This is a genomic window from Paenibacillus sp. FSL F4-0125 (assembly GCF_038008565.1).
Taxonomy (GTDB): Bacteria; Bacillota; Bacilli; order Paenibacillales; family Paenibacillaceae; genus Paenibacillus_AQ.
On record NZ_JBBOZJ010000001.1, the window covers coordinates 2,941,249 to 2,998,919 of the forward strand.

The window sequence follows — 57,671 nt, forward strand, 5'->3', positions numbered from 1 at the left end:
GATGCCAATTCCGTTATCCTTAATGATAATCAGCATGTCATCCCCCGAAATCATAGAAGACACCTCAAGAAACCCTGGCTCACTTCGACATTCCAGTCCGTGGACAATAGCATTCTCTACGATAGGTTGAAGGGAAAAGTGCATGACTTTAATTTTTTCGGTATTAGGTTCTAGCTGTTCAACATATTGAATTTTATCCCCGAAACGTAATTGTTGAATCTTTACATACAACCGGACATGCTCAAGTTCTTCTCGCAGGGTTACGGTTATCTTTCCGGTCTGGATATGAATCCGAAATAATCTTCCTACAATTCCCACCATTTCGCCAATCTCACGCTGCCCATTGATGATGGCTTTCATCTGAATAGATTCAAGTACATTCGCTAGGAAATGTGGATTGATTTGGCTTTTGAGAGCGCCGTACTGGGCTACTTTTTGTTGTGCTTTGGCCATAGAAGACCGCTCGATATAATTTTGCAGATCTTTCACCATTTTACGGATTCCATTATAGAGAACCCCAAACTCATCTTGACGCTCACTATACAAATCCACATCGAAGTTCCCCATCCCCACCAGCTTGACCTTTCGGCTTAAAAGAATAATGGGCTTAGTGACACGCTCCGATAGGATATACATGAATAAGATCGCAGTGACAAGCGACAAGAGCGCTAATGTTAAAATGATTTTCCCGAGAAAAGCAGCCTGCTTAGTCATCTCTTTCTCATCAATGTACTGAATGACCTTCCAGTTGGAATAGGGAGACGTTACAAAGTTAATGTACGAATCCTTTTCATCAAAAGTACCATAAAAGCTCCCCGTATCATTGTTCATGAAAGTATTAAGCGCCTGAGTTCCTATAGGGATAGGTTGTAAAGGTGAGGTTTCCATGTTATCAGAGCTATATACACTGCCACCCTTATCGTCTAAAATAATGAATTTTCGTTTACTATTCTCAGAAAGCTTTAAGATTTCACGTAATGAGTCCAATCGGATGTCGATTAACATAACACCTATGGGCTGCTTGCTGCCTTTTTTATTTATGACGCGGGCGATAGAAATGACGGATTGTTTGGAATTGGTGCGATAGAAGGGGGTATGGCTCCCAAATAGGATCACTCCACCTTTTTTCTGTTGGGTCTGCAAATACCAATCCTCATGGGTATAATCCTTCACATCATAATCCGCACGATTGAAATTAGCAGAGTAGAACACACGTGATCCCGCAAAAATCTGCACACTATCAACATTTTTAATCGTCATCTCAATTCCGCTGATGAAATGTTCAATTGTGTTCCCATACTGAATATTCTGGTCATTCCCTATGTCGTCTTTATGGATCGTCCAATGTTCAAGTGCGGCTTGGAGCTGGCTATCTACTTGAGCGTTGAGTGTGCCCTTATCAATGCTTTGAAGATATTGGTCAATATTGAATGAGAGGTTATTAAGGATCAGATTAGAGCTGCTCTGGTATTCATTTTTGACGGCTTGGTTTGAAAAGATATAGATGATTGCCGATATGATTAGAAGTGGAATGGTAATGGTCAGGATCATCAGCACGAAAATCTGACGATTGACATGTCTCATTCGGTACCGTTTTTTTGGTTGCTCTATCTGCATCATTTTGGGTCACCAGCCTGACTGTTTTCTGTAGTCCGATGGAGTCATGTTTGTGATGCTTCGGAATGTTTTAACGAAATGCTTATAGCTTTTGTAACCACACATCGTACAGACATCGGTCACTAGAAACTCTGGTTTTTTTAAGCATTCCTGCGCATATTCCATCCGAATTTCGGTTACAAATCGCATGTAGTTCTTATCAAGTTTTCGCTTAAATAATCGACTTAAATAAGACGGATTATAGAAGAATCGATCTGCTACCATCTGTAGAGTCACATCTTGATCAATATTCTCTTTTATGAAGGATTTAATATGCTCGAATATGATCACATCCTGTTGGTTGTTGTGGGTCAGCCCTTCGGAATAAACAGTTCCTAAATGAACCATCCATCTGCCAAGCCAGTCAAAAAGGTTCTCAATTGAATCAAATTCATCTACAAAGGTTAGATTCAGGAGCTTTTCGCTGTACACGCCTTCGATATGGATGTGGTTCTTATTAGCGAAGCGGAGAATGGTACTTATAATTTCCTGAAGAAATGCAAGCCAAAAATCTGGAGAAGAAACATCAGCTTTATTCAAAATATCTTGAGACAGCCGGTGCATCAGCTGGAGCGTCTCTATTTCGTTAGCACTTTCGATGCAGGAGATCATCCGTTTCTTATCATTTTCATCGAGTTGAATTAGGGATGGTTTAATAGAATTGGAGCCTTCTATCCATTGTGGCACGTAGATAAACCTACAATCTCTCTTGTAAAAGCGTTGATATAACATTCTATCGTTCTCATGCAGCAATGCATTTATTTGTGCAGGGTTCTCCGTAGTCTTACCTATAACTAAATAGAGGCCTAGGTGATGTTCTAGCGTAAGCAGCTTCAGATATTGATCGATTCGTGTCTGCACTTTAGTCTGAAGAGGGAAATTATCAATAGAAGCTGGAGATCCCAATACAATAAGTCCATAGAGCTTAGTTTTAGATGAATATGTAAAAACAGTGTGCGGTGTAGAGGCATGGAGATACTCCTCTACAGCATGATGAATGAACTTCTCCGCATATTCTCTCATCCAGAGCGTAGATTGAGCGCGCTTTCCTCTCATAGGAATTCCCGACAAAACAAAGGGCAGATAAAGATAGTAGTTACTGTTGAAATTACATAGTTCACGGACAATAGAATCATCTATTACAGGTTGTTCTTCCTCCAGTAACAGCTTTACAAGCTGTGCCCCCTCCAAATTAGAACGTTTCAATCGATCTTGCCGCTTAAGATGAAGCTTGTTCATACATTCTTGTATCACAAGGAGACTTTCCTCGTATTCCAAAGGCTTGAGCAAAAACGCATGTACATTCCCTAGTTTTATAGCCTTCTGAGCGTATTCGAAATCGTTGAATCCAGTCAAAATGATAAATAATGTATCGGGAAGCAGATTGCGAATCTGCTCAATCATTTGTAGACCATCCATTTGGGGCATCCGGATATCAGTGATCACCAAATCGGGCTTCTCACGCAGTGCAGTGGCCATTCCTTCTGTTCCATTCTCTGCTTCAATAATGTTGTGAACCCCAAGCTCTTCCCAAGCAAAGTAATGTTTTAAGCCCGTTCTTATTAATGGTTCATCCTCTACAATCAATAGTTTGTACATGAAATCCCTCCGGAAGACTAGAATTATAGTGGATCGCTCGTAAGGAAATGCCATTAGATGTAAGATTAAAAGGGTTACATTAAGGCGGAAAAGTGAAAAAATATAAATTTAATTGTTAATAGGTGGAATATGTAATGTATTATAACATTGAAGAGGGGTGGATTGAAGGGATATGTCAGAAAAGAGCCCTAAAAGTAAAAGGAGTGGGATTCTCCTAAATTTACAATTGATTTATGATTAGCGCAAGGAATGAGAGCAGTACTTATTCCACAAAAAAATAATTGGGGGTAGCACATGAAAGCAATGAAAAAAGGGCTAATGAGTATTGTTGGTGTCGCACTTTTAGGTACACAGTTAGTTGCATGTGGAAATACGAACACGGCGAATTCAGCAGTTACACCAAGTAATAACGCTGACAAGACTGAGCCCGCAGCAACTGAGGCTGCTGCTAAGCCAGTAGAGATTACATGGTGGAATTTTCCGAGCTTTCAAGCTTTAGATGGTGAAGTTGGCAAATATGAAAAGGAAATCATTGCTGCTTTCAATGAGAAAAATCCTGAAATTAAAGTCAACCTTGAGATGATCACCTTTGAAGGCGGCCCTGAAAAACTGAATGTCGCAATAGCTTCTAATACTGCGCCTGATGTGATCTATGATGCACCTGGACGGATTATCGATTGGGGTAAAAAGGATTTGCTTGCACCGCTTAACGACATGGTGACTGATGAAGTGAAGAATGATATTTCAGAAGCTTTTTGGAAGCAGTCAAGTGTAGGCGACAACATCTTTATGTACCCGATCAATACAGCACCATTTATGATGGCGGTTAATAAGACTATTTTTGAAAAGATAGGCGCTCTAGATTTACTTCCTCTGGATAAGGAAGATAGAACTTGGACGTTTGAAGAATATAAAAAGGCATTGGAAGCTGTGAAAGAAAAGGCTCCGGATGTTATTCCAACAGGGTTCTTCGCGAAGAGCCAAGCCGGAGACCAAGGCACTCGCGCTTATCTTGCTAACTTAGGCGTATCCAGATTCCTAAATGAAGACAATTCCGCAGTTGCTATCAACACAGATAATGCTGCAAAAGCGCTGGATTGGATTGTCCAAGCTACGAAAGATAAACTCAGTGTCTCCGGTGCAGCATCGCTAGCTGCTGCTGATGTGAACGATTTGTTCCTGCAAGGAAAATTGGCCTTTACACTTAACTATTCCGCTGTGCTAAAAGCACAGAACGTATCCAAGAAGATGGTTCAATTCGAAGATATTCTTCTTCCATTCCCTACTTTAGATGGTTCGGAACCGAAGCTTGAACCTTATCTGGGCGGGATGGCCGTATTTAATAATGGTGATGAAGCTAAGATTGCAGCTTCCAAGAAGCTGATTGATTTCATTGCTAATGATCCAGTATGGGGTAAGAAAAACTTGATTCAAACAGGCGGTCTTTCGGTTCGTAATTCGATTACTGGACTATATGACGATCCGGAGTACAAATACGCCGAATATGCTCGTAAATTTACGACAGATGCACCAACAATTGCAGATGGATATGCAGATATTCGTACCTTCTGGTTCCCTGAATTACAACGTGCTTTAACTGGAGGCGCTACCGGCAAGGAAGCTTTGGATAGTTTTGCTACAAAGGCTAACGAAGCGATTACTAAAGCCAAAGCGGCTATGAAATAAAAAGTGAATGGTATTCAAAAGAATAGAGTGCGGGAAGCACTCTATTCTTTTGAAAAAAATTCAAGCTACACACCTATAAATATCATAATTTTTCTCGCTTAAACGCTCACCGTCCTTATAAGGATGCCAAAGTCGTTTATGCTTGATCATCAGAGAAATGGGGAGAAGGTTGTGGGGACAACGGTACGCAAAATTAAAGGTTATGTGATACGTGACTGGATGATGAGTTATCTTTTCTTATTACCAGCGTTTGGATTCTTTCTTCTGTTTGTAGCCTACCCGATGGTAAAAGGAGTCTATATTAGTTTCTTTGATTACTCTTTGAGAGATTTTAGTTTTATTGGTCTCGATAATTATATTTCATTATTTAAAGACAATAATTTTATAAAGTCCATGGGAAATACTTTATTGCTTGTTGTGATCACCGTACCGATCGTGATTATCTTTTCACTGTTTGTTTCAATGAATATCTATAAGAAAAAAGAGTTTGCTAGATCATTTTTCCGCGGTGTGTTCTACTTGCCAGCCGTATCATCGGTTGTAAGTATCACGGTCGTGTGGGGCTGGATTTACCATCCCAACTACGGAATTCTGAATTATTTGACGGGTTTGTTTGGAATGGAGCCTGTTTCATGGCTAGGGGATACAAGAACAGCATTACTTGCAATTATTGTGGTTTTAATAACGACTTCTGTAGGTCAACCGATCATTTTATATGTGGCCTCCATTGGTAACATTCCTACCTCTTATATTGAAGCTGCAGAGATAGATCGAGCCACCCCTTGGCAAATTTTCCGGAAAATATTATGGCCGATGCTGATGCCAACGAACTTATATATTATCGTGATAACCACGATTAATACGTTTCAATGTTTCGCACTGATTCAACTCCTTACCTCAGGCGGACCAGTATATAGCACATCTACCGTTATGTATGGTGTTTATGAACAAGCCTTTATGTTAGGTCATTTCGGATATGCCTCAGCAATGGGCGTCATACTCGCAATAGTAATTGGGATTATTTCTATCATTCAATTCAAATACTTTGGCAGCGATGTTGAGTATTAAGGAGGGGACATCATGAATTCTACGAATCCATTACAACTGAAAGCACCTATAACCCAGTCTAAGAAAGTAAGCGCATGGAAAAAAGAATTAACGATTCCAAAAATAATAGCTACCATTCTATTGATCTTGGCTACATTATTTTTTATCTTTCCTTTTTATTGGGTAGTTTCGGGAGCCTTTAAGCTTCAAACTGTGGCAACGACCATCCCACCGGAGTGGTTTCCGCTAAAGCCGACGCTACAGAACTGGACAGAATTATTTAAGAATCCGGTAGAACGCTGGATGTTTAATAGCTTTATTATTGCTTTTGCAGAAATGGCAGCAATCTGTATTGTCTCCTCCTGTGCCGGTTATGTTCTTGCAAAGAAATCATTTCCCGGACGAGGAATTATCTTCACAATGTTTGTTGCCGCCATGGCATTGCCTAAGCAAGTTATTCTTGTACCGTTGTTTACGATGTTAGCTGACTTTGGTTGGGTCAATACGTATAAAGGGCTTATTTTACCGGCGATTGGCTGGCCCTTTGGAGTCTTTCTGATGAAACAGTTCGCGCAGACGATTCCGGGAGAGTTGATTGAAGCGGCGAAAATTGACGGTAGCTCAGAGATTCGATTGTTTGGAACGATCGTTTTACCGTTATTGAAACCAGCAGTGGGTGCACTGGCTATATTCACCTTCATAACTTCATGGAACGATTATTTCAGCCAGCTAATTATGACGCGATCCACTTCGATGATGACCTTGCCACTTGGGGTAGCGACACTACGCGGCGAATTCACAACGAACTATGGACTGCTTATGGCAGGTGCTGCGTTAGCTTCGATTCCTATGATTGCAATCTTCCTAATGTTTCAAAAGGCATTCACACAAGGGATCACTATGGGTGCTGTTAAGGGTTGAAAATTCATATAACAACGAAAATTAATATATTTGGCTTTAGCGATGGAGGCTATTATCTATGAAATCATATGATCTTGAAGCTTTTAAAGGCATTATTATCGCTTTGTACTCCAGTTATGATGCTGAGGGGAATATAGATAAAGAAGCGGCACAGAAATTAGCTCGTCATTATGCTTCTACTGGTGTGAAAGGTCTTTATGTTGGAGGAAGCTCAGGAGAAGGCATGCTGCAATCTGTAGAGGAACGCAAACAAATGCTCGAAGCCGTTATAGCGGAAGTAGGAGAGGAGCTAACGATCATTGCTCACGTTGGTGCTCCATCTACACGGGATAGTGTTGAGCTTGCGGTACATGCTGAATTCGTAGGCGCACACGCGGTATCGGCTGTTCCAGCAATTTATTACCGTTTGTCTCCGGACAGTGTTGAAAGCCATTGGCAGGCGATCATTGATAGTACATCGCTTCCATTTATTATCTACCATATCCCGCAAACGACTGGTTTTCAATTATCAAAAAGCTTGTTAATTAAGATGGCTGCGCAGGATAAAGTGATTGGCGTGAAGATTTCAGCAGAAAGTACATTTGAGCTTCAGCAGTTTAAGGCAGCAGGTGGAAATGATTTTCTTGTATTGAATGGACCGGATGAGCAGTACTTGGCTGGCCGCAGTATCGGGGCGGATGGTGGGATTGGTGGAACCTATGGGGTTATGCCCGAGCTATTTTTAAAAGTAGAACAATGTTATGGGCAAGGTGATATGGCTGAGGCGCAGAAATGGCAGTTCATTATCAACGATCTCATTGTAGAATTATTATCCTTTCCATCATTATATGGTGCATGTAAAGCAATCCTGAGTCTGCGGGGATTTGAAACGGGTACACCAAGAATGCCACTTCTACCTATCAAAGACTCCGATCAGGATCGGGTGGAAGCTCTCAACAATAGAATATTAGATTATATTCTTGAAGCGAAGGGATAGGGTTAATGATGACTCGAATGAGCGATATCTTTCCGATGAAAGGTCTGATCGTATCATGTCAGGCACTTGAGCATGAGCCGCTTCATGGTGGGGATACAATGGCAAAAATGGCAAGAGCAGCGGTTCAATCAGGGGCAATTGGTATCCGGACGAATGGAGTTCCAGATATTGTAGCGATCAAAGAAGAGGTAAATGTACCGGTTATTGGACTAATTAAACGGGATATTCCCGGATCAGCCATATTTATTACGCCAACCCTTGAAGAAGTGAAAGCAATTATCTCCGCAAAAGCGGATATTGTTGCTTTAGATGTTACGAATCGGGAAGGACGCTTTGAGTCGGTTAAGCCTTTAATCGCATATGCCCACCAAATGGGTGTGCTTGTAATGGCAGATATATCGACTTTGGAGGAAGGATTGGCATCGGAAGAACTAGGTGTAGATTTCATTGGCACAACACTTTCCGGCTATACACCTTACAGTACACAGCAAGAAGGACCAGATCTTGTTTTGCTTCAGCAATTATGCGAGTTCGTGAATATTCCCGTAGTTGCAGAAGGGCGGATATGGACACCGGAGGATGCGGCGAGAGCTAAGAAGGCTGGTGCAGCTTATGTTGTGGTAGGAAGTGCGATTACAAGGCCACAGTTAATCACTTCACGATATGTCAAAGCCGTTAGTGATTGCTGAGACTTAAGGAGGCGAGTCCGTGTCAGAAGGTTATGATCCTCATATGGAATATGTTGTTGGAGTAGATATCGGGGGAACGAAAATTAATGCTGGGCTCGTTACATCATATGGGTACGTAGTACATACTGTAAGTCTGAGCACAATGGCTGGGTTCACGAAGACCGTGGACCGAGCTATTCAGGCTATTCAAAAGTTAATGAATGAAGTTACAGCGATCCATTCAGGGGTAAAGATTAAGGGGATTGGCGTAGGAACGGCAGGACAAGTCGCTTGGGAGGAAGGGAGTATTCGCTCGGCCTCAGAGCTTATTCCTGGGTATGCTGGGACAGCTTTGAAAGCGGTGCTTCAGACTCAGTTCCAGGTTCCAGTGATCGTTGATAACGACGTGAATGTACTAGCATTAAGCGAGAAATATTTAGGCGCTTGTATAGGTGTAGAAGACTTTATTTGTCTTGCACTTGGAACGGGTGTTGGTGGGGCAATTGTTGTAGAGGGTCACCTTGTCCATGGTTCTTGGGGTGGGGGCGGAGAGTTAGGCCATATGTCTGTAGATTTCAAAGGACCGGCATGCGTTTGTGGCGGGAGAGGTTGTTTAGAAAATTATGCTTCGGGTACAAGCATTGCTCGTCGGATGCGGGAACAACTAACTTTAAACAATCTGCCACTGGATAACTTAGACTCGCGGGACGTGATCGCGAGATGGAGAGAAGGAGACCCTCTAGCTACAGAAGTAATGGAAGAAACAATCGCAGCACTTGGATCTGCTATCGCTTCTTTTATTCATATTTTTAACCCTAAGGTTATTGTTATTGGTGGTGGAGTGGCTGAAGCAGGGGAGATATTATTCGAAGGAATAAGAAGAGAAGTAGCAACGAGAACGATGCCCTCGATGTTGGAAGGCATTCGAATTGAAGCGGCTTATCGTGGCAATTTCTGTGGAATGATCGGTGCGGCATTACAGATCTGGGAGTACGGGGGACCTCCCCTTCCTTCTGGTAATGAAGGCTTTATCTAAATCTCTTGATTAAATAGAATAATTTACCGATAATGTTAAAGGGGATGAGAATGAAGGTCAAATCTTTCTGGAGTCCCTAATCCGTTTATAAGGAGTGATGATGTTTGAGTACGAACAACACCACAATGAAGTCCGAGAGAGGTCAGTATTCGTAAGGGAAGAACACCTCTCAATGACTACGGGAGGCACTATCGGAAATGATGACGTTAATGAACATGGTACGGGGAACAGAGAACGATCTACCTGCCAATGAAATGATCAAGTATTGGAATCATGAGCTTGGATCTATGAAGTTTGTAAGGGCTAGCAGCAATTTTATTTATACGTTTCAATCGAATAATAAGCAATATTATTTAAGGTTTACTCACGAAGAAGATAATACTGCTGAGAATATCCAGGCAGAACTAGATTTTATGATGTACTTATTGGACCAGGGCTATGATACTGTATCACCAGTACGCTCCAAGCAAGGGAATTGGATAGAGACTCTTTTAACTGAAAATGGTAGATATCACGGGGTTGTTTTTGAACAAGCCGCAGGGGATTATGTTCCGCTTGAAGAGATGTCGGAGCTGCAGTTCCAACATTGGGGTCAAACACTCGCGCGATTGCATCATCTATCCGAAACTTATGCTCCGAGCACGCCCTCGCGTAAAAGTTGGGTTGATTCACTTCAGTTTATTTTATCTGTTTTAAAAAGACACCCTGAGGAGTTTAAAGCGCTTAAGGAATATGAGCGAATTGAAGCGTGGCTAAGTAAGCTCTCTTTTGGCGTAGGACATACGGGACTCATCCATTTTGACTTTGAGACAGACAATATTTTTTATATGAAAGAAAAATCACGTTTTAATGCGATTGACTTCGATGACTCTATGTATCACTGGTTTGCGATGGATATCTCTTCAGCCTTAAGAGATCTATCCAAGCAGAATGATGAGGAGAGCAAGAGGAACATCGATTTTTTTGTTAGTGGTTATAGATCCGTAAAACATTTAGATGATGAATATGTCAAGCTATTACCAGAATTTCAAAGGTTCTCTGACTTATATGGATTCGCCAGGTTGCTTCGGAGTTTAGAGGCGTTTGACGTTTCTACTAGCCCTGAATGGGCACTACAGCTTAAATCTAAATTGGAAGGCGTCTGTGATCGTATTCGGGATGGCTTTCATCCTCATGTCGAGCTGAAGACAATCCATGAGAATAACTGGTATGCCTGTACTCAATTAGAGGTTTCCAATGAGCAAAAGACGGTTTTTCCTGTACCTGTTGTTTATTGGTTGGCAGAATCGGCTTATTGCGGAATGACTCCATTAGCTTTATATGCAGATGAAGAATTGATAGGTTTCTCTGTGTATAGTGTTGATCCTGAGGACGGAAGTTATTGGGTAATGGCTTTTATGATTGATCAGAAGTATCAGAATAGAGGATTCGGTAGAACGGGAATGGATGCCTTGATTCGATATATAAAAGCCGAACATCACTGCGACAAAATCGTTATTGGTCATCGAATTGAGAACGAGCGTGCTTCGAATTTGTATGAATCTCTGGGGTTCGTTGAAGTGAGCAGGGATGAGGTTGAAGTTATACGTGAGTTGGTAGTGTAAAGAGAAAAGAGGCCGTTCCAAAAGTAGTTTTTGTACTAATTGGGAGCGGCTCTCTTCTTGTTATCTTGTAAATCAAGCCCCAATTGATGATCTAAGAGAAGCTCCAATTGAATAATTAGGGAATTTCTCCCTGAAATTATGAGATTATTGGTCAGTAGATTGATAATTAGGGAAAACCTCCCCTAAATTCCTCTGATTTGTTGAAAATCGAAGGAATTAGCCTAATTTATAGGGAAAAATTCCCTAATTTCATTCATTATCAGCGGATATCGACTTTTTATAGGGAGTTTTTCCCTAATTAGTTTTTAACCATTAGATATTACCCCACTCCTGCTCCAAAGAGGAATAGATAATCTCGTTGCACCATTGTTGATTACAGAATCTAGTCTCCCTAAGAACCCCGTCCTTAATCATTCCCGCTCTAATCATTACTTTCTCTGATTGAAGATTCTCTGCATTGGCATAAGCAACAATTCTATGTGCGTTTAGGTATTTAAAGGCGTAATCTATCAAAGACTTCACTGCTTCAGTTGCATATCCCATCTTCCAATATTCCGGTAGTAGGACCCAGCCGATTTCCCATTCTCTGATATCTTCCCAGTTTAACTTTATACTGACATTACCGATGGGCTTCATATCCAGCTTTGTACATATTGCGAGATCATAATTTCCCCGTGGATCGCTGGTTACTTGAGACAATATCGAATGGAAGTCATCCTTAATTTGTTTTGCATCAGGTGCGGTGTTTTCATATTTGTAGGATAAAGGATTCTGTTCTAGTTCTTCGTAAAAGGAAGAATCATTACTTGTATAATCTCTTAAGATTAATCTGTCGGATATTATTTCCACGAATATAACACTCCTAGTCTAAGTCTTTGATTTGTGGCTTATATACAATGATTATTAATGGTTATCTTTGATGATCACTCCCAATTTAAGATTATAAATGGTAGACGCTGTAATGCTTGCTCTGTAACTTCTTGTAGATTCATCTGATTCCCTTTATTTTTCATAATATTTACACATTATAAAAATATAAGCTTAACAACCTTCCATTTTTATCTACTAAAATAGTGAAATTGTGATAAAGTAATATTGGTTTATTTACTAGAGGGGGATTTTGGAAAATGAAAGCTATTAAATGGAGTATTGCAGCAGTACTAGCAGTATCTATGTATGGTCCAATTCATACAGCGAAGGCAGCAGATGCGAATAGCACAAATGTAGTGAACGAACAGTCGAGTTCTAGCACGGACGATTTGATTTTTCAAATGGATTATACGGATATGACCGTTGGAGATAAGGTTCCAGTGCAGATTTTTGCAAAAGGGCCAGATGGCTCATCCGAACGTGTTCCTTTGTCTCAAGCAGATATGGTGATCGAGAAGCCTTACTTATTGCAAAAGCTGCCAGATGGCTCAATGAAAGCATTAGCCGTTGGTGAAACAAATGTAACCGTACGTTCAGGAACTAATTCCAAAACGTTAAAGGTATCTATCAGTGCTGATAAGGACATCGAAACAGGTGTATTAATCAGTGGCACGATGTATTTGCCTGTACAATCCACATTTAAGAGCTTGGGTGCAACTATTCAGACTAACACAGCCACTAAGACCTTTAGCATTCGTTTGGGAGATTTGCCTATCCAACTTCAGCTAGGCAGTGATATTGCTATGGTGAATGGGAATAAAGTGAAAATGAGTGGTAAAGTGCAAACCGTGGATGGAGGAGCTGTATTCCCTGCAACCCTCTTAAAAACTTCATTGGGAGCAGTGTTGGACTTTGGTGCTCATTATGAGTCTTTGAACATCAATTTCGGTAAAGCGGAGTTATTTGCGTATACGAAAAATACGTTAAAAATAGCTAAAAGAGAATCTCAAGGGGATCTCGCTAAGCTAATCGGAAAGACTTATTGGTTCAACCAGTTTGACTCCGACTATAAATTCCAAAAAGCAACGATTGTTGATATTCTAGTGAACGACGATAATGAGTTTGCGATTTCTTTTCAATTGGCATCAGGTAAAGTTGTAGAGACTTATGATATGGAATATGATCAGGTCACTCGCGTTCTAGCAAACAAAGAGTATTTCTTTACGTCTGATCCTACCAAAATCTATAAATGGTCTAATGCGATTTGGGCCAAAATCAAGGCGGGTACAATTTCGACAGGGATGACGAAGCAGCAAGTAGAATTAAGCTGGGGCACTCCAATTGATAAATCAAGTCTATCCGGCAGTGGAATTACAGTTGAGACTTGGCAATATAGAAATTATAATTACGTAACCTTTACAAATGGTGTTGTCTCTATGATTTACACAAATTAAGTTATCTTTAATTATCCGATTCTAAACAAAAGGACGTCTTCTTACTAGAAGACGTCTTTTTTATATTCTACAGGAACTTTTGAATGTCATTAATCATACAACCTGTCCTTGCAGCATATCTTTTGAAAGAAGCACTTTCAGAATGAAGTGTTGACTATTGTTGACCGAAATGAGGGGTTCATTCATGGCAAAGTCCAAACGCGGACATGCACTATGGAGTTTACCATCCAGAGGAAGAGGCACTTGTCCGGTCTGTCAGAGCACACGGATTAAGCTGCTTTATCCGAAAAGAAAAACGGATGGAACAGTTGTTAAGGTTTGTAAGCGTTGTGACAAGGCGCCACAGACGAAAGTGGATGCAGTGTTGGTGTAAAAGAGTAACGCAAGGATGCCTAGTTGCAGCTATATGCATATTGCATGTAGGTACAACTAGGCATCCTTATTTTAAAAATATATAAAAGTACCGGCCTTATAAGGACACCGAAGGCGTTTAGGCTTGTGATAAGATTATTTCAGCGTACGATGAATGACCTGATCACGTCTAGGACCTACAGAAACTGTAGAAATACGTATTCCAATAGACGTTTCAATAAAGTCTACGTAACTTTTTGCTTGCTCCGGCAGCCCATCGAAGTTAGTGATATGTGAAATATCGCAGTTCCAACCTGATAAATGCGTTACTATCGGTTTTGCTGTGTAAAGCTTATTTGTGGCTAGAAACTTGTCGGTGATTTCTCCATTTTCAAGCTCATAAGCAACGCAAACCGGAATCTCATCTAAATAACCAAGAACATCCAGATTGGTCAACACAACCTCTGTTGCACCTTGCATCAAGCATCCATAGCGCGTAGCTACGGCATCAAACCAGCCCATACGTCTAGGACGACCGGTCGTTGCTCCAAATTCCCCAGCATCGCCACCTCGTGTGCGAAGTTCATCCGCTACTGGACCTTCCAGTTCAGATACAAAAGGTCCGGCGCCTACACAGCTGGAATAGGCCTTCGTTACAGCAATGACATTCGTGATGGCAGCCGCAGGAAGACCTGCTCCGACAGGTGCGTAACCGGCAAGTGTCGATGAAGAGGTGAAATAAGGATATATACCGTGATCAGGATCACGCAGAGCGCCTAATTGCCCTTCAAGTAGAATTGTTTCTCCTTTCGTATAAGCTTCTTGCAGTATTTCTGTTGTATTGGCAACGTAGGGTGCCAATTGCGCAGCTTCCTTTTGCAACTGAGCCAGTAATTCCGAGACTTGGATAGGGGCTTTCTTATATAAATGCTCCAGTAATACATTTTTTGAAGCAAGTAATTGATTAAGACGTTTCTCCAGTTGAGCTGGATTAAATAGATCCGCAACCTGTATGCCGAGCTTCGCATATTTATCCGCGTAGAATGGCGCTATTCCTCGCTTGGTTGAACCAAACCCTTGTGATCCCAGACGTTCCTCTTCCAGCTCATCAAATAAACGATGAACCGAGAGCACGATTTGAGCACGTTCAGATACGTATAACTTCGGCTTTGGAACTCCTCTTTCTGCTAATGCTTGTAATTCCTTTATTAATACTTCAGTATCAAGAGCTGTTCCTGGTCCAATAATGTTTATTACTGAAGGGTTAAATACACCAGAGGGCAGCATATGGAGTGAGAATTTTCCGTACTGGTTAATGATAGTATGACCAGCATTACTTCCACCTTGAAAACGAACTACATAGGAGGATTGAGCGGCTAGGACATCCGTCATTTTTCCTTTGCCTTCATCTCCCCAGTTAGCTCCTACAATTGCGATTACGGTCACGCGATTACCTCCCAAGCTTGTGATTGCCTACAGGTCTAAGTATAATGCTAGATAGAACATTAGAAAAATTGATATATGTTATATCTATTATAAGGTGAGGTAATGACTTGGGGATGGACATCAACTTGGAATGGTATCGTTCTTTTTATTGGGTAGCACAAACAGGCAGCTTAACTGCGGCAGCAGAACGGCTGAATATCACACAACCAGCGGTGAGTCACACGATTAAGCAATTGGAAGAAAAGATGGGTGGTTCCTTATTTTTTCGCACCTCAAGAGGGGTGGATCTAACGACAGAAGGCAAAGTACTGCTTCGGTTTATTGAACAAGCCTTTCAGAATGTGGAGATGGGTGAGCGAGCGATTGCTGAAATGAACAATTTAAATAGCGGTGAGATTCATATTGGAGCAAGTGATACACTCTGCAAATATTACTTATTGTCTTATCTGGAGCAATATCACGAACAATACCCCAATGTCCGTATTCATATTACGAATCGAACAACACCGGAGACCCTTGCGCTTCTAAAAGAAGGGAAAATTGATTTCGGCATCGTTAGCTTACCGGCATCTGACAAACAGATCGAATTTCGTAAAAGTAAACGGCTTCAAGATTGTCTTGTAGGTGGCAAAGGCTTTCGTCATTTGGCAGACAAGACGATGCCGCTTTCAGATATCAAGCAGTACCCATTGTTGTTCCTAGAGCCAGGTGGCAGCACAAGAAAGTATATAGATGGGTTTCTAGCCTCCAATCATGTGACAATAACACCAGAGTTTGAATTAGGCAGTGTGGATCTTCTTGTTCAATTCGCTTTGCGTGGCTTTGGTCTTGCTTTTGTTATTCGTGATTATGTTACGGAAGAATTAAAGAGTGGAGAACTCGTAGAAATCCCTTTAGACCCACCGTTTCCAGAGCGTAATATTGGAATTGCGACCCTTCGAGGCGTTCCACTCTCTGCTGCGTCAAAGTCTTTTCTAACCTTATTGGACTAAATTAAATCTGGTGCAGAATCTTTCACATGAGGAGGAGGATAGGTTATGAGCGGTATGCTTGGTCGGTTACGTAAAGGGTATGGGAAAAAACTGCGGGCACTTCACACCTGGAACGGCTGGATCGTCGTAATTTTAGCTTTGACGGGGCTTGTGCTAGTAGGCGGTTTCTGGCGGGGGTTCCTTGGTGAAGGCAGGGTATGGATTAAAGGCTTGCACATCGTGGTAGGTATCGTCTCGATCCTTCCTGTTATATATTATCTTCTGCTGGCAAGTAAACATTGGAAGCAGTTAAAGGAGAAACCTTGGCAGCGATTCAATGTACTTGTCGTACTCTTTCTGTTGCTTGGCTGGTTCGTGTCCGGCGTGTTATTATGGCAGTTCCGTAGAGTTGGACCGCAAGTCTCTAATCTTGCTTTGGTCATTCATGATGTACTGACCTGGGTTGGACTGCCTTATATTATCTATCACTCGCTTACTCGTGTGAAATGGCTAAAGGAGCCGAATCGTCGGACCATCAAGAGTGAAAGTATCGGGAGTACCGATTCTACCTCTCAGGATACCCCGCAACCAGTCTATACGCGTAGGGCGTTCATTCGCGGGACGATCGGTGTAGGACTTGCTCTTACAATCGGCCCCTCATTTGTAAAATGGTTAGGCAGCTCGATTGGAAAAATCGGCGGCAGCGAAACGATCGATAACTTAATCGAGAATGATCGTAATCAGCTGTTACCAGTACCGCAGCCTCTGGCGGCATCCTCACCACCTCTTGGGGGTGGGTCACAGGGTCAATTCCGTGTTTATACCGTAACTCCAATTCCGGAGTTCACGAACGATAATTGGTCCTTTAAGGTAGATGGTCTTGTGGAGCAGAGCTTTACGTGGAACTGGGAGCAATTCGTTCAATTACAGCGGACGGTTCAAGTAAGTGATTTTCACTGCGTAACAGGTTGGTCCGTCTACAAGAATACCTGGGAAGGCATTAAACTAAAGGAGCTTCTACAACAGGCTGGGGTGAAGTCAACTGCAAAGACGGTGAAATTCTACTCCGGGGATGGGGTATATACAGATACGCTTACGCTGGATCAGGCGGATATGGACGATGTTATGGTTGCGGTTATGCATGATGGAAAACCGATTCCAAGCGATCTCGGTGGACCGGTTCGGCTAATTGTCCCCAAAATGTTCGCTTACAAATCAGTGAAATGGCTGAACCGGATTGAACTGATCGAAGGAGAGCATACAGGCTATTGGGAGCAACGTGGATATTCGAATGACGCTTGGGTATAAATTGAGTTTAATAACCTTAATGGGCTTTAGGCCTGTTAAGGTTTTTTTGTGATTATGGACGTAATCACAGAAATATTTCCATATATATAGAAGTGAATCAACGAGGGTCCAGAGATAACCCGTGGATAATTAGTATTTTTGTAATAAAAAGGAGTTTGATCCGTTATTTTCTGATAAAATGAAGAAAGCAATGGAAAAAGTTACCGGATCAGTTAGGGAGGTGTGTTTGTTGAACGTTGCGAGATCCGCAAAGCTATTAGGGCTTATCGTTGGCGTGGTGTTCTTGAATATTTTTGTATTGTCTCCAGGACTTTTAGGGGTAGAAATCGGCGGAGTAAGTGTCTTTGAGACAGCCTCCGGTGTGACATTAGTAGTAATCAGTCTACTTGTTGTTCTTTATGGAAGTTATAGTTTGCTTTTTAAACCTTCGCTGGTTCCACCTGTCAAAGAGATACAGACGCATGAGGACTACATATCAGCGCTCACACAATACAGAAATGTAAAGGTGCTGAAGAAGGATATTACTCTTGCTTTGGATCAACTAACCCGATTAGAGAAGAAGAAAAATACGTTAGTGGATGTTCTTAGTCAACGATTTGAGCAATCGGAGTTAAGCTTCAAGAAGTTTAATGCGGTTAGTTTTGAAGTAGAGAAGCTCTTCTATTTGAATATCCGAGGGATCCTTAATAAGTTGAGTGTATTTGACGCTTCGGAATTCTCTCTTTTTGCCAGTCAACAGAGACCTGCGCAGTTCTCAGATAAACTGGTGCAGAAAAAAACGGCTCTGTACAATGAGTATTTGGCTTATGTGACCGGGTATCTCGGAGCAAACGAGGAAATTTTGCTGAAATTAGATCAACTGCTACTCGAAATATCGCTACTAGACAGCACGAATTATAAAGATGTTGAAGATATGCCTTGTATGAAGGAGATCGATGAATTGATCAAGCAGACGAAATTCTATAAGCAATGAAAGGAAGATGCGAATGGCTAGGAAAGGGAGAACTTTTGTAGTACTCGGGGTTATAACAGTGGTCGTTTTTGCACTTGTATACTTTGGAATTACCTTAACAACTAATTTAGGTAAAACCACTAGTGAGGTCTCATCGGAAGATGCAGGTAAACAGCTGGATAAACTTTATAAAAAAATTAATGTGAATACCGCGGAGCAGGTCAAAGGACAAATCGATCTTGATCCTGTAGCTATTGGCGACTCCTTGCCGGATATTTCTAAATTTCCTATATCAGTGACCAATACAACGGATAGCTTCGTTGAAATTTTTTCATCGACAGAGAAATCAGGAACGGGTAATGATGGATGGCTTAATGAAGTGGCGACAGATTTTAATAATGCCAATGTAGAGCTGAATGGGATACCTGTTTCAGTTAAGATTCGCAATATAGCTTCAGGCACAGCGACGGATTACATAAGGTCTGGAAAGTATATACCTGATGCGTTTACACCATCCAATGAGTTATGGGGCGAGATGGTAAAAGCGAACGGGATAAATACACAGCTTATAACCAATCGTCTGATTGGCAATGTAGCCGGCATTGTTACGAATAAAACGAAATATGATGAGTTAGTCGAGAAGTACGGTTCTTTAAACGTCAAGACGATTACAGATGCGATAGCGAATAATGAATTGTCTATGGGTTACACAGATCCATTTGCCAGTTCAACAGGGTTGAACTTTCTTGTGACTGCACTTGGGACGTTTGACAGCTCTGATTTGCTTGGAGAGCAAGCGGTTCAGGGCTTTGAGAAATTCCAAGCGAATGTTCCTTTTATCGCATCAACTACTTTACAAATGCGTGATGCGGCTAAAACTGGGAAGCTGGATGCTTTTGTGTTAGAGTACCAAATTTATGCAAATGCTCCCGAACTAAAGGGCAGCTATGTATTTACTCCTTTTGGTGTAAGACATGATAGTCCGCTTTACGCATTAGGTGATCTACCACAAGAGAAGCTGGACATTATTAAGAAATTTGCAGAGTTTGTAGAACAGGATAAATATCAGCGTTTGGGTGAGGAAAAAGGTTTTAACGGACTGAATGACTATCATTCAGAGGTTAATCCAGTGGATGGCAGTCTTTTATCCTCGGCACAAAAGCTGTGGAAGGAGAAGAAAAACGGCAATAAACCCATTGCGGCAGTATTTGTAGCTGATGTCTCAGGTAGTATGAACGGGGAGCCTTTAAATCGCCTAAAACAATCATTATTAACGGGACAGAAGTACTTGGGCAAGGATAATAGTATTGGTTTTGTTTCCTACTCCGACAACGTTACGATAAATCTTCCAATTGGCAAATACGACACGAATCAGCAGTCGATGTTTGTTGGGGCGATAGATAGTCTTCAGGCGAATGGGGGTACAGCGACTTTTGACGGAATTGTAGTGGCACTCAAAATGCTTCAAGACGAAATGAAGATAAATCCGGAAATCAAACCTTTGATCTTTGTATTAAGTGATGGGGAGACCAATGAAGGTCATTCACTGAATGATATCAGGGGTTTAATTGAAACCTATAAAATTCCGATTTACACTATTGGCTACAACGCGAATATTAAAGCGCTGGAGAGCATTTCAAGTATTAATGAAGCGGCTAACATCAATGCGGATACAGACGATGTAGTCTATAAAATCGGTAATCTGCTCAATGTCCAAATGTAAGCTAAACTTGTTAGGAGGGGTTCTATGTCTTTTACGATGGAAGTGGTAAGTCCGGAGAAATTGAAATCAGCGATTGAAGAACAGGTTAAACCTGAGCCACAGGAAGTAACGCAATTGAAGGAAATGGCAATAACCAATGTCTCGACGATCTTGGAGCTGGATTTAGAATCCTTGGAGAAGCGAAAAGAAGTGCTGCAATCCATAGACAGCTTCGGGATGAGCACCATGAGATCGTCTTCAGACAAGAACTCTCTTTTGCAAGTATCTGTAGGGAATTTATCGAAAACAGGGGATGAAGGCGGGCAAGTGGCTAAAGGATTAACGGAGCTGAACCTCCAGTTAAAAGATTTAGACCCAAGCGCAGTGGACTTTGCTAAAAGCGGTCTGTTAGGGAAGTTTTTTAACCCATTGCGGAGTTATTTTGCGAAGTATCAAAAAGCAGATGCTGTAATCTCAGATATTATCATTTCTTTAGATAAAGGCAAAACCGTATTGAAAAACGATAACACTACGTTAGAGTTCGAGCAGCAATCGCTTAGGGAGCTTACTAAGAAGCTACAAAAAGAGATTCAACTAGGAATGCTGATGGATCAGGAGATCGAATCTCAACTGGAAGCAGCTAAGCTACGTAATGAGTCCGAAGAAAGAGTAAAGTTCATAACGGAGGAGGTACTATTTCCTCTACGGCAGCGTGTGATGGATTTACAACAGATGCTGGTTGTGAATCAGCAGGGAATTATGGCGATTGAAGTGGTCATACGAAATAATAAAGAGCTGATCAGGGGGGTGGACAGAGCTAGAAATGTTACGGTTTCAGCCCTGAAAATCTCTGTTACGGTGGCAAGTGCACTCTACAATCAACAAATCGTATTGAAAAAGATTGAACTCCTAAATCAAACGACCAATACACTAATAAGCGGTACCTCAAAAATGTTAAAAGATCAGGGGGCGGCGATCCATAAGCAATCCCTTGAATCAAGTATTTCTGTAGATACTTTAAAACAAGCCTTCACAGATGTGCTGTCTGCTTTAGATTCGATAAGTACGTATAAGCAGGAAGCTCTTCCTAAAATGCGTGAAACCATTAACCAGTTCAGAGAGCTGGCAGACAGCGGTGAACAGCAGATCGTGCGGCTGGAGAAGGGGAATAAGCTTGGTTTGTAGCTGTTGCAGTCTAAATCCATCCTAGCCTTTAGTCTGGTAAGACTCCGGTCCTAAGACTGTTTTTAGCCTTCTCTTTCTCACGTATAATGAGATTAATTGATAACGTGAGAGGAAGGACATAAGAAATGAACGATAAGTTGTACACAATGCCGATGGGAGCGTTAGATTCCATGCAGATTCCAGCAGAAGCGAAATCACAATCTAAACCCGGCAAACGTAGATCAAGTCCCAAGACCTATCGGAGTATTTTGTATTTTATAATCTCATTACCGATTACGATAGTATATTTCGTATTTATGGTGACAGGGTTAGCGTTATCCATCGGATTAACCCCCATTTTCATCGGTATTCCTTTATTTTTTGCAGTAGCCAAAGGATTGGATTACATCGTACGATTTGAGCAAGAGTTAGTAAGATCATTGCTGGATATTCCTAGACCGAATGAAGAGCTTAGAACGGATATGAAGCAAGAAGGAGCAGGCTTCTTGCAACGAATGAAGTTAGGTTTTGATGGTGCAAAATTCGCGCGTAACATCATGCTAATTATGGGACGGTTTGTATCCAGTATTATCTTCTTTTCATTAACGATAACGGTGGTAGCAGCTGCGCTTGGTCTAATTACACTACCTGTGCTTCATCAGATTTTCCTGCAAACGATGGATTTGAACATTTTGGAGAACAGTGTGTTTGCCTTATTTAATATCGACTGGACATTATCTCAGCAGTACATTTCTTATGTTGTAGCGGGACTCGTTGTTGCCGTGATCGCAACATGGGTGATTAAGTCGTTGATGGATGTACAGCGCAGAATGTTGTTTGTATCTTACGAGGAAGAACGTCAGTATTAAACGGAAAGAAGCGTAGCTCTTCAAGAGCTACGCTTTTTATATTTACTATCCCTATCTTAATGAATTAGTTCATCGCTCAACAAGTTATTAAGCTTCTAAACAGTAGGCTTGTAGCTGCTTGCGCTTGTCTGCAGTCATGCCAAATTCCTGTACGAGAAAAACCTCTACACTTTTATATCGCGCGTCGATGGCAGAGAAAATGGCTTCCATGAATTCTCTGCGTAATATAAGCGCAGCCATAACAGTATCTACTTCTTTCGGTGATAGATGTTGTGAGGCTTGCTTTTTTATTTGTTCATTCATAGGACCGAGTGTCTGATTGGAGAGCAAATAGTCTTCAATAATCGTCTCTCTCGGAACTCCGAGTGCTAGGAAGATGAATGCTGATCCAACGCCAGTACGATCTCTTCCACCGGCACAATGATGCAGGATACTAAATTCATCTGGAAGCATAATGGTTGCCATAAGTCGCTTAAAGGAAGGGTTATTAAAGGCCATATCCAAATACATATTAACCAAGAAGTCTGTCGTAAAATGTTCAAGGAATCCAGAACGAACCACATCTCTCATGTCTCCAGGAACCTCTTGCTTTAGCGCAGGTACACAAATGTTATTAACTCCTGGAATGACTGGATCTGGCTTTAAACGAACCTCTTCTATCCCTCGATAATCAAATATGGTCTTAATTCCAAGTGATTTAAAGAGCTTTATATCTTGATCGGTCATTCCTGTTAATTCGGCTGATCGAAAAAATAAGCCGTATTTGACTTTTCGGCCATCCGAGGTGGTGTATCCGCCCATATCTCGGAAATTGAGGACGCCTTTAAAGGGGAGTACACGATGCTTAGAATCTGTTTTTTCTAGTTTCTGGTTCATTTTCGTACCACCTTTGGTTGGTTATTGAATAGGCTATTCTAAAATGTAGAAAGGGTGTCGCTTAATAATAAAAGTGTGCCATTAATACTATATATAGTATCATGTTAAGTGCCAACAATCCGAAAGGATAGTGTGACATTTTACAAACTAATGTTATTACGCTGCATACGGAAAATTTCTAGTAGGAGTGTGTAAAATGAATTTAAAAGAAAAGTTGATATTAATAAAAGAAAATGACTACCAAGCACCTCCCGATACATTCCAGTTGATACAAGAAATGATACATAACATCGGTTCTGTGGATGCAGAGCTACGTGATGAGCTAATTTATACAACCTTATCATACTGGATTCCTGGAAATTCTCTTACTGAAAACGAACTAGAACAACTACTGCCCGTTATTTTGGATAACAACCATTTGCTTTTTAAGCTTGGCGAAATAAATACAGACTCGGTCTTCACTCGTTCTTTCTCTATGCTAGTCATACCCCTCCTTTTCATGAGGCATAAAGAATCGCCATTTCTCTCAAGAGAGCAAATTCATCAGATAAAAGATAAGGTATTTTACAATGTACAAAAAGAACGAGATTACCGTGGGTATGACGAAGAAAAAGGCTGGGCTCATGCCATAGCTCATGGAGCAGATGCTTTAGATGATTTGGCTCAATGTTCCGAACTGGATGAAAATGACCTCTTAACGATCCTCGATTTGGTTTACGATAAAGTGACCATAACAGATCGAATATACTCTGATGGGGAAGATGAGAGAATGGTAAGATCCATAATTAGTGTGCTAAATAGAAAAATACTTAGTCAAACTTATGTAGAGCAATGGATTCAAAGTTTTGGTGAAGTGGAGAAAAATTCAGAATTTCTTCCTGCCTTTAGGCAAAAAAATAATATAAAGAACTTTTTGAAAAGCTTATACTTTCGAGTTAAGTTTTATAAAGTAGATGCGAATCTCTGCCCAACGATCGAGCAAACTTTATATAAAGTTGAGAAAGTATACTACTCCTAAGTGAACAATCCACTTGTGAAAAAATGTTCATAATCCCATATAAATCCTGTATAATGAGAAGTGTGAAAACGTTTGAACAATAATCAGGAGGGGTTCTATGCATTCAAGTGGATTATTTAAATGGAGCTTTTGGGGACTTGCTGTATTATTTTTGTTAGCGCTTTCGGGATGTTCCGGTAACGAAAATGTAAATGAAAAAGTTGCTACTTCACCAAACCCCACTCCAACGATAAGCAATACTTCTAATGCATCGGATAGCCCAACCAGTGTGGAGGTGGCAAAAGGTACCGTGCACATCGAAAATATAGGTGAGCGGAGAATATTTGTTTATTTGCCTGCAGGATATGAAACTAACAGCGAGCGTTATCCCGTTGTGTATATGCACGATGGGCAGAATGTTTTTAATACAAATACCAGCTCTTTAGGCAAAGAATGGAGAGTTGAGGAGATCATTGATCAGCTCGTTGCTGATGGAACTATGGAGAAGGTTATCGTGATAGGAGTCGCTTCAAGTGATGGATCAGAACGGGGAATGGAGTATGTTCCATTTCCGGATGAGTCTATTCCTTCGGATGGAACGAGTGCAGAGAAATTTACCCAATATTTTATCAATACAGTTATTCCTTATGTCGACGATGCTTATCGGACCATTCCCGATCGGGATCACCGTATGATTATGGGATCGTCATTCGGTGCTATTCAGGCATTGTGGATGGGTTATCAACATCCGGAGACCTTCTCAGCGATAGGGGCTTTATCCCCTGCCACTTGGGTAAGCAATGGGCGTATATTGGATGAGCTGGCGAAAGAGACAGGGAAGCCTGCATTGAAGATTTGGCTCGACATGGGTGTAACCGAAGGAATGCCAATTGATCCGCTTGTGAATGTATTAAAGTCGAAGGGATTTGTATTAGGCAAGGACCTATTCTTTCAGATGGACCCTCTGGGTACACATGAAGAGAAGTCATGGAATAGACGTGTACATAGTCCATTGATTATGTTCGCCGGGAAAGAGGCTGTACAAAAGAGCAAGCTTGAAGTAAGCGACTATCTGACATTACTCTCACCGGAAGCACTCGATGTGCGCCTTAATTTAATAGCCACTATGGATAATGGGATGGATTATACAATCCTTGACGGAGTTGGATATGAAGTGTTGAATCCTGAAGCGGGGCAGATAGATATGGCAGGTAAGGTGAGCTTCCTGAAACCGGAATCCTTGAAAGTTAATGTTTCATTTCAAGGTGTTATTGAAGAACATTTGGTTAACTATGAGCATTATGTAAAGGTATTTAAAGTTTATGTGAAATCTCTTGATGTTGACGAGAACGGGAATGAGTTCTCCATTAACCTAAAGGCTTCAGCTCGAAAAATTAATTCAACTCCTGAATATATCACAGCGCTAGTGAGGGCCGCTGAAAAAATCGGTATATATAAAATTAAGGAGATTCAGGAGGATGTAATTCTTATAATCTTTAATACGAAGTAGTCATAGAAATTCATATTTGAATTTCCTATCATCCTAACTAAGGGAAGCGGATTCCCCGGCTGATAATCAAGGGATTTCTCTCTAATTCTTTAAACTAAAAGGAGCTGACTCAATAAGTAGCATTTCCTACTTATTGAGTCAGCTATTTTTATCGCAAAATATACCCACCATCCGGAAATAGGGTGCTTCCCGTAGTATAGTTATTTGTCATCAAATAAATGGTTGTATGTGCTGCTTCGTCGGCATGGCCAACCCTGCCAAGGATATTCATATTCGTATATTCATCGTAAGCTTTATCTCTAGTTTCCTGCTCTGCACCTTCCCAATTAAAGTTGGTATGAATGGTCCCTGGGGAAATGACATTTACCCGAATCGGAGCTAATTCTACTGCCAATGCTTTACCCAGACTCTCAATCGCGCCGTTACAAGCTGCATAAGATGCACCGTCTGCAAGTGGTCGTTGACTGAATGCGCCAGACATCAGAACAATGGAGCCTTTAGGATTAATATATGGGATCGCGTATTTCACAGCATTATATTGAGGCCAGAACTTTGCATTAAAGCAGCTATGAGCAATCTCTAAGCTTGAAGTAATGGGTCCTCTAACATAGGAGGCGCCCGGAGTAAACAAATGATCGAAGTTGCCGATTTTTTCGAAAAAAGACTTTAAGTCTTCTTCATTTTGATTATCAAGCGAATGAATTTCGGTAGATTCGAGCCCTAGAAATTGTTGAGCTTTAGCTAGTTTATCTTGAGAACGACCGGCGATAATGACCTTTGCACCTTGGTCAACAGCTTGTTTGGCGGTAGCTAGACCGATCCCCGAACTTCCACCGATGATGACTACGCGTTGATTTTTTAATGAAATAGTAGACATGTGTATCTTCTCCGTTCATAGTGAAATGGACTTATTATTTCTGTTTTTTATTATTAGATATAAAAGAGAATCTGCACAGTACGCACTTTTTTCGTACTAGGTACGATTGTTCGTACTAGCTGATTAGAAAACACAGCATATGGCTATCGAAAGAGGGGATCACATGGATTTGCTGGAACCGAGATTGACCGGAGTGCTAACAACGCTTGAAAAGATCGGTGGAAAGTGGAAGCCGCTTATTTTGTTTATTTTATTGATAGATGGCACGAAACGATTTGGTGAACTAAGGAGAATCATCCCAGCAGTCTCACAGGGAACATTAACTAAGCAACTCAGGGAGCTTGAAGAGGATCAACTTATCGATCGAGTTAGTTTTCATGAGCTTCCACTGAGAGTGGAGTACAGTATTTCAGAACATGGCAAATCGCTGATTACTGTTTTGGATAGCATGTGCGGCTGGGGAAGGATGCATCAGGAGTATCTAAATAATACAAATAAGTAGGAGGGCGGACCTTATAATAAATACTATTTTGCAGGAACCAACGGGTCAGACCTACAAGACATTGATACAGATTGCTATGGAAGTGTGTGATGAATTTATTTTGGTTAAACGTGATCAGATGGAGTTAGAGCCAGAAGGATATGAACTACTGGAACTGCTTCAACCTTTTCTCAAAAAGATCATTAAAGATGATTATTGGCCGGGGACTCGGCTTATGGGACATTATGCAGATATTTATTTTTTTCATTGTTCTCCTGAGGCGGTTGATTTTCTACTATCCTATTCCACCAGCTTATACTCATGGGTGCAGACCAGGCTGCCCGATGACCTTTGTTTTCTAAAACAGGGACAGCCTTGGTTAATCAATACAGCCCATGAGGGAGAAAGTCATGTTGTAACTGATGTAGAAGAGGAGCTTAACCGACTAGAAGAAAGCGGACTATTGTTCCGTGATTTATCTGTGTTTTACAATTTAAAAAAATCAAAGAGGCGATGTTTGCAAAGACATGGTCTTTTTGTTGTACTGAAAAATCTTTTATAGACAAAAAAATCTACAGGTTGTAAACTATTTCCAAACGGGAGGTCTAGAAGTTGTAGACCAGCAGGAGGAGTATGGATGAAGGATCTCAGGCTGACCGAAATGGAAGGAAAATTTGCGGAATTAATTTGGAAGCATGAACCGATCCCGTCAGGGAATTTGGTGAAGTTATGTGAATCCGAGCTGAACTGGAAGAAATCAACGACATACACAATGTTAAAACGACTTGAAGCAAAAGAGATTTTTATTAATGACAATGGTATTGTAGGTTCTCTTATCAAAAAGGATGACTTTTATGCGGAGCAGAGTAAGGAGTTCGTACAGGAAACCTTTGGCGGTTCGTTACCCAAATTTTTGGCTGCTTTTACAAAAAGTCGGAAATTAAGCGACACCGAAATAGAGGATGTTCTAAGACTAATCCACGAGCATAAGGAGGAATAACGGTGGATCAGCTGTTTGGACATATTTTAAACATGAGCATTACGGGAAGTTATGTGATTGTGTTTATCATCGTGGCACGGCTGTTCTTAAGAAAAGTTCCCAAGATTTTCTCCTATGCCTTATGGTCTGTAGTTTTGTTCCGACTTCTATGTCCGTTCTCTATTGAGAGTATATTTAGTTTTATCCCATCTGAAGTACAGAACACACCTCTGAATAAGCAATTTACACAAATGCCCCAAATCCAAAAAGTAATAAATACATCTGACCAAGCCGTAAATCATATATCAACCGCACCTGTATCCACTGAACCTGCTACCTCAGCTGTTATAACCCCTGCAAACTCAACTGACGCATGGATTAACATAGGCCAGTTTATTTGGTTGATCGGAATTGCACTGCTGTTCATCTATAGCATGGTTGCAACTGTTCGGCTCTCACGAAACTTAAGAACGGCAACACTTCTTTCTGAAAATATATACGAGTATAGCGGCATTACCACACCATTTGTATTCGGCTTACTTAAGCCCAGAATTTATCTTCCGAGCGGACTCTCCGCTAATGAAAAAGCTTATATCATCAAACATGAGCAAGTGCATATTCAAAGGTATGATCATATTATAAAACCTGTCACGTTCGCGGTTCTGTGTATACATTGGTTTAATCCATTGGTATGGCTTTCTTTTTATCTGATGAGTGATGATATGGAGAAGTCTTGTGATGAAAGTGTCATAAGACAGATGGGCAGTGGTATCAAAAAGGAATATTCGACCTCACTTTTGAACTTATCTACCGGAAAACGATTTATAGGCGGTTCACCGCTTACCTTTGGCGATAGCAACACAAAAGGGCGTATTAAGAATATTTTAAATTACAAAAAGCCTGCTTTTTGGGTTGTTCTAGTCGCAATCATTGTCGTGGCAGCATTGTGTGTGGGATTATTAAGCAATCCGAAAAATGATTCATTAACCGTAAAGGACTATGCCGAGCAGTTTATGGAGAAGAACATTACGAGTTATGAGAACAATTCAAATATTAAAGTGATTGACAGTAAAATTACTAAGCTTGAAAAAATAGCATCGTTCGACGATCTGCTTGCCACATCTTTGGAAATTTGGAGTTTAGAATATCGCTTGAAGCCGGATGATCCAAGTAAGCTGACGATGACAGAAAATATGGTCGATGGTTTTATTACCGAAGAAGGAAGCATGGGCAAGCCAATTCTTTTATTCTCCATTCTGAATTCGACACCACATTACTTGGGCGTAATCAAGAGCGGAGAGAATGATATGTCAACACCAGCCGGTCAGGAAATGGCAGTGCGTGTATTTCTTGAAGCAAACAATCAGCTTCCACATGAAACCTATATAGGGAATCACATGCTAGTGAAATTCCCTTTAACGACAGGTGAAACAAGCCAATTGTTGTTATCCCAGCCTGTTGTTCAAGGAGATTCAGGGATTTGGTGCGTGGAACGCTGGAAGGATACGAATGGGAATGAATATTACCATACCCCCCAAACCGATGATAAGATCGCTGAATATTATACCCGTCTGCAGGCGTTGGCTGATCAAGGGGAGGAGCCAGCTCTTCTTGATCCTTTACAGGTCGCTATGAATTATATAAGCAATGATATTGGAATGGGTCAGCATATAAAGCTGGATCAGCTAGTAGTGGATAATGAGGCTACAGCTGATGATTTTGCGATCACCCCCGAGAGTACGTTAAATGGATATGTTTTAAATCTTAGTTTGGAGAATAATTCCTTCGATTTTGATAACATTGAATGGCTGACGATGAAGGATTCTGCTCGTTTTAAAGGGCTGAATATTAATCCAGACGACGATATGCCTAATGGATTTTATATTCTCAACAAATATACGTTTACCGATCCATTAAAGGTTACAGATGAGACGAAATACTCCATAGTGGATGCTAATGTAGGTGCTCACAAAGAGGTTAGCAAGCAGGAGTTTATTGAATATTTCAAGCGATATACTGATTTTGTACCACCGTGTGTGATAACTACAAGAGACGGATATGTAACCAGTATCACTGAGAGATATGTACCGTGAAATAGCTATGTATGAATAAAGTTGAACTTATATTTATAGCGTAGAAGAACCCGCATTTGTTGCGGGTTCTTTTGCATGTTCTTCAGCATGTGTATCGGCGCTGGCTGATTTACGTTACCTACGGCACATTGTATTCGGTTTTTCACATACATTTGGCTGATTTACGTTACCTACGGCACATTGTATTCGGTTTTTCACATACATTTGGCTTATTACGTTACCTTCGGCACAATGTATTCTGTTTTTCGCATACATTTGGCTTATCTACGTTACCTTCGGTACATTGTATTCTGTTTTTCGCATACATTTGGCTTATTTACGTTATCTTCGGCACATTGTATTCGGTTTTTCACATACATTTGGCTCGCTTACGTTCCCTTCGGCACATTGTATTCGGTTTTTCACATACATTTGGCTCGCTTACGTTACCTTCGGCACATTGTATTCGGTTTTTCACATACATTTGGCTGATTTACGTTACCTTCGGCACAATGTATTCGGTTTTTCACATACATTTGTCCGTAAGCTCGACTAAAACATGTATACTAAGGATTTAAGGTTCGCTCGGTCCGTCATCCCAAAGAGGCGTGTGCTTAATTAAAACAGGGCCTCCCATGGCCAACAGATGTATTTCTCCGCAATCTAGAAATTATAAAAATTCTATTATTGCAAGCATACATGCCTTCGGTGTTCTTAATAGAACGGTAGAGTCTAGGCCATTGGCAGACCCAACTATTTACGAAACTTATTCCGAGTGCATCTAGCTCGACAAGCTCTACCAGAGCGTACGCCTCGTGAAGACCAACCTGCATTAGATGCAGTACATGTGACACGGATGCACCGCCAGCTCCATTTTCTTATTTAATAATTACGTCACCTCCGGAAAGTTCTCCCTTTATACTGATCTAACAATTTACAAAATTTCATAGATTTAAAGAAACCTATTGATAATTATTCTCACATGAAGTGGCAGGCGCTTCTACGACGTCTCCAGTGGTATCCAAGGTGGCATGGAAAGCTAATGATCCTATGGATGGTTATCTTCCGCAAATCTATGATATTATCGCTGAATATAAAGCACCGATCTTATTGCATATTGATCCGCCAAACGGTGTTGCTGTCGCCAAACTTGAGCAAGCGTTGGAGGAACATCCGAAGACTATCATTATTTTTAGACATATCAATGCCTATAATACTCCTGAAGAGATTGACCGGTTGTTGTCCAAGCATCCCAATCTTTACGCTGATTTTTTTGCTGGGTTTTCCGTTTACAACGTTGAGGGTGGAAATAATCCCGAGCAATTTATTCCAGTTATGAAGAAGTTTCCGGATCGATTCATGCTCAGCACAGATTCCGGTTATGGGATTGGCAGTGAGAAAATTGCAATTGATGCGATGTACCAAATGCTTGATTTGCTCGATGATCCTAGGCTTGCCCGAAAAATAGCTCATGACAATTTGGATGCGATCATCAAGGCTCAACCGGCTACGGATACTCAGCTTGAGTTAATCCGGAAGCTAGAACAAGAAACGGGAACGATCTATCATGTAGAGAATTTGTCAAAGGCTGAAGCTGGACAAATTTTAGCAGAAACCAATTAGATGTGAGTATACACAGGGATAAAATAGCAATAGGACGAAGCAGCAATAAGCACTCTGCATCGTCCTATTTTTTACCTATATATTAGATAACCAACTTATTTAAGCTGCTGATGCTCCGTTCATGTCTTCTTTAGTTGCTCTTTTGTAAATTCTCAAGATGTACATCAAGATTATCAAAGGTTTGTGAAATACCCGGTAGCATACCCATATCGATCACTTGTTGTAGCGCTTCTGGAGAGGCGTATTTCCCGGTGTTAACCAACTTCGTTTGACCATCCAGTTCGATAAAATCTAGTTGGACTAGTGTTTCAGGCAGATCTTCTGAAATATTACCTTCTGCATCTGAGAACCAGTCTGTGTAAATAATTTGCTCCGGGATCGTAATTTCCCGATAAAGCGCCTTGCCCCAAGACTCCATGCCGTAGAAATCACCTTGATTCTTATCCTCACATTTCATGCAATAATGCCAAGTGCCTCCTGGACGAAAATCGACATGACATACAGGAAGCGTCCAACCTTTTGGCCCCCACCAATGCTTCAAATGCTCAGCCTCAGAAAAAGCCTTAAAAACTAGCTCACGCGGAGCTTTAAAAATACGCTCTAATATTAAAGTGCTGCCTTCAACTTTGGATACTAGTTGGTTAGTTGGGTTAGAATTTGTCATTGGATAGATCCTCCTCATTTATATTTCCTTATCTAATTCCTTGCTTTGTAGCTTCTGCAAGTAATCATCCAGTCGATCATAGCGTTCCTCCCACATATGGCGGTAGGATTCTAACCAAGTGTCTAATTCCATAAAAGGGTCTGGGCGGAGCTTGCAAATGCGCCGATTAGCAACAGCTTGAACTTCAATAAGTCCCGCTTCGCTGAGAACTCGCAAATGCTTGGATGCTTGAGGCTGCCGTAGCTGAAGACTATCCGCGATTTCTCCAACGGTTAAGGGATTGTCGCGTAATAGATCAACGATCTGCATACGATTAGGCTCAGCTAAAGCACTCATTACGTTAGTATTCATAAACAAGTATCACTTCGATTCATTGAATTCATCCGCCAATTTAATATACCATATGGAGAATATTCTCGTAAAGGAATATTTAAAAAATCTATATTTCTATAAGGAATTACGAAGTTTATGTTGTTAGAAATTTGAAATAATACAGTGAATGAGAACTTCAATAGAAGGGCATAGTACAAGCATTACGAAGAAATAAGTTCCATGACAACCATCAAACTTTACAATAAACATAGGAATAGATATAATTAAGTATAACTTATCAGGTTTTGAATTACGTAAGGGGCCTAACGCCAGTAGGCTCCTTTTGTTTTTCTTAGCCTTGTAACAGGAGGGTGAAGGTCATACACAATGAAAAAATCATGGTTTGTGTTCATTATGGTCCGCATGGGGAACGTTTAATCCGGCGTGGTGTCCAATTGTCTGAAATAATAGGGGCGCCATTGTTTGTATTAAATGTCGATAGTTCGGACATTGATGAATATAATCAGAGCAAAGAAATGTATATGACGGTCTGGAAACGTCTTGCCGATGAAGCTGGCGCAGAATTTATCATTCGGAAACGTGAAGGCCGGAAAACAACAGATATTATTGTAGAAGTTGCTGAAATGAATGAGGTTACACAGATCGTCATCGGACAATCTGCTCAAACTCGATGGCAGGAGCTTACCAAACGCAATTTCGTCAATGAACTCATTGGTAAAATGAAAATGATGGATCTGCACGTCGTGGCCGTTCAGCGGATGCGCGCCGGTCTGGAAGAAACCCATGAGGAAGGCGTTATCGCCTACCTGGTCAAAAATGGGGATGAGTATCAGCTCAGTGATGAACCCAAGGGAGAGTATTCGCTTAAAGGGAAGTTCTTTCACGAACTACACACCGAATTTGAGAACGGTTTATTCAGAATTGAGCAAGAAGATGGAAAGGCTAGATATTTGCATATTTGTGATGGCACATTAACCGATACTTTATAATCGGGAGTGCTCTTATCACATGAGGGCCTTTACTTTAGGCCCTTCCAATCATATGATCTTTGGCTTTTGGTAAAAAAGTAAGTACTAAAGTTCACAACTTGATAAGCTCAAGTGGAAAAGGAGGACTGCCTTTGCTGCATGTAATCATACTTGTTCCGTTTCTAATGGCCTTAGTAATCGCACTTTTGACCAAGAGGGCATCCAACCTTCATAGAGGATGGTTTGTTTTCCCCGGTTCGCTCGCATTGTTTATTTATTTTTTAACCAGGATTCCCGTTATTAAGGGTGGGGAATTGGGTTATGAAACGATTTCTTGGATTCCTTCACTAGGAATTGATTTGGTTTTCCATCTGGATGGATTAAGTTTACTGTTTGCTTTGTTAATCACTGGAATGGGTAGCCTTGTAATTATCTATTCAATTTTTTATCTGGACCGACGAAAAGAAGCGTTGACACCTTTTTATATTTATCTCATGTTGTTTATGGGTGCGATGCTTGGCGTTGTACTTTCGGATAACTTGATGGTGTTATACGGTTTTTGGGAATTAACAAGTGTTTCGTCATTTCTGTTAATTGCTTTTTGGCATCGGAGGCAAAAATCGCGGTATGGTGCTCTGAAATCAATGTTGATTACCGTATTCGGTGGTTTAGCGATGTTTGCCGGTTTTTTGATGCTGTATGTAATGACAGGCACCTTTAGTATTCGGGAAATTTGGAGTGAGGTTGGCGATATCAGTGGGCATGCGTTGTTTATTCCAGCGATGCTACTAATTCTGTTAGGCGCATTCACTAAATCAGCTCAGTTCCCGTTCCATATCTGGCTGCCGGATGCCATGGAGGCACCGACACCCGTTAGCGCGTATCTTCACTCGGCAACGATGGTAAAAGCCGGATTGTATCTTGTCGCCCGTTTCAGCCCTATTTTTGCGGGGCAATATGAGTGGTTCTGGATTGTGTCAGGCGTCGGTTTGATCACCTTGATTTATGGTTCTATCCAGGCGATGAAGCAGACGGACCTGAAGGCTCTATTAGCCTATTCAACAATTAGTCAACTTGGACTGATTATGGGATTGCTGGGAATGGGATCGGCAGCGGCATTTTATATAGGAGAAGAAGCTGTCTTTTATACTGCTGCAACAACAGCGGCTATCTTTCATCTTATTAACCATGCCATCTTTAAAGGCTCGTTGTTTATGATGGTCGGTATAGTTGACCATGAGACAGGTACCCGGGACCTGCGAAAGCTAGGCGGACTGATTTCCATTATGCCGGTTACCTTTACGATAGCGATGATCGGCAGTTTCTCCATGGCTGGTTTGCCGCCATTTTCGGGTTTTTTAAGTAAAGAGATGTTTTTTACAGCTGTCCTGAATATCCGTAACTTGGATATATTCTCTATTCCCTCGTTGTTTACGCTCTTCCCGGTTTTGGCCTGGATTGCCAGCGTCTTTACTTTTGCATACAGTATGATTTTGGTATTTCACACCTTTTTCGGAAAATATCAGCCTGAGAAGCTGGACAAAAAACCGCATGAAGCCCCATTTGGACTTCTGCTTGCCCCGTGCCTGCTTGCAGTGCTGTCTATATTTATCGGTTTTTTCCCGAATATATTATCTAAAACTCTTATTATCCCTGCAATGAATGCTATTCACCCCATCTTGCAGACCGGAGAGCCCTTTGTAGTGAATATCCATTTCTGGCACGGCTTTACACCAGAAGTATGGATGACACTTGGCGTTGTGATTCTTGGTATTACTGTATACCGAATCTATGGCCGCTTAAGTCTGGTCGATAAAGAATGGGGCAGTGGCTACACTTTAAATCATGTCTATGACGGAGTAATCCGGCTGGTTGAGAAATTCTCTAGATGGGTGACTGGTTCTTACATGACTGGTTCCATGAGACATTATTTAATGTATATTTTTTCCTTCTTGATCGTAACGATTTGTGGAGTCGTATGGTATTCAGATGGAATCACACTAGGTACGACTGAGTATACTCCGTTTTCTTTGTTTGAAGTTATTGCTGTAATGGTTCTGCTTCTAGGTGCTTTGGCTATTCCATTTGTACGCTCCAGAATAACAGCCATTTTGTTAACAGGAATGGTTGGTTATATGGTTACTTTGCTCTTTGTTCTGTTCCGAGCTCCTGATCTGGCGCTTACGCAGATGATAGTTGAAGTGGTATCTGTTACCTTGTTCCTGCTATGTTTCCGGCATTTGCCTAGGTTGGAAAAAGAGAAGCTCAAACCTCGTGCGCACTTGCTTAAACTAATTATTTCCATCGGGATGGGCGTAACAATGACCTTGGTTGCACTTGCTGCTTTAGGTAGTAGTCCATTTGAATCCATTTCGAAATATTATGTGGAGAATAGCTATACTCTGGGTGGCGGTAAAAATATTGTTAATGTTCTGCTCGTTGATTTCCGCGGCTTTGATACCATGTTTGAAATAACGGTACTAGGCCTCGCCTCACTTGCTATTTATTCCATGATCAAGCTGCAGTTGGATGCAGATTCAGCTGCTGAACAACTGAAGAGAGCTGTTAAATATAATAAGCCACGTTATTCTCGAAGTGATGATGTGTTGCTGCAATCAGTAGCTAAAGTAGCATTCGTTATCATTCTAATATTTTCGCTATATCTGTTTTTTGCCGGTCATAATAATCCGGGAGGCGGATTTATTGGAGCTTTGATGGCTTCTGCTGGTTTGGTACTACTCGCAATTACTTTTGGAATGGATATGGTTGAGAAGGTGCTGCCTATTAATTACCGTAAGTTAATCGCGATCGGGATTTCCATTGCTTTTCTTACCGGTGTAGGCTCATTTATATTCGACGTACCCTTTCTGAGCCAAACCTTTGGATATTTCCAATTGCCGCTTATGGGCAAAACAGAACTAACCACTGCAATGTTCTTTGATCTCGGTGTTTTTCTAGCTGTAATTGGTGTCACAATGAATATCATATTTACGATCGGGAGGGATAGCTAATGGAGCTTATTGTTGCCTTGGCGATCGGCGTATTGTTTTCTGTAGGTGTTTATCTAGTCCTTTCCAAAAGCTTGCTGCGCATCCTACTGGGTACTAACTTAATTACCCATGGTGTTCATTTATTGCTGCTGACGATGTCGGGTCTCAAGACAGGTGCTCCACCATTGCTAGGTGAAAAAGCGGAGGCATATGTAGATCCGTTACCGCAGGCGCTTATTTTGACCTCCATTGTAATTAGTTTTGGAGTAACAGCATTCTTCATTGTTTTGGCATATCGGACTTACCGTTCGACGGGTACGGATGATGTGGAAGGCACCAAGGAGGAGAGACAATGAACAACTTGCTAGTGCTGCCTCTGCTGATTCCGGCCTTTACGGCAGTTATACTGATTTTTCTAAAAGAACGAGTGGATCTGCAACGTATTATCAGTGCGGTTAGTGTATTTATAAATATCTTGGTTGCTGGAATCATTGTGTACCAGGTAAGTACAAAAGGCATCCAGACCCTATATATGGGTGGATGGCTTCCGCCTTATGGCATTGTGTTTGTTGCTGATATGTTTGCAGCACTACTTGTGCTAATTGGTGCCATTGTTGGTGCGGCTTGTCTGTTTTTTTCCTTCGCGAGCATTGGGGAAGAAAGAGAACGGTTTTATTACTATCCGTTTTTCCATTTTCTATTAACTGGGGTGTTCGGTTCGTTTCTCACCGGAGATCTGTTTAACTTATTCGTTTGCTTTGAGGTGCTGTTAGTTGCCTCGTACGCACTAATTGTACTTGGTGGCTCCAAAGGTCAACTGAGAGAGACGTTAAAATATGTGTTAGTAAACGTAATTTCCTCTTCCTTGTTCGTAGCGACGCTTGCTTATTTATATGCCGCGACAGGAACACTGAATATGGCGCATCTATCTATGCGTGTAGCTGAGGCGGGACAAGGCGGAGTAATGAATGTCATTGCGGTCCTGCTGCTGATCGTATTTTCGATAAAGGCAGGGTTGCTGCTCTTTTTCTGGCTTCCGGACTCTTATAGCGCGCCACCTGTGGCTGTTAGGGCACTGTTTGGGGCATTGTTAACGAAAGTGGGATTGTATGCAATTACACGTACCTTTACATTGATTTTTGTTCAAGATCCGGGTCTCACCCATACACTGATTGCCTGGATGGCGGGTGCGACGATGATACTTGGTGCAATCGGTGCATTGGCTTACAATGATCTGAGCCGAATATTTAATTATAATATCATCATCAGTGTTGGATTTATCGCTTTTGGGATTTCTGTCGCGACTCAGGATTCGTTAAATGGTGTAGTGTTTTATTTAATGCATGACATGGTTGCTAAAGCATTATTATTCTTCCTGGGTGGGTTGATTATCTCAGCATCGGGCACCGACCGTTTAAAAGAAATGGGTGGTTTAATCCGACGTTATCCGTGGACCGGCTGGATGTTTTTTGTACTGACTTTGGCGTTGGTTGGTGTTCCACCACTCAGTGGTTTCGCTGGAAAAGTGATGATGGTACGTAGTGGATTTGGACAGAATCACGTAGTTCTGGCGCTTATTGCACTTGCATCCAGCTTTATCGTTTTATATTCCTTGATCAAGGTATTCCAGCAGGTATTTTGGGGTGGCGAGAAAAGGGAAGAACAAGTCAAACCGCTTCATTATAAAGCTATGATGGCACCGGCAGCTGTTCTGTTCGCGATTGTAATTCTGATGGGTGTAGGTGCTGAGACGGTAAACGGATATGTCAGTCAAGCCGGAGCTGTACTGGCTGATCCAGCATTATACATTAACGCTGTCATGAAGGAGTAGATACTATGGCTTTTCAACTATTATTGAATTTCATGATAGCATTCCTGTGGATGTTTCTGCACAATGACTGGACTGGACCGCGTTTCGTCATTGGTTTCCTGCTCGGTATACTCATTCTACTCGGAATGCGGCGCTTCTGGCCCAGGTTATATCTTGGTAAAGTGTGGGCGATTATTAAGCTAATCCTGTTGCTGCTGCGGGAGCTGGTCGTTTCTAGTTATGTAGTGATAAAAGCCGTTCTAAGACCGGAGCTTAATATACGTCCAGCTATCCTCAAATATACTACAGAGCTGAAATCGGATTGGGAAGTGGCAACGTTAATCACGATGCTCTGCCTGACTCCCGGATCGGTAGTGCTTGAAGTTTCGGATGATAATCGGACTTTGTATATTCATGCTATGGATGTTGATGACCCTGCAAAGTTTAGAGCCAATATCCGTGATACCTTTGAGCGTGCGATACAGGAGGTGACCCGCTAATGATCCATTTTATTCTTATGCTATCCATTACGATCATGGCTCTAGCTATCGGCGTATGTGCTTGGCGTTTGGTGAAAGGACCTTCTTTACCTGACCGGGTGGCTGCACTGGATACGATCGGAATTAATCTGCTAGCCATGGTAGCCGTTTTATCTGTTTTTCTCAAAACGCAGGCCTTTATAGAAATTATTTTGTTGATTGGAATTCTTTCCTTTATCGGAACGACAGCCTTTGCTAGATATATCGAAAGGGGAGTGGTGCTAGAACATGGAAATGATCAAGACTGCAGGTGAGCTGCTGTTTGCCTTGTTAATTCTAATGGGGGCATTGCTTAGCGCCGTAAGTGCTATTGGTTTGATTCGGCTCCCTGATGTTTATCTAAGATCACATGCTGCCGCCAAAAGTGCGACTCTCGGTGTTTTATGTGTCTTGGTTGGGGCGTTTCTATATTTTGCATTATTTCAGGATCATATTAGTGCAAAGCTATTACTAGGGATTGTCTTCGTATTTATAACTGCACCTTTATCCGCCCACCTAACAGGCAGAGCGGCGTATCGTTCCGGTGTTCCTCATTGGGATCGAAGAATTCAGGATGATTTAAAAGAGGTGCTGGAGAAAGAGGAAGTTATACCAGCAACTCCTGAACAGGAAATAGCTCAAGAACAAAGGTAGAAGACCTAGGAATGAATCTTGATTTTCAATAACAACAGCAATAACTGTAACAAACCCGCGTTTGCACGCGGGTTTGTTTTTTTATTCATGGAGTATTATTCTTTTGTTAACATCTCAACGTACTGATATTTTACCCTCTCCAGCAAGCCTGCGCAGCACCCTCGGAAGACACTCAATATCTGCTTCAGGAATGTCTAATTGAATACCGTAATGGAAACCGTCTTGCTGTTCTCTATTCCATTTCAAGATTCCCTCTAAGTAAATAGATTCATCTGTAAGATCCATTTCCATACCAATCCGAACCAGATTATTTTCTGGATTAATGTTGAGGGGTAACGATAGGTGGCAGCCTGTTCGACTGATGTTAAATAGTACAGCTCTTACAGGCTTAGAAGGAACCTGAATTCCGTTAATACTAAGAATATGAAGATCAAGGGTTACAGGTTCTTTAAGGGTATATCGAAAAGGTTCATTTCTGCGATTAGTGTTCATATGCTCCTCCATACTTTTCCATCTCATTTAAATTATCGACAGAAAAGCAGGATTTGTGAAGAGCTATTAAACATAATTACGTTTCGAAGCTACAGAATTGCCTACCTGATTTTTTGATTTTATCGTAATAATGTAAGTATTTCTTTTACAGAATTATCTACAAATGATCTTTCAGGACGAGATTTCATGATTACAGTAAGTCCAATTAAGGATATGACTAGGGTCTGCGCTAAACTCTTTGCATTAATAGTGGGATCAAGCTCACCTGAGCGCAAACCTCGATCAATCGTTTCTTGAAATATTACCGAGAGATACATCTGGTGTTCTCTTGTTAGGACCTCGAACTTCTCATCATGGGGTGAAAGTTCAACCATCGAATTAATGCAAAAGCATCCCCAGTTCGGAGTTTTCCCATATTCTTTTTCTACCATATTTTCAAAGAAGGCACGGAAAGCTTCTTTAACAGAAGAACTGTTTTGAAGTTTGTTCCGAATATAGGCTGCATGAGAACTTGTATATTTCCGCAACGCAGCTTCAAATAGTCCTTTTTTGTCTCCGAAGGTTGAGTAGATGCTAGGCCGCTGGATACCCATTCTTGATGTCAGGTCGCTCAAAGAGGTAGCTTCAAACCCTTTTTCCCAAAATACTTGCATAGCTGCATCCAATGCTTTTTCCTCATCAAATTCGCGTGGTCGAGCCATAGTAACTTCCTCTTTTCATATCGAACGGTATGATATGATTTTATGGTGTGAAAACCATTATGTCAATACGAAATGGAAGTATAAACAGTTAAGTTTTAATAAATTCTCTTGCCCTATAAAGTATCTATTGACAGTTATCTTTTTTTAGAGGTATATTTGGCAAACATATTACGTACCGTTTAGTATGTAATGTGAAAATTTGATAAACGTTAATCAGGAGGCGTTATTTTGGGGGAATCTGTTGAGGAATCGAAAGCTATTATAGCGGATCAAACAGTCAAAAAAGCTGAAAAAGTACAAGGAGGGTTTAGAGCGTCGGAACAAGTGCCTGTATCAATAATATCTCGTAATGTGGCACTTTTATTTTCCATCGCCTGCGGAATAGTTGTTGCTAACATATATTATGCGCAACCTTTACTGGACGCTATTTCGAACGAGTTTGGTATTTCTCATTCATTCGTTGGACTTGTTATTACAATCACTCAAATTTTTTATGCACTTGGACTGTTATTACTAGTGCCTCTGGGTGATCTATTAAATCGGCGTTGGCTGATCGCTGGACAGATGCTCCTATCCGTATTGGCTTTAATTGTCGTTGGTACTGCCACCAGCAGTATTGTGTTATTCATAGGTATAGCAGCGGTTGGGTTTCTTGCCGTAGTGACACAGACGCTCGTTGCATTCGCGGCAACTTTGGCTGCTCCAGCTGAACGTGGGCGTGTCGTTGGTGTTGTGACAAGTGGAATCGTAATTGGTATTCTACTGGCGCGAACTTTCGCTGGCATATTAATGGATTTAGCAGGTTGGCGTTCTGTCTACCTTGTTTCCGCTGTATTAACACTAATCATGGCATGTGTATTGTTTCGGGTGCTGCCACATTATGAGCACAAAAGAGAATCATTATCTTACCTACAGTTGATTCGTTCAATGTTCACGTTGTTTGCTCAGGAACGAACTTTTAGAATCCGTGCTGCACTAGGCATGATGATTTTTACCGCTTTCAGTATATTATGGACGTCTCTAGTATTACCTCTCAGCGCCCCACCGTTTTCCCTTTCACATACAGCGATTGGAGCATTTGGTCTCGCAGGTGTTGCAGGCGCTTTAGCAGCAGCGCGAGCAGGTCGTCTCGCCGATCAGGGTTTAGGGCAGAAGACTACCGGTGTAGCCTTGATTCTTTTGCTCATATCATGGTTGCCCATAAGTTATGTTCAACATTCGCTTCTTGCATTAATCGTTGGTATTATCCTTCTTGATCTTGCAGTACAAGCCGTACATGTCACCAATCAGAGCATGATTCTTACTTTGCGGCCTGAGGCACGCAGTAGGCTTACTGCCGGCTATATGATTTTCTATTCCATTGGCAGCGCCACTGGGTCGATTGCATCAACCAGTATCTATGTTTACTTTGGCTGGAACGGAGTGAGTTTGTTAGGTGCAATTGTGAGTGCTTTGGCTCTTCTATTTTGGTCATTAACAAAGGAGTAACCCGTAGGGATGAATAGTAACGCCGATCTCGCGAGGGTAGTTGGGAAGACTTGGTGTATTAATAGGTACAATTTCTAAGCTTAACGCTCCAGCCAAGGCTATAGTGGTTCATATCGCCTGGCTGTGGAGCATTCGAAAAGGGCAATTCAACATGAAGAGTAAACACAAGCTCAATTAGATCTATTGATGAATGAATTCGTGAATAATTTGACGGAAGTATTCGTGATTATCATAGCTGTTGTACATACGCCAGGCCATTGTTTCTGAATTTCCGAAAAATAACCGTTCAAACTGGGTTTGACGACCGCCGAAAGCACCCGCTCCTAGTTCCCATGCGAGCCGGAATAAGGCATTTCGATACCATGCATCCGAGACATTACCCTTCAAATACTGATGGAGATACGAACCGGCATTCGAAGTGAAGTCGGATTCTGAGGTGATCATGATGAGACCGCTTGAACTGAGATTTTGAACCATCTCAATCATCTTTGGATAAAGCTCTGAAAAGTGAATGGTTGAAGCCAGTAGTGGGCCTTTATCAGGTACGAGATATCCAAAACGATCATGGGATGCCCCTAATTCAGAAGCAAGTCTTAATGCTTTGAATGTTTCTAGAAATGTTATTATTCTGGAAATCGGCAGGAGAGTGTAGGGCTCGAGGACAGCATTTTGTTCTTCTGCCAAAGATTCTAGCAGACCGAGAAAGAACTCAGTTTTAGCAATATAGCGGGTGATGATTTGGTGGGCCATATGCGTATGAAAGTGACTCTCGCTAAACAATCGGGCGCAGTAAACCTCATCGCCGTAATAAAATATTCGATCATGAGGGATAAGCACGCGGTCAAATATAACAAGCGTATCCATTTCTTCATATCTTGAACTTACCGGATGGTCGTAGGTAGATGTGGCTGCGTAACTTTCACGGCAAACAAAAGTCATCCCAGGTAAATCATTAGGCACTGCAAAGGCAAACGCAAAGGGATTATCATCATCCACAAGAGATGGTGAAGGGGTGGGGAATACAAGCATTTCATCGCATGTAGCCCCTTGTGTTGCCATCATAAAAGCACCGGTTACAACCATCCCTTCATCATTGATTTCTACAACTTTAGCTGCAATAGAATCCTCAGTAGCATCAATTTGACCGGATATTTTACTCGCTTGAGGCTGGATGAAGGCATGGGATAATGTAATGTCATGATCTCGGCAGTAGGCATAGTATTTCCTGAGGTTCTCAGCGTATTTCGGATTAAGATCCTCAAGGATATCGGCAGCAGTGAACAGAGACATGATCGCCGTGTTCATATAATCTGGGGAACGTCCTAAAAAACCGTGATGTCTGCTCGACCAGAGTTCAATCATTTTTCTTCGACGTTCTAAATCTTCAACACTTTTGGGCGGGAGAAAAGATAGACCAACAAGCTCTCCAGTATCAGGCGAAGGGTAGGTCATCTGTGCTAAATAACGTTCGTCACACTGCATGTTGTACATTTCGGCTTGTGTTTGTATGAGGCCTTGAAATGCAGGATGTTTGGATAAGGGCCCTTCTATACGCGTTCCTTTGTACCAGATATTGATATTTTGCCGATCGATTCGTTCGATGTATTGATTACCATTTTTAATAGGCACACGTTCCACCTCTTTGGAGAGCTGTATTAATATTTTTAATGTACGTAATCATAATTCTTCTTGTACATTGTCCATACACCGAGTCAGTGAAGGGGCCAACCTTAATTTAAACTATAAAAAGAGGATATTCACAATTATTTCCCCTAATATTATGCTCTGCACTATGGATCAAGCGAATCACAGCTGTTCGAACGGGAAGTGTCCCTCTCGTGACTTTTTAAGGTTGACATAAACGAGACTTACTTGTATATTTTTGACATTGGATTACAAGTGTAGTCATACGGTAGAAAGAAAGGCGGATAGGATGATGTCTACGGAAATTCCAAAAATCTCGGATGCCGAGTGGGAAGTAATGAAGGTGCTGTGGACTGGAGCCCCGCGCACAGCAGGAGAGATTGTTGAAGCTTTGGAGGGCAGCCGGGACTGGAACCCAAAAACGGTGCGGACGTTGATAAAGCGTCTGACGGAGAAAGGGGCTATCGGTTACAACCAGACAGGAAGGGTGTATTCGTATTATCCTCTGGTGCGGGAAGAGGAATGTGTCCAATCGGCAACACAATCTTTTCTGAAGCGGATTTACGGTGGAACGCTGCGTCCGATGCTAGTCAACTTTTTACAGGATGAGAAGCTGTCCCGAGAAGATATTGAAGAATTGAAGAGAATTTTGGATGAGCGAAAGGACTGAGTCGCTTGCTGGAAGCTGCATACAATCTGTTCGTTAAGATATTGTCACTATCCGCTATGGCGAGCGTCCTGGTGTTGCTGATCCTGGTAACCCGTTTCTTGTTCAAGAATCGATTGAAACCGACCTGGACGTATCTTCTGTGGATACCGCTGATCGTGAGGTTAGCCGTCCCTTGGACACCGGAAAGTGCATTCAGCATTTTTAATTTGTTGCCGCTGGAGACAGAATCAGCTCAGACTTTCTATATTCCTTCTGTGCAGACGAATGTAGGTGATTTACCTGTGTCCGGGATGAATACTCAAGAGGTGGACTCAACCACGGTCGCTGAAAAAACAGGAACAGGAACTTCAAAGCAAGCTGAGAAATCGGAGAGTATGACACCTGTGACTACGGAAATCTACGCTCCTTCTGAGACATCAAATGCAGGCTGGACGTCGATACATTTACTGGTTCTGATATGGCTTAGCGGAGCCGTGGTAATGATAAGTCTGTCGGTTCGTGAACAGCTGCGATTCACGGCACGGGTTCGAGGGGAACCGGAGATCCGTTCCGCAGATATCCTGCGGTTATTCGAAATGTGCAAACGAGAGATGAAGGTAAGGCGCTCAGTGAAGCTGGTTGAGACAAAGCAGATTGCTGTGCCCACACTACTTGGTGTTATGCGCCCCAAGCTGCTGCTGCCGACAGCCATGTTGAACACGCTGGAGGCAAATGAGCTGCGTCATATATTTCTGCATGAGCTGGCGCATGTGAAACGTCGTGATATTTCGCTGAATCTGCTGACAGGACTGCTGCTGGCCCTACATTGGTTCAATCCGTTGCTTTGGTATGCCGTTAGCCAAATGAAACGAGATCAAGAGGTCGCCTGTGATGCGCTGGCTTTAAAGCATCTTGCATCGGAGCACCACAAAGACTACGCACGGACTCTTCTTAAACTATTGGAAACATTGACCGATCCCATCCGAGTGGCTGGTGCAGCCGGCATTTCAAGCAGCAAAAAGGAAATGAAAAGAAGGATAACCATGATCACCAGGCATAAAAAGATCACAGCACAAAACACGGTGTTAGGGTTAGCAGTAATTATGGTTTTAAGTGGCTGTACCTTGACTGGTGCAAAGCTGAGTTCTACATCAGCCCCGGAGAAGAGTGTTGTTATCCCGTCAGCTTCTCAGGCTAAAGATACAACTGTAATCGATCCCAAAGGAACGCTATTAGCGGAGAAGAACGGAATTACTGTAACTGCAAAGCCCACGGCTGAGCATGCACTTTTGCATGAAGTCACGGTAGATGTACGCGGTGAATTTAACCGAACGTTTTTGTGGAATGCTGGTGAAGATGAAACACGGCCTCCTTCCATTGAAGAAGCCGATCTTAACGGGGATGGTATTAAAGAAATCTTTATTCGTATTACTACCGGCACTGGAACTGGGCTCTCAATGAGTGAGATTCATGTGCTCCAGCCTGTCACTCTGGAAGAGCTTGTGGTAGAGGACCCGGTCGAGACGCTAAATCGGAGGCTGAAATCTTCCATTACACACCGGAATAACCATACCTACGTATCCGCTGAACTAGACGGAAAGCATTTGACTAAAGTGTATGATTACACTGAGGGGGCTTGGGGTGAGAAGATTGGATTTGGTGCCGTAGTTTCGTATGAGCTGGAAGGGGACCGTATTGTAGCTCGTTTGGCAGGTGCAGCATCGATCTCTGAGTTTCCGCTTGAAGTTATTGTCGTTTACGGCAAGGAACTGACCATTGAAAGTGTACAGATGTACTATGGCTCGTTTATTTCTCCTCCGCTCAGTGAACAGGATATTAAGTCCTTGTTGGAAAAAAAGCTTCCAGCTAGCGGCTGGACCTTTGGTAAAAAAGGCGATCAATACACGATTAATTTTATGGATCCACCGAATGGCGTAGGGGAAGGCCTTAGCTATAAAATTAATCCGCTTACCGGTACGGTTCATGATACAACTTCTGGCAGTCCAGTGAGAAGCCTTGTGAATCGAGAAGCGATAGATCTGTGGGACATATCTAACGGTACGGAATACAAAAAGGAGCTGTATAAGTTACTTCATCCAATCTTTGATACAGAAGGCTTCGAGCCAATAGATGACGATTGGATTTCCGGCTTTATTGGAGATGGTTATTTGTTCAGTAATGTTAGGCAAGGCGGCAGGGAGTTCACGATAAAAGTGGATGTCTTCACCGGTCAATGGGAAGAAATTGCTGACCCGTATAAATAGTTATGTCGATGTCGAAGAACCTTGTAACAATAAAGAAAGCCCGTGCACAGCGCGGGCTTTCTTTATTGTTACTGACTTAAAGCGAATGCTTTCCACTCACACCAAATCCAGTCTCTGCTACTGTCGTATTTATTTTCAGCAATCCGCTTTTCCTCCTATTTACAATTCAGCTACTCGGTGATACTATATAGTGGTACTAAGCAATACAGAGTAGCATTGGAGGATTTAAATGGATAACCTAACAGAAATGCTGAAAGGAGTTTTGGAAGGCTGCGTACTTGAAATCATCAGCCGGAAAGAAACCTATGGATACGAAATCGTAAAAACGCTAAATGCGCTCGGTTTCGAAGATGTTGTTGAAGGAACGGTATACACCATCTTGATACGGCTAGAAAAAAATAAACTCGTTGATACCGAGAAAAAACCGTCCGAAATAGGACCGCCAAGGAAATTTTATAGTCTGAATGAAGCTGGATTGCGTGAACTGTCCATGTTCTGGGAGAAATGGGGATATGTAACGACAAGACTTACACAACTTAAGGAGGATAGCCGTGTATAAGACCATATTAACTAAGTATAAAGATTTGCGTGATCAAAAAAGAGCGTATAAAGAGTGCGTAAAACGTTCAAAAGCGCTTCCTAACGACTACCGTGAAGTTTACAATATCGCATCGCAATACATGCTGAACTTTTCAACTTCCGATTCCAGCGTTATCAATCTGTTCCCCGAAATACTTGACATGTTTGAGTTGGGAGCTGCCGAAGGCAGAGATGTTCTAGAGATCGTAGGAAATGATGTTATGGCGTTTTGCGATGGTTTGCTCGAAGGCGTTGCTGCTCAGACTTGGACAGGGAAAATGCGAGCTAAAATGAATGAGTCCATTCATAAAAAACTAGGCAGATAGGAGGGAAATAGGATGACATCGAATAATTTGGCAATTGAAGTAATAGGCCTGAAGAAATCCTATAAGAAGGTGGAAGTGCTCCGAGGGGTGGACTTCACTGTGCAGAAAGGTTCAACCTTTGCACTTCTCGGGTCCAACGGTGCGGGTAAAACCACTATGATCAAAATTCTTTCCACTCTGCTCCAGCCAGACAACGGAATTGCGAAGATTAATGGAGACGACGTAACCAAGCAACCAGAGCAAGTACGTAAGGAAATTAGCCTGACAGGACAAAGCGTCACCGCAGATTATATCCTGACCGGCCGCGAGAACTTGCGAATGATGGCTAAACTCCGCCATTTGCCCAACCCTGATAAACAAGCCGAGGAGTTGTTGCGTCGCTTTGACTTGCTTGATGCTGCGGATCGCCGAATCTCCACTTATTCCGGAGGGATGTGTCGGCGCTTGGATTTGGCCATGAGCTTATTGGGTAACCCTTCGGTCATTTTTCTCGATGAACCAACCACCGGACTTGACCCGCAAGCCCGTCTTGCTATGTGGGATATGATCAAGGATCTAGCGAGATCGGGTGTTACTGTTTTTTTAACGACGCAGTATTTAGAGGAAGCCGACCATCTGGCCGATCAAATCGCGATCTTACACGAAGGTCATATCGTGGCAAGCGGCAGTCCGGCGGAACTTAAAAATAGATTGCCTAAGGGTCATATCGAGCTTCGATTCGACAATGAAACAACGCTTAATCAAGCACAAGATCTGTTAAAGGAATTTAACGCGACCTCAGATTCGAACAATCTCACGCTCTCCGTCATTACAGACGGAAGTACGAGACAGATGATGCGACTGCTAACGAAAGCGGCGGAAGCTGACATAGAAATTGCCGAGTTTGCCCAGAAGCTGCCCTCGCTTGAGGATGTTTTTCTCGCGATCGTCACTAGCAAAAAGGAGGACTCCCGATGAAATTTATTCATTTTTTAAGCGATACTGCCGTCATGAGTGGGCGTGTCATTCGCCATTCCACACGTAGCATCGACACGATTATTACCGTCATCGCCATGCCGATCATGATCATGCTGCTCTTTGTTTACATCTTTGGCGGAGCGATGAACACTGGTGATGTAAGCTATATCAATTATATTGTGCCCGGAATATTGCTCTTTTGCATTGCCAGTGGCGTGGCTTATTCTTCACTTCGTATCAATAACGATCTCACGAAAGGTATATTCGAGCGTTTCCACTCCATGCCGATCGCAAAAGCTTCTATTTTAGGCGGACATGTGGTTGCTTCATTAGTTTTTAACGTCATTTCCTTGCTTGCCATTTTCCTTGTTGCCTTCGGAATGGGATTTCGGCCGAAAGCGGATGTGCTCGGTTGGGCATTAGCCATTGGTATTTTGTTGCTTAGCGTACTTGCGTTTACGTGGATTGCCGTCACCTTCGGCTTGCTTGCTAAATCATTCGAAGGAGCAGGCGTATTTTCTTACATTTTGATGTTGCTTTTATTCGTTAGCTCTGCCTTTGCGCCGACCGACAGCATGCCTTCGGCTATCCGTTTATTCGCGGAATATCAGCCCATGACACCGCTTATCGAGAGCATTCGTTCTCTTTTACTTGGAGGAACGGCAGATAAAACTACGCTTGTGGCGGTATTATGGAGTTTAGCAATACTTGCGTTTTTCTGGGCTACGGCTATGCGAGTGTATAAACGGAGAATGAAATAGACATAAAAAGAGCCGGTGGCTTCTCGAAAGAGGGGGATACCGGCTTTTTGTGTGCACAGGCTATTATTAAAGTGCTGGCTGAATGGTGGGGTGAATATTTCTGTGCTATTCTAGAAATGTGATTTATATTAAATTTTTGTACATAGAATTAGAAGTACCGGATTTGGTAATTATTTTTAATAGGCGAATGGGGAATGAATGATATTTTTTTAAATGGGGGAGTAAGTTATAGTGATACCAACCGAAGCACAAAACAAAAAACATTGGAAACGGGATATAATTATCTTTTTAAGTAGTCAAACATTTTCGTTATTCGGTTCTGCTTTAGTTCAATATGCTATTATGTGGTATGTTACGCTTACAACAAAGTCAGGTATGATGATGACATTATTTATTATTTGTGGATTCATTCCTACCTTTTTATTATCACCGTTTGCAGGTGTATGGGCGGACCGTTTCAACCGGAAATATCTTATTATGATAGCAGATGCCATGATTGCCTTTGTTACACTGATTTTAGCCATTACATTTTTGCTTGGTTATGATGAGATATGGTTGTTGTTCGCCATTGCTGCAGTTCGTGCGCTCGGAGCTGGGGTTCAATCACCTGCGGTTGGGGCAATATTGCCACAAATTGTACCGGAGGATAAGCTGACGAAGGTAAATGGGATTAACGGAAGTCTTCAAGCACTAATGATGTTTGTTGCACCTATCGTTAGCGCGTCATTGCTTTCATTGGCAACCATTGAGGTCATTTTCTTTATCGATGTTATCACAGCGGCGATAGCGATCTTTACATTATTTTTCTTTTTGAAAATACCGTTGCATAAAAAAGCGACGGATAAACAAACGACAAGCTATTTGGACGATTTTAAACAGGGTTTAAGCTATATTAAAAACCATAGCTTTCTTAAAACCTTTTTCATTTTTTTCGCCTTTTTCTTTGTATTGATGGCACCGGCTGCATTTTTAACACCGCTACAAGTGACACGCAGCTTCGGAGATGATTATTGGCGATTAACAGCCATTGAAATTGCTTTTTCTATCGGTATGATGGCTGGCGGAGCAATTATTGCGTCATGGGGAGGATTTCGAAACAAAGTATATACGATGACTTTTGCTAGCTTAATTATGGGTGTATGCACGTTAGCTTTAGGTATTGTACCTGTTTTTTGGATCTACTTGGTTATGATGGCTATTTTCGGCGTAGCTATGCCCGTCTTTAATACACCGACAACCGTAATGCTACAAGAGAAGGTAGATCCGGATTACATGGGACGCATATTCGGAGTCTTTGGTATGATATCGACTTCCATGATGCCCATCGGAATGCTGATATTTGGTCCTCTTGCGGATGTAATTGAGATTGAGTGGCTTCTTGTTGGAACAGGATTGTTTATTGTGATACTGTCCGTTTTCTTCATTCGTAACAAGCGTTTGGTAGAAGCAGGGATGCCGTTAATAAAGGAAACATCACAATAGCAGGATTTTGCTTAGAATTGTGAACTTGGGACCCATGTGTAGAGAAAAAAGAAGCTCTCCTGAAGTTCAAATGAACTTTGTGGAAGCTTCTCTTAATTTGAAAAAGGAGGTTGGTTATGACTTATTCACAGATCTGGAACAACTCAGGAAATGAAGCTGAAATCCTCTTTTTGGAACAGCAGATTGAGGCTGTCAAAAAAGAAATAAAACGAGCAAAAGCCGCAGAACAACAGGAGATATTGGATCAAGCGAATCGCAAGCTGGCTGAATTGGAAGCAAAGCTGGATGAGCTAGAGGAGTAGGGGCTAACCGCCTCTTCGTTGCATCAATATTTTGACAGTTTGAATATCGGCCTCGCAACCGTGCGAAGCCAATAAGCAAATACGGTCGTTCCGGTCCATGAGGTTCGCTTATTCTGCAGGTATTGATCGTTGATAATATAAGTCCGGGTGGAAGCAGGGCTTTTCAGGCCGAACTTTTCCCACTCTGCCGGATCATTCGAACCTCCGAGCTTTTCAAGCATATTTTCCGACGCGATATCTATTTTATAAGGAATTTGCTCGTAGGCTTCAGTGATTTGCGCATGAAATTCGTCGATTGGATTGCGGCTGGCAAGGCTCTCCAAGTGAATGCCTTCGCGAAGATAAGAAACGTATGCAAGATGGTCAGCCCAGAATTCGTCGATATAAAAAAGCCGTACCCTCTGCTCCGCTGGGCTCAACGGCTGCTCGCCTTTCAAAATTCGGAGCCGCTCCGCGTATAGAATTCGCCTCTGATCCTCCACCATATCCGAATAACAGTTCAGTTCCTTGTGGATATCGAAGTTTTGGCCCATAACAATACGCTGAGTACTTGTGATCTTGCTGCTGAGCCCCGTCTCTTCAAGAGCCTCATCCTGCCTGGGAGCGCGAACTGCTTTATGGATGCCGAAGCGAAGCAGTAACTCGTCCTCCAAGCTTACATAAAAAACGGAAGCTCCCGGGTCGCCTTGGCGACCGGAACGCCCGCGCAACTGGTCGTCGATCCGCACGCTTTCGTTCACATGGGTGGCAATTACGTACAACCCGCCCAGCTTGGCGATTACCTCTGCTTGCGCAGGGTCGCCGCCGCCGAGCCGGATGTCGACCCCGCGTCCCGCCATATTTGTAGACACAGTCACTGCACCGATTTCTCCCGCTTTGGCGATGATGTCGGCTTCTTCTGCGTCGTTTTTCGCATTTAGAACATGGCAAGATACGCCTGCAACCGCTAGCGCCTCTGCCAGCATGGCAGACTCCTCGACGCTTGACGTACCAATGAGAATTGGACGTCCCGTCCTATGGACGGATGAGATTTCTTGTACAAGTGCCTTAAGCTTGGCATCTTTATGGGTATAAATCCGGTGCAGATGGTCGATTCGAATGTTTGGCCGGTTCGGTGGAATTTGCAGCACCTGGAGCGCATAAATATCTTCGAAGTCCATTGCGGAAGCATGAGCGGTAGCCGTCATTCCGCAAATCTGCGGATACAGGCTAATGAAGTGTTGAATGGTGATCGTCCCGAGAATTTTCCCGCCGGCTATGGAGTACAGCCCTTCTTTTGCAGTAAGCGCGGCTTGCAGCCCGTCCGGCAAATACCGGTTCTCCGCCACTCGGCCGGTATACTCTTCGATCAGCTCGATTTTTCCGTCCCGGACGATGTAATCTATGTCTTTTTTTAATAACGATTCCGCATGCAGCGCGCAATTTAAAGAAGTCAGCAAGTGACTGTTATGGCTATCGTATAAATTGCCGCATCCCAGCATCAATTCCGCAAGCGCAGCGCCTGTTTCATTTAAGTAAACGTTCCGCTGGAACTCGTCGAAGTCGTAATGTTCATCTCTATTAAGCTGCCGAGCCACTTCTGCGAAACGAAAGCCGTCGCTCCTGGAAGAGGGCATATCTCCGCTGATGACCAGCGGCACCCGTGCTTCGTCGAGAAGCAGCGAATCCGCTTCGTCCACGATGACGTAGTGGAAAGGACGATGCACGGTATCGGCTTCGTTTAGTGCAATTGTATCGCGCAAGTAATCGAATCCCGCTTCTTTTGCCGTAACATAGGTTATATCCTTGGCGTATGCTTCCTGTTTCTCGGACAGGCTCATACCCGCTTGAACAGAGTTTACCGTTAATCCTAGGAAACGATAGATCGGGCCCATCCATTCCGCATCGCGCTTGGCTAAATAATCGTTAAAAGTCAGCACATGAATGCCTTTGCCAGTCAGTGCATTTAGATATGCAGGCATAACAGCAGAAAGTGTTTTTCCTTCACCGGTATGCTGCTCGATCAAGAATCTCTCGTGCAGAGCGATGGCAGCCATGATCTGGACATCGTAAGGATTTAATCCAAGCTTTCTCTTCGCTGCCTCGCATACTAACGCATAAGCAGCGATAAGCAGCTCATCCAAAGGTGTACCTGATTTTGCTTCTTTTTGTAGCCGGAGGGATTCCGCTTGAAGCTGCCCATCGTCCCATGCTTCTAAATTCCGTTTTCTGATGAGCTCCACTTTGTCCTGATAAACTTTCAGCTTAATCTGGGTATCGCGGTCTTTGAATTTTTGCATCAATCTGACGGCTATATTCATAGAAATCTGATCTCCCCTCGATAGCAATACGCTTAGTTTTGAACAATACTGCGCTGATCAGTCGGTTAACAAGTTCCTGGATTCAATCTACCAAAATGTTCTATTAAATGCAATTTTGGCAAATGACAGAGACTATCGAAACGTAAATCGGTTGCTATCGGGTGGATACCTCTAGGTACTCTGTGATCTATTTTTTGCGAGTTCTTGATTGTAGATTGTTGACTTACGATAATCTCAACCTCTGGAATATGCTCTAGTCCGTAGGCATAACGCCAGCCTCAGGTTTACCAAGCGTAAACCGGTAACTCCACTATGCTCTGCTCCGGTTCATATAACCATGCCGGCAGCCAGCGTTTGGAAACGGTAGCTCCTTTTCAATCCCATCCGTTGCATTGAGATATGAATAGCATCATTATAGAGGTAAAGTACAAGAGGTACATGCAGGCTCCTGAATCCGAGTTAGGGGATTTGACACACGCATAAGCTGCTTTTACAATTGCCTATGAGTTGATAGACAGATGAGAGGAGGCATACGATATGGAAGCTATAGTAAGTCAAGCCTGGCCGGAATGGAGCGGAACGCTGCGGAAGCGGAGCGGGGGTTGGAACAACACCACTTATTTTGTGGAAAATAGTGAGAAACGCGCGGTCCTTCGCATATATGATACGCATAAGGACAGAAATAAAATTGAGTTCGAGCATGCAGTGCTGCAGCAGCTTGGACAACGAGTTTTACGTTTCAAAGTACCTGTTCCTATTCTGACGACTACCGGTGAAACTATGGTTCAGATAGGGGAGAATGGGAAATTCGCCTGCTTGTTCCAATATCTTGATGGTGATTCGCCTATGGAGGAAGAGGGTTCCTATTTAGAATCCTTTGGAGAGGCAACGGGTATTTTATCTGAGGTTCTGTCAGCTATTGATCCCGGTCTTACTCCGGTATACCGCCCCTATTATGAATTACAGACGTCCTATCCGTTATGTAGTGTAGAGGTAATGAGGGAATTGTGCATGAACCCGCCGGAACCTTTTACGGATCTGAGGGATGAGCTGATGATGCTTTTCAACGCTTATGAAGATATTATAGGTTCGCTGAATGAACTGGAGGGACTTCCTCATCAACTGGTACACGGTGACTTAAATGCCTCTAATCTGCTAGTTAATTCAGAGGATCCGGTTCAGGTGTCTTCGCTGCTTGATTTTGAGTTTTGTACATATGATTTGCGGGTTATGGAGCCAGCGGTTATTCTATCCGGGCTGCTTGGACATGCGGAGGCAGAGAAGAAGATTCGTGATTTCTGCCGGGGATTCAGTCGTTATATACGCCTCACCCCAGCTGAAATCAACGCCATTTCAGAGCTGATGATGCTGAGAAAAATCGATGTTTTTCTTCATTTTGTATCCCGTTATCTGGAGGGGACTGATGAATACCAGATCCTGCATGAGCAGACAAAACGGCTCTCTGCAGATTTAATCCAGCTGTCGGCAGGAACAGCAGAAATTCTGGTAATATTGCAAGGAGAGCAGGGAAGTGCAAGGAGGTTATAGCTCATTTCCGTTATAAGGATGAACCGCCGCTCCCTTGCTGTTCAGGATTTCTTTATATACCTCAATCGCCAGCGCCCGTGACTGCTTAAGATCAACGATGGCATATGGTCTAGGCAGATGGATAGCTTTATCGGACAAAACTGCCAGCTCTGGCAGCCAGGTGCGTATATAATCTCCGCTCGGGTCATGAGTCTGGGACTGGGTTACCGGATTCATGATCCTGAAGTAAGGGGAGGCATCGAATCCGAGCGAGGAGCTCCACAGCCAGCCGCCACGGTTCAGCGCATTATCATAATCGCTCAGCTTCAGCCTGAAGTAACGCTCTCCGTAAATAAATGGACAGCCCAGATTTTTGGTAAGAAACATTGCGGTAATCATTCGAAGCCGGTTCGGCATCCATCCGGTTGTGTTCAGTTGGGTCATGGCGGCATCGATTACAGGAATGCCAGTTCTGCCCGAAGACCAAGCCTCAAAGTATTTCGTACCTAACATGCTCAAATCATAAACCTTCTCATAGCTGAAGAAATCAGCATCGAGCCGGGCTTGATACAGATAGAAATCCCGCCAGGCCAGCTGCCGCAGCCATTCTTCCCCGCCTGTTTTTTCTTCCGCCAGCCGGTAATGCACAGTACGTGCTGAAATGGAGCCCGTATTGAGGTACCGGCTGATCCGGCTGGTGCCCTCCAGTGCATACCTATCACGGTTTATGCGATAATCCTGTAAGTGCAAGTCTATAAATTGCTCAAGCGTATCGTGTACATCCATTTTCTTTCTTGAAGGCACTAGCTTTTCAAACTGAAGTTTAATCTCCTCAGGAATCTTGAAATCTTCGGCAATCTTGTCGTCCACTGTAGCCGTTGACAGATCAGCCAAGGTCGAAGAATAAGGCGGATGAAAGCGCTCTGCCAAGTAGCTGCGCCAGCGGCGGTAGAACGGTGTGAATACCTTGAAGGGCTCTCGACGTCCGCACCAATCCATGAAATCTTCCAGATCGCAGAGCATGCTGTCGTGAAAAATGGTGAAACGGATGCGAAGTGAAGCCGACATATCACGCAGGCTCATGTCTCTTTTTAATGCATAAGGGGTGTAATCGGCATGGACCATCAATTCCTGAATTGGGTAGGTTTCGCTCAGCCTCTTGACAATAATATCAGGCTCGCCATAAAGAATATGTAGCTGCTTGTCCTCAGTGGCGTATTCCTGCTGAAGTCTTGAGACCTGCGTAAGGAAGTTTATTCCGCTATGCTCAAGATAACGTTGCTTGCGCAGCAGAAAAGGCTCCAGAATCAACACATGAAGGCTACGGGAGCCAGAAGAACGTATGGCCTCAAAGGCCGGGAGATCGTTAGTCCGAAGATCCTTGCGGTGAATGAAGAGAATCATTTGAAATATTTCCTTTCTGTTAGCTGAGGGAATTAACCGCCTGTCCATAATACGATAGATTTGATGCTTTGGCGATGAGCTGGTCCTGCTGGGGTTAAATTCAGTGGTAAAGTACATCCATTGTTCGGTGAAGCGGCACCTACCCTATGAGGAAGCAAATGATTCCAACGCGTCAAACAAGCTAACCCAGATGTACTCTTGATTAGCTTGTCTGTTCGGTTGTTCATCGTTTAGCATAAGAGTAGAAGGATTACTCCTTCCGCTTTCCGTACTTTTCCTTCCAATAATCAAGCCATTCCGAATAACTCATTCCCTTTATCTCGTATAGTGTTTTTCCTTCTAATGAATACTCTCCACCCACCATGACAAGATTCTTAATTTTGCTTTTTGGAGCTGAGGTTCCGCCTATGACTTTACGATCTACAAGCATAACTATCGCAGAAATAGTATAATCAACCGGGCTAAATTGCTGCTCCAATGGATGATCCTTCACGGTGAATCTATAAGTGACGATCTCTTTCCCGATATAGGCATCTGGTTCCTCCTTCTGAACTGCCCAGAGTCGCATATAATCCAAGTCTTCAAGCATTTTCTGCTCCAATGTATATTTTACGGCCTCTCCTTCGTGGACAACGATCGTGTAACCGAGTGTTTGAATATAAACGGCGGCGATTTGCTCGTCGGTCTTTCCCTCAGAAGAATTCTCATTATTACTGCAACCTATCATCGTCAACAGCACAAGGCTTAGAAGTAGGAATGCTAATATTTTTCGCTTCATAAATTTCGGTCCAATCTCATCGCAATCCTTCTAGAACCCATAAATTCATGTGAAAGTGAGTTTAATGATAGCGGTTTCAAATTAATCTTTTTCACTTTATTTCAAATTCCTCCTTTAGTGAACTATCAGCTGAATAGATATAGATAATAATATCATATAAAGAATTTTATGGTATTTTTCCGATTAAAGTTCTTATCGTGATAATTAAAGAGTTCAAACGCTCTGATCCGTCAAAAGTTTATCTTGGAAATCTTAGGGTGAGACCACGGGGTTTGGAGCAATAATAAGAAGGTACTCAGAATTATGCAGGATTAGGCATTCGTTCAAGGATCCGCCGAAAACATCGTTGTAATTATGCTACCTCCGAAGGAGAACGTGTGGAGAA

Annotated in this window: 54 protein-coding genes (1 of these 54 running past the window's edge); 39 read left to right on the forward strand and 15 right to left on the reverse strand. The window is 42.4% G+C overall.

Annotated elements, in window-relative coordinates:
- Window positions 1-1,584 carry the 5' portion of a cache domain-containing sensor histidine kinase gene (locus NST74_RS12750; protein ID WP_341112361.1) on the reverse strand. 192 nt of this gene lie to the left of the window's left edge, so only the first 1,584 of its 1,776 coding nucleotides appear in the window; its start codon is at window positions 1,582-1,584; its stop codon lies beyond the left edge, outside the window.
- Window positions 1,585-1,626: 42 nt separating this feature from the next.
- The gene (locus NST74_RS12755) at window positions 1,627-3,255 is read right to left on the reverse strand and encodes a response regulator transcription factor (RefSeq protein WP_341112363.1); all 1,629 of its coding nucleotides are present in this window, start codon (window positions 3,253-3,255) and stop codon (window positions 1,627-1,629) included.
- A 294-nt stretch (window positions 3,256-3,549) separates the two neighbouring features.
- On the opposite strand from NST74_RS12755, the gene NST74_RS12760 reads away from it, so the two are divergent.
- The 7 genes from NST74_RS12760 (at window position 3,550) to NST74_RS12790 (ending at window position 11,193) form a co-directional block, all read left to right on the forward strand.
- The gene (locus NST74_RS12760) at window positions 3,550-4,941 is read left to right on the forward strand and encodes an extracellular solute-binding protein (protein WP_042127077.1); all 1,392 of its coding nucleotides are present in this window, start codon (window positions 3,550-3,552) and stop codon (window positions 4,939-4,941) included.
- Window positions 4,942-5,079: 138 nt separating this feature from the next.
- Complete coding sequence (locus NST74_RS12765; RefSeq protein ID WP_445668138.1) at window positions 5,080-6,009, forward strand: carbohydrate ABC transporter permease; 930 nt, start codon at window positions 5,080-5,082, stop codon at window positions 6,007-6,009.
- Window positions 6,010-6,021: 12 nt separating this feature from the next.
- Window positions 6,022-6,909, forward strand: a complete 888-nt coding sequence (locus NST74_RS12770) for a carbohydrate ABC transporter permease (RefSeq protein WP_081390057.1) — start codon at window positions 6,022-6,024, stop codon at window positions 6,907-6,909.
- A 58-nt stretch (window positions 6,910-6,967) separates the two neighbouring features.
- Window positions 6,968-7,885, forward strand: coding sequence for a dihydrodipicolinate synthase family protein (locus tag NST74_RS12775; protein ID WP_042127079.1), 918 nt, complete (start codon window positions 6,968-6,970; stop codon window positions 7,883-7,885).
- Window positions 7,886-7,890: 5 nt separating this feature from the next.
- Window positions 7,891-8,574, forward strand: a complete 684-nt coding sequence (locus NST74_RS12780; RefSeq protein ID WP_341112364.1) for an N-acetylmannosamine-6-phosphate 2-epimerase — start codon at window positions 7,891-7,893, stop codon at window positions 8,572-8,574.
- Between the two features lie 19 nt (window positions 8,575-8,593).
- Complete coding sequence (locus NST74_RS12785) at window positions 8,594-9,589, forward strand: ROK family protein (RefSeq protein ID WP_341112365.1); 996 nt, start codon at window positions 8,594-8,596, stop codon at window positions 9,587-9,589.
- Between the two features lie 197 nt (window positions 9,590-9,786).
- The gene (locus NST74_RS12790) at window positions 9,787-11,193 is read left to right on the forward strand and encodes a GNAT family N-acetyltransferase (protein WP_341112366.1); all 1,407 of its coding nucleotides are present in this window, start codon (window positions 9,787-9,789) and stop codon (window positions 11,191-11,193) included.
- A gap of 312 nt (window positions 11,194-11,505) precedes the next feature.
- Here NST74_RS12790 and NST74_RS12795 read toward each other — a convergent pair whose 3' ends face one another.
- On the reverse strand, window positions 11,506-12,042 hold the full coding sequence (locus NST74_RS12795; protein WP_341112368.1) for a GNAT family N-acetyltransferase: 537 nt from the start codon (window positions 12,040-12,042) through the stop codon (window positions 11,506-11,508).
- Between the two features lie 278 nt (window positions 12,043-12,320).
- Between NST74_RS12795 and NST74_RS12800 the strand changes: the two genes are divergently transcribed.
- The gene (locus tag NST74_RS12800) at window positions 12,321-13,517 is read left to right on the forward strand and encodes a copper amine oxidase N-terminal domain-containing protein (protein ID WP_341112370.1); all 1,197 of its coding nucleotides are present in this window, start codon (window positions 12,321-12,323) and stop codon (window positions 13,515-13,517) included.
- Between the two features lie 184 nt (window positions 13,518-13,701).
- Window positions 13,702-13,890, forward strand: coding sequence for a hypothetical protein (locus NST74_RS12805; protein WP_082650979.1), 189 nt, complete (start codon window positions 13,702-13,704; stop codon window positions 13,888-13,890).
- Between the two features lie 134 nt (window positions 13,891-14,024).
- On the opposite strand, the gene NST74_RS12810 is transcribed toward NST74_RS12805, so the two are convergent.
- A complete protein-coding gene (locus NST74_RS12810; protein WP_341112372.1) occupies window positions 14,025-15,314 on the reverse strand; it encodes an adenylosuccinate synthase in 1,290 nt (429 codons plus the stop codon).
- Window positions 15,315-15,427: 113 nt separating this feature from the next.
- Between NST74_RS12810 and NST74_RS12815 the strand changes: the two genes are divergently transcribed.
- The 6 genes from NST74_RS12815 (at window position 15,428) to NST74_RS12840 (ending at window position 22,280) form a co-directional block, all read left to right on the forward strand.
- A complete protein-coding gene (locus NST74_RS12815; RefSeq protein WP_042132132.1) occupies window positions 15,428-16,306 on the forward strand; it encodes a LysR family transcriptional regulator in 879 nt (292 codons plus the stop codon).
- Window positions 16,307-16,351: 45 nt separating this feature from the next.
- Window positions 16,352-17,593 carry a molybdopterin-dependent oxidoreductase gene (locus tag NST74_RS12820; protein WP_341112373.1) on the forward strand — a complete coding sequence of 414 codons (1,242 nt, stop codon included), beginning with the start codon at window positions 16,352-16,354 and terminating at the stop codon, window positions 17,591-17,593.
- Window positions 17,594-17,813: 220 nt separating this feature from the next.
- Window positions 17,814-18,566, forward strand: a complete 753-nt coding sequence (locus NST74_RS12825; protein ID WP_341115882.1) for a hypothetical protein — start codon at window positions 17,814-17,816, stop codon at window positions 18,564-18,566.
- Between the two features lie 13 nt (window positions 18,567-18,579).
- Window positions 18,580-20,268 carry a vWA domain-containing protein gene (locus NST74_RS12830; RefSeq protein ID WP_341112374.1) on the forward strand — a complete coding sequence of 563 codons (1,689 nt, stop codon included), beginning with the start codon at window positions 18,580-18,582 and terminating at the stop codon, window positions 20,266-20,268.
- Between the two features lie 24 nt (window positions 20,269-20,292).
- Window positions 20,293-21,432 carry a toxic anion resistance protein gene (locus tag NST74_RS12835; protein ID WP_341112375.1) on the forward strand — a complete coding sequence of 380 codons (1,140 nt, stop codon included), beginning with the start codon at window positions 20,293-20,295 and terminating at the stop codon, window positions 21,430-21,432.
- 125 nt (window positions 21,433-21,557) lie between these two features.
- Complete coding sequence (locus tag NST74_RS12840) at window positions 21,558-22,280, forward strand: sensor domain-containing protein (RefSeq protein ID WP_341112377.1); 723 nt, start codon at window positions 21,558-21,560, stop codon at window positions 22,278-22,280.
- Window positions 22,281-22,367: 87 nt separating this feature from the next.
- Here the strand turns inward: NST74_RS12840 and NST74_RS12845 are convergent, their stop codons facing one another.
- A complete protein-coding gene (locus NST74_RS12845; protein ID WP_341112379.1) occupies window positions 22,368-23,156 on the reverse strand; it encodes a tyrosine-protein phosphatase in 789 nt (262 codons plus the stop codon).
- A 196-nt stretch (window positions 23,157-23,352) separates the two neighbouring features.
- Here NST74_RS12845 and NST74_RS12850 point away from each other — a divergent pair, with 196 nt between their 5' ends.
- The gene (locus NST74_RS12850; RefSeq protein WP_341112380.1) at window positions 23,353-24,174 is read left to right on the forward strand and encodes a DUF2785 domain-containing protein; all 822 of its coding nucleotides are present in this window, start codon (window positions 23,353-23,355) and stop codon (window positions 24,172-24,174) included.
- Window positions 24,175-24,271: 97 nt separating this feature from the next.
- Window positions 24,272-25,663, forward strand: a complete 1,392-nt coding sequence (locus tag NST74_RS12855; protein WP_341112381.1) for an alpha/beta hydrolase — start codon at window positions 24,272-24,274, stop codon at window positions 25,661-25,663.
- A 148-nt stretch (window positions 25,664-25,811) separates the two neighbouring features.
- Here NST74_RS12855 and NST74_RS12860 read toward each other — a convergent pair whose 3' ends face one another.
- Window positions 25,812-26,540, reverse strand: a complete 729-nt coding sequence (locus tag NST74_RS12860) for an SDR family oxidoreductase (RefSeq protein ID WP_341112382.1) — start codon at window positions 26,538-26,540, stop codon at window positions 25,812-25,814.
- 163 nt (window positions 26,541-26,703) lie between these two features.
- On the opposite strand from NST74_RS12860, the gene NST74_RS12865 reads away from it, so the two are divergent.
- From NST74_RS12865 to NST74_RS12885, 5 genes are all read left to right on the forward strand, one after another.
- On the forward strand, window positions 26,704-27,042 hold the full coding sequence (locus NST74_RS12865) for a winged helix-turn-helix transcriptional regulator (RefSeq protein ID WP_042127099.1): 339 nt from the start codon (window positions 26,704-26,706) through the stop codon (window positions 27,040-27,042).
- Window positions 27,043-27,070: 28 nt separating this feature from the next.
- Window positions 27,071-27,583 (forward strand): hypothetical protein, encoded by a 513-nt coding sequence (locus tag NST74_RS12870; RefSeq protein WP_341112383.1) that lies wholly within the window; start codon window positions 27,071-27,073, stop codon window positions 27,581-27,583.
- Between the two features lie 75 nt (window positions 27,584-27,658).
- A complete protein-coding gene (locus NST74_RS12875) occupies window positions 27,659-28,021 on the forward strand; it encodes a BlaI/MecI/CopY family transcriptional regulator (protein ID WP_042127103.1) in 363 nt (120 codons plus the stop codon).
- 2 nt (window positions 28,022-28,023) lie between these two features.
- A complete protein-coding gene (locus NST74_RS12880) occupies window positions 28,024-30,093 on the forward strand; it encodes a M56 family metallopeptidase (RefSeq protein ID WP_341112384.1) in 2,070 nt (689 codons plus the stop codon).
- Window positions 30,094-31,098: 1,005 nt separating this feature from the next.
- Window positions 31,099-31,695, forward strand: a complete 597-nt coding sequence (locus tag NST74_RS12885) for an amidohydrolase family protein (RefSeq protein WP_341112385.1) — start codon at window positions 31,099-31,101, stop codon at window positions 31,693-31,695.
- Between the two features lie 130 nt (window positions 31,696-31,825).
- On the opposite strand, the gene NST74_RS12890 is transcribed toward NST74_RS12885, so the two are convergent.
- Window positions 31,826-32,359, reverse strand: a complete 534-nt coding sequence (locus tag NST74_RS12890; protein ID WP_341112387.1) for an SRPBCC domain-containing protein — start codon at window positions 32,357-32,359, stop codon at window positions 31,826-31,828.
- 18 nt (window positions 32,360-32,377) lie between these two features.
- Window positions 32,378-32,710 carry an ArsR/SmtB family transcription factor gene (locus NST74_RS12895; RefSeq protein WP_341112389.1) on the reverse strand — a complete coding sequence of 111 codons (333 nt, stop codon included), beginning with the start codon at window positions 32,708-32,710 and terminating at the stop codon, window positions 32,378-32,380.
- 332 nt (window positions 32,711-33,042) lie between these two features.
- Here NST74_RS12895 and NST74_RS12900 point away from each other — a divergent pair, with 332 nt between their 5' ends.
- The 7 genes from NST74_RS12900 (at window position 33,043) to mnhG (ending at window position 39,632) form a co-directional block, all read left to right on the forward strand.
- Window positions 33,043-33,681, forward strand: a complete 639-nt coding sequence (locus tag NST74_RS12900) for a hypothetical protein (RefSeq protein ID WP_231574176.1) — start codon at window positions 33,043-33,045, stop codon at window positions 33,679-33,681.
- Between the two features lie 125 nt (window positions 33,682-33,806).
- The gene (locus NST74_RS12905; protein WP_042132136.1) at window positions 33,807-36,671 is read left to right on the forward strand and encodes a Na+/H+ antiporter subunit A; all 2,865 of its coding nucleotides are present in this window, start codon (window positions 33,807-33,809) and stop codon (window positions 36,669-36,671) included.
- A complete protein-coding gene (locus NST74_RS12910) occupies window positions 36,671-37,006 on the forward strand; it encodes a Na(+)/H(+) antiporter subunit C (protein WP_042127122.1) in 336 nt (111 codons plus the stop codon). Before NST74_RS12905 ends, NST74_RS12910 begins: the two co-directional genes overlap by 1 nt.
- Window positions 37,003-38,481 carry a Na+/H+ antiporter subunit D gene (locus tag NST74_RS12915; RefSeq protein WP_042127124.1) on the forward strand — a complete coding sequence of 493 codons (1,479 nt, stop codon included), beginning with the start codon at window positions 37,003-37,005 and terminating at the stop codon, window positions 38,479-38,481. The genes NST74_RS12910 and NST74_RS12915 overlap by 4 nt, the downstream gene beginning before the upstream one ends.
- Before the next feature lie 5 nt (window positions 38,482-38,486).
- Entirely contained in the window at window positions 38,487-38,960 is a 474-nt protein-coding gene (locus NST74_RS12920; RefSeq protein ID WP_341112391.1) for a Na+/H+ antiporter subunit E, read from the forward strand.
- Entirely contained in the window at window positions 38,960-39,253 is a 294-nt protein-coding gene (locus NST74_RS12925; RefSeq protein WP_076121571.1) for a Na(+)/H(+) antiporter subunit F1, read from the forward strand. The genes NST74_RS12920 and NST74_RS12925 overlap by 1 nt, the downstream gene beginning before the upstream one ends.
- Entirely contained in the window at window positions 39,228-39,632 is a 405-nt protein-coding gene (gene mnhG, locus NST74_RS12930) for a monovalent cation/H(+) antiporter subunit G (RefSeq protein ID WP_341112392.1), read from the forward strand. Before NST74_RS12925 ends, mnhG begins: the two co-directional genes overlap by 26 nt.
- A 114-nt stretch (window positions 39,633-39,746) precedes the next feature.
- Here the strand turns inward: mnhG and NST74_RS12935 are convergent, their stop codons facing one another.
- On the reverse strand, window positions 39,747-40,124 hold the full coding sequence (locus tag NST74_RS12935) for a PilZ domain-containing protein (protein ID WP_042127133.1): 378 nt from the start codon (window positions 40,122-40,124) through the stop codon (window positions 39,747-39,749).
- 119 nt (window positions 40,125-40,243) lie between these two features.
- On the reverse strand, window positions 40,244-40,825 hold the full coding sequence (locus NST74_RS12940; protein WP_341112394.1) for a TetR/AcrR family transcriptional regulator: 582 nt from the start codon (window positions 40,823-40,825) through the stop codon (window positions 40,244-40,246).
- Between the two features lie 324 nt (window positions 40,826-41,149).
- Between NST74_RS12940 and NST74_RS12945 the strand changes: the two genes are divergently transcribed.
- Window positions 41,150-42,313, forward strand: a complete 1,164-nt coding sequence (locus NST74_RS12945) for an MFS transporter (protein ID WP_445668189.1) — start codon at window positions 41,150-41,152, stop codon at window positions 42,311-42,313.
- Window positions 42,314-42,493: 180 nt separating this feature from the next.
- Here NST74_RS12945 and NST74_RS12950 read toward each other — a convergent pair whose 3' ends face one another.
- On the reverse strand, window positions 42,494-43,942 hold the full coding sequence (locus tag NST74_RS12950; RefSeq protein ID WP_042127136.1) for a 4-hydroxyphenylacetate 3-hydroxylase family protein: 1,449 nt from the start codon (window positions 43,940-43,942) through the stop codon (window positions 42,494-42,496).
- Window positions 43,943-44,246: 304 nt separating this feature from the next.
- Between NST74_RS12950 and NST74_RS12955 the strand changes: the two genes are divergently transcribed.
- The 8 genes from NST74_RS12955 to NST74_RS12990 all read left to right on the forward strand — a co-directional run bounded on the left by NST74_RS12955 (window position 44,247) and on the right by NST74_RS12990 (window position 51,277).
- Window positions 44,247-44,627, forward strand: coding sequence for a BlaI/MecI/CopY family transcriptional regulator (locus NST74_RS12955; protein WP_081390069.1), 381 nt, complete (start codon window positions 44,247-44,249; stop codon window positions 44,625-44,627).
- Window positions 44,628-44,632: 5 nt separating this feature from the next.
- A complete protein-coding gene (locus tag NST74_RS12960; RefSeq protein ID WP_341112396.1) occupies window positions 44,633-46,870 on the forward strand; it encodes a M56 family metallopeptidase in 2,238 nt (745 codons plus the stop codon).
- Between the two features lie 229 nt (window positions 46,871-47,099).
- Window positions 47,100-47,429, forward strand: a complete 330-nt coding sequence (locus NST74_RS12965) for a PadR family transcriptional regulator (protein WP_042127142.1) — start codon at window positions 47,100-47,102, stop codon at window positions 47,427-47,429.
- Window positions 47,422-47,775, forward strand: coding sequence for a DUF1048 domain-containing protein (locus NST74_RS12970; RefSeq protein WP_170880381.1), 354 nt, complete (start codon window positions 47,422-47,424; stop codon window positions 47,773-47,775). The genes NST74_RS12965 and NST74_RS12970 overlap by 8 nt, the downstream gene beginning before the upstream one ends.
- A 12-nt stretch (window positions 47,776-47,787) precedes the next feature.
- Window positions 47,788-48,732, forward strand: coding sequence for an ATP-binding cassette domain-containing protein (locus NST74_RS12975; RefSeq protein WP_341112399.1), 945 nt, complete (start codon window positions 47,788-47,790; stop codon window positions 48,730-48,732).
- On the forward strand, window positions 48,729-49,493 hold the full coding sequence (locus tag NST74_RS12980; RefSeq protein ID WP_042127146.1) for an ABC transporter permease: 765 nt from the start codon (window positions 48,729-48,731) through the stop codon (window positions 49,491-49,493). Before NST74_RS12975 ends, NST74_RS12980 begins: the two co-directional genes overlap by 4 nt.
- 234 nt (window positions 49,494-49,727) lie before the next feature.
- Window positions 49,728-50,975, forward strand: coding sequence for an MFS transporter (locus NST74_RS12985; protein ID WP_076121585.1), 1,248 nt, complete (start codon window positions 49,728-49,730; stop codon window positions 50,973-50,975).
- 116 nt (window positions 50,976-51,091) lie between these two features.
- Window positions 51,092-51,277, forward strand: coding sequence for a hypothetical protein (locus NST74_RS12990; RefSeq protein WP_076121578.1), 186 nt, complete (start codon window positions 51,092-51,094; stop codon window positions 51,275-51,277).
- A gap of 23 nt (window positions 51,278-51,300) precedes the next feature.
- Here the strand turns inward: NST74_RS12990 and NST74_RS12995 are convergent, their stop codons facing one another.
- Complete coding sequence (locus NST74_RS12995) at window positions 51,301-53,577, reverse strand: preprotein translocase subunit SecA (RefSeq protein ID WP_341115884.1); 2,277 nt, start codon at window positions 53,575-53,577, stop codon at window positions 51,301-51,303.
- A 537-nt stretch (window positions 53,578-54,114) separates the two neighbouring features.
- Here NST74_RS12995 and NST74_RS13000 point away from each other — a divergent pair.
- Complete coding sequence (locus NST74_RS13000; RefSeq protein ID WP_341112400.1) at window positions 54,115-55,125, forward strand: phosphotransferase; 1,011 nt, start codon at window positions 54,115-54,117, stop codon at window positions 55,123-55,125.
- Here NST74_RS13000 and NST74_RS13005 read toward each other — a convergent pair.
- Genes NST74_RS13005 through NST74_RS13015 form a run of 3 tightly spaced genes read right to left on the reverse strand, consistent with a single transcriptional unit; the run spans window position 55,120 to window position 57,286 of the window.
- Entirely contained in the window at window positions 55,120-56,508 is a 1,389-nt protein-coding gene (locus tag NST74_RS13005) for a cryptochrome/photolyase family protein (RefSeq protein ID WP_341112401.1), read from the reverse strand. The genes NST74_RS13000 and NST74_RS13005 overlap by 6 nt on opposite strands.
- A 32-nt stretch (window positions 56,509-56,540) precedes the next feature.
- Window positions 56,541-56,735 carry a hypothetical protein gene (locus tag NST74_RS13010; RefSeq protein WP_341112402.1) on the reverse strand — a complete coding sequence of 65 codons (195 nt, stop codon included), beginning with the start codon at window positions 56,733-56,735 and terminating at the stop codon, window positions 56,541-56,543.
- A gap of 23 nt (window positions 56,736-56,758) precedes the next feature.
- On the reverse strand, window positions 56,759-57,286 hold the full coding sequence (locus NST74_RS13015; RefSeq protein WP_341112403.1) for a hypothetical protein: 528 nt from the start codon (window positions 57,284-57,286) through the stop codon (window positions 56,759-56,761).
- Window positions 57,287-57,671: the final 385 nt, after the last annotated feature.

Coding starts and splice junctions, on each gene's coding strand:
- NST74_RS13005 (WP_341112401.1), bottom strand. CDS start 56,508: ATGATTCTCTTCATTCACCGCAAGGATCTTCGGACTAACGATCTCCCG.
- NST74_RS12875 (WP_042127103.1), top strand. CDS start 27,659: ATGAAGGATCTCAGGCTGACCGAAATGGAAGGAAAATTTGCGGAATTA.
- NST74_RS12865 (WP_042127099.1), top strand. CDS start 26,704: ATGGATTTGCTGGAACCGAGATTGACCGGAGTGCTAACAACGCTTGAA.
- NST74_RS12890 (WP_341112387.1), bottom strand. CDS start 32,359: ATGACAAATTCTAACCCAACTAACCAACTAGTATCCAAAGTTGAAGGC.
- NST74_RS13010 (WP_341112402.1), bottom strand. CDS start 56,735: ATGAACAACCGAACAGACAAGCTAATCAAGAGTACATCTGGGTTAGCT.
- NST74_RS12835 (WP_341112375.1), top strand. CDS start 20,293: ATGTCTTTTACGATGGAAGTGGTAAGTCCGGAGAAATTGAAATCAGCG.
- NST74_RS12780 (WP_341112364.1), top strand. CDS start 7,891: ATGATGACTCGAATGAGCGATATCTTTCCGATGAAAGGTCTGATCGTA.
- NST74_RS12980 (WP_042127146.1), top strand. CDS start 48,729: ATGAAATTTATTCATTTTTTAAGCGATACTGCCGTCATGAGTGGGCGT.
- NST74_RS12855 (WP_341112381.1), top strand. CDS start 24,272: ATGCATTCAAGTGGATTATTTAAATGGAGCTTTTGGGGACTTGCTGTA.
- NST74_RS12845 (WP_341112379.1), bottom strand. CDS start 23,156: ATGAACCAGAAACTAGAAAAAACAGATTCTAAGCATCGTGTACTCCCC.
- NST74_RS12975 (WP_341112399.1), top strand. CDS start 47,788: ATGACATCGAATAATTTGGCAATTGAAGTAATAGGCCTGAAGAAATCC.
- NST74_RS12840 (WP_341112377.1), top strand. CDS start 21,558: ATGAACGATAAGTTGTACACAATGCCGATGGGAGCGTTAGATTCCATG.
- NST74_RS12760 (WP_042127077.1), top strand. CDS start 3,550: ATGAAAGCAATGAAAAAAGGGCTAATGAGTATTGTTGGTGTCGCACTT.
- NST74_RS12935 (WP_042127133.1), bottom strand. CDS start 40,124: ATGAACACTAATCGCAGAAATGAACCTTTTCGATATACCCTTAAAGAA.
- NST74_RS12815 (WP_042132132.1), top strand. CDS start 15,428: ATGGACATCAACTTGGAATGGTATCGTTCTTTTTATTGGGTAGCACAA.
- mnhG (WP_341112392.1), top strand. CDS start 39,228: ATGGAAATGATCAAGACTGCAGGTGAGCTGCTGTTTGCCTTGTTAATT.
- NST74_RS13015 (WP_341112403.1), bottom strand. CDS start 57,286: ATGAAGCGAAAAATATTAGCATTCCTACTTCTAAGCCTTGTGCTGTTG.
- NST74_RS12925 (WP_076121571.1), top strand. CDS start 38,960: ATGATCCATTTTATTCTTATGCTATCCATTACGATCATGGCTCTAGCT.
- NST74_RS12755 (WP_341112363.1), bottom strand. CDS start 3,255: ATGTACAAACTATTGATTGTAGAGGATGAACCATTAATAAGAACGGGC.
- NST74_RS12765 (WP_445668138.1), top strand. CDS start 5,080: ATGCTTGATCATCAGAGAAATGGGGAGAAGGTTGTGGGGACAACGGTA.
- NST74_RS12830 (WP_341112374.1), top strand. CDS start 18,580: ATGGCTAGGAAAGGGAGAACTTTTGTAGTACTCGGGGTTATAACAGTG.
- NST74_RS12995 (WP_341115884.1), bottom strand. CDS start 53,577: ATGAATATAGCCGTCAGATTGATGCAAAAATTCAAAGACCGCGATACC.
- NST74_RS12920 (WP_341112391.1), top strand. CDS start 38,487: ATGGCTTTTCAACTATTATTGAATTTCATGATAGCATTCCTGTGGATG.
- NST74_RS12850 (WP_341112380.1), top strand. CDS start 23,353: ATGAATTTAAAAGAAAAGTTGATATTAATAAAAGAAAATGACTACCAA.
- NST74_RS12990 (WP_076121578.1), top strand. CDS start 51,092: ATGACTTATTCACAGATCTGGAACAACTCAGGAAATGAAGCTGAAATC.
- NST74_RS12965 (WP_042127142.1), top strand. CDS start 47,100: ATGGATAACCTAACAGAAATGCTGAAAGGAGTTTTGGAAGGCTGCGTA.
- NST74_RS12770 (WP_081390057.1), top strand. CDS start 6,022: ATGAATTCTACGAATCCATTACAACTGAAAGCACCTATAACCCAGTCT.
- NST74_RS12860 (WP_341112382.1), bottom strand. CDS start 26,540: ATGTCTACTATTTCATTAAAAAATCAACGCGTAGTCATCATCGGTGGA.
- NST74_RS12910 (WP_042127122.1), top strand. CDS start 36,671: ATGGAGCTTATTGTTGCCTTGGCGATCGGCGTATTGTTTTCTGTAGGT.
- NST74_RS12790 (WP_341112366.1), top strand. CDS start 9,787: ATGATGACGTTAATGAACATGGTACGGGGAACAGAGAACGATCTACCT.
- NST74_RS12940 (WP_341112394.1), bottom strand. CDS start 40,825: ATGGCTCGACCACGCGAATTTGATGAGGAAAAAGCATTGGATGCAGCT.
- NST74_RS12805 (WP_082650979.1), top strand. CDS start 13,702: ATGGCAAAGTCCAAACGCGGACATGCACTATGGAGTTTACCATCCAGA.
- NST74_RS12820 (WP_341112373.1), top strand. CDS start 16,352: ATGAGCGGTATGCTTGGTCGGTTACGTAAAGGGTATGGGAAAAAACTG.
- NST74_RS12800 (WP_341112370.1), top strand. CDS start 12,321: ATGAAAGCTATTAAATGGAGTATTGCAGCAGTACTAGCAGTATCTATG.
- NST74_RS12775 (WP_042127079.1), top strand. CDS start 6,968: ATGAAATCATATGATCTTGAAGCTTTTAAAGGCATTATTATCGCTTTG.
- NST74_RS12955 (WP_081390069.1), top strand. CDS start 44,247: ATGATGTCTACGGAAATTCCAAAAATCTCGGATGCCGAGTGGGAAGTA.
- NST74_RS13000 (WP_341112400.1), top strand. CDS start 54,115: ATGGAAGCTATAGTAAGTCAAGCCTGGCCGGAATGGAGCGGAACGCTG.
- NST74_RS12915 (WP_042127124.1), top strand. CDS start 37,003: ATGAACAACTTGCTAGTGCTGCCTCTGCTGATTCCGGCCTTTACGGCA.
- NST74_RS12895 (WP_341112389.1), bottom strand. CDS start 32,710: ATGAATACTAACGTAATGAGTGCTTTAGCTGAGCCTAATCGTATGCAG.